General features: G+C 45.7%; 53 protein-coding genes and 11 tRNA genes (1 of these 64 running past the window's edge). 34 read left to right on the forward strand and 30 right to left on the reverse strand.

Annotation, left to right across the window (positions count from 1 at the left end; all coding sequences use genetic code 11):
- From L1076_RS09695 to lolB, 14 genes are all read right to left on the reverse strand, one after another.
- Positions 1 to 75: transfer RNA gene (locus tag L1076_RS09695), tRNA-Gln, on the reverse strand.
- Between the two features lie 30 nt (positions 76 to 105).
- Positions 106 to 190 (reverse strand) — tRNA-Leu (locus L1076_RS09700).
- A gap of 33 nt (positions 191 to 223) precedes the next feature.
- Positions 224 to 298, reverse strand: a tRNA-Gln gene (locus L1076_RS09705).
- A 16-nt stretch (positions 299 to 314) separates the two neighbouring features.
- Positions 315 to 399, reverse strand: a tRNA-Leu gene (locus L1076_RS09710).
- Between the two features lie 26 nt (positions 400 to 425).
- Positions 426 to 510 (reverse strand) — tRNA-Leu (locus L1076_RS09715).
- A 73-nt stretch (positions 511 to 583) separates the two neighbouring features.
- Positions 584 to 660, reverse strand: a tRNA-Met gene (locus L1076_RS09720).
- An 80-nt stretch (positions 661 to 740) separates the two neighbouring features.
- Positions 741 to 815, reverse strand: a tRNA-Gln gene (locus tag L1076_RS09725).
- Between the two features lie 31 nt (positions 816 to 846).
- A tRNA-Leu gene (locus L1076_RS09730) sits at positions 847 to 931 on the reverse strand.
- A 39-nt stretch (positions 932 to 970) separates the two neighbouring features.
- Positions 971 to 1,047 (reverse strand) — tRNA-Met (locus L1076_RS09735).
- Positions 1,048 to 1,331: 284 nt separating this feature from the next.
- A complete protein-coding gene (gene ychF, locus L1076_RS09740) occupies positions 1,332 to 2,423 on the reverse strand; it encodes a redox-regulated ATPase YchF (protein WP_038872793.1) in 1,092 nt (363 codons plus the stop codon).
- Between the two features lie 10 nt (positions 2,424 to 2,433).
- Positions 2,434 to 3,024: an aminoacyl-tRNA hydrolase gene (gene pth / locus L1076_RS09745; protein WP_237303554.1), complete on the reverse strand. Its 591-nt coding sequence runs from the start codon at positions 3,022 to 3,024 to the stop codon at positions 2,434 to 2,436.
- Positions 3,025 to 3,175: 151 nt separating this feature from the next.
- Positions 3,176 to 4,120, reverse strand: a complete 945-nt coding sequence (locus L1076_RS09750) for a ribose-phosphate pyrophosphokinase (RefSeq protein WP_010446481.1) — start codon at positions 4,118 to 4,120, stop codon at positions 3,176 to 3,178.
- Between the two features lie 28 nt (positions 4,121 to 4,148).
- The gene (gene ispE, locus L1076_RS09755; protein WP_045404878.1) at positions 4,149 to 5,021 is read right to left on the reverse strand and encodes a 4-(cytidine 5'-diphospho)-2-C-methyl-D-erythritol kinase; all 873 of its coding nucleotides are present in this window, start codon (positions 5,019 to 5,021) and stop codon (positions 4,149 to 4,151) included.
- Complete coding sequence (gene lolB / locus L1076_RS09760; protein WP_105068422.1) at positions 5,018 to 5,656, reverse strand: lipoprotein insertase outer membrane protein LolB; 639 nt, start codon at positions 5,654 to 5,656, stop codon at positions 5,018 to 5,020. The genes ispE and lolB overlap by 4 nt, the downstream gene beginning before the upstream one ends.
- A gap of 134 nt (positions 5,657 to 5,790) precedes the next feature.
- Here lolB and hemA point away from each other — a divergent pair, with 134 nt between their 5' ends.
- From hemA to ybaK, 8 genes are all read left to right on the forward strand, one after another.
- Positions 5,791 to 7,047, forward strand: coding sequence for a glutamyl-tRNA reductase (gene hemA, locus L1076_RS09765; protein WP_038872799.1), 1,257 nt, complete (start codon positions 5,791 to 5,793; stop codon positions 7,045 to 7,047).
- A 29-nt stretch (positions 7,048 to 7,076) separates the two neighbouring features.
- The gene (gene prfA, locus L1076_RS09770; RefSeq protein WP_038872803.1) at positions 7,077 to 8,165 is read left to right on the forward strand and encodes a peptide chain release factor 1; all 1,089 of its coding nucleotides are present in this window, start codon (positions 7,077 to 7,079) and stop codon (positions 8,163 to 8,165) included.
- A 3-nt stretch (positions 8,166 to 8,168) separates the two neighbouring features.
- Complete coding sequence (gene prmC, locus L1076_RS09775; protein WP_237303555.1) at positions 8,169 to 9,026, forward strand: peptide chain release factor N(5)-glutamine methyltransferase; 858 nt, start codon at positions 8,169 to 8,171, stop codon at positions 9,024 to 9,026.
- A 41-nt stretch (positions 9,027 to 9,067) separates the two neighbouring features.
- Positions 9,068 to 9,451, forward strand: a complete 384-nt coding sequence (locus L1076_RS09780; RefSeq protein WP_038872806.1) for a SirB2 family protein — start codon at positions 9,068 to 9,070, stop codon at positions 9,449 to 9,451.
- 5 nt (positions 9,452 to 9,456) lie between these two features.
- Complete coding sequence (locus tag L1076_RS09785; protein ID WP_038872810.1) at positions 9,457 to 10,266, forward strand: SirB1 family protein; 810 nt, start codon at positions 9,457 to 9,459, stop codon at positions 10,264 to 10,266.
- Positions 10,267 to 10,317: 51 nt separating this feature from the next.
- Positions 10,318 to 11,169: a 3-deoxy-8-phosphooctulonate synthase gene (gene kdsA / locus L1076_RS09790; RefSeq protein WP_038872813.1), complete on the forward strand. Its 852-nt coding sequence runs from the start codon at positions 10,318 to 10,320 to the stop codon at positions 11,167 to 11,169.
- A 303-nt stretch (positions 11,170 to 11,472) separates the two neighbouring features.
- On the forward strand, positions 11,473 to 13,134 hold the full coding sequence (gene ushA / locus L1076_RS09795; RefSeq protein ID WP_237303556.1) for a bifunctional UDP-sugar hydrolase/5'-nucleotidase UshA: 1,662 nt from the start codon (positions 11,473 to 11,475) through the stop codon (positions 13,132 to 13,134).
- Positions 13,135 to 13,226: 92 nt separating this feature from the next.
- Positions 13,227 to 13,700, forward strand: a complete 474-nt coding sequence (gene ybaK / locus L1076_RS09800) for a Cys-tRNA(Pro) deacylase (protein WP_038879809.1) — start codon at positions 13,227 to 13,229, stop codon at positions 13,698 to 13,700.
- Between the two features lie 64 nt (positions 13,701 to 13,764).
- Here ybaK and rluF read toward each other — a convergent pair whose 3' ends face one another.
- From rluF to L1076_RS09815, 3 genes are all read right to left on the reverse strand, one after another.
- The gene (gene rluF / locus L1076_RS09805) at positions 13,765 to 14,880 is read right to left on the reverse strand and encodes a 23S rRNA pseudouridine(2604) synthase RluF (protein ID WP_237303557.1); all 1,116 of its coding nucleotides are present in this window, start codon (positions 14,878 to 14,880) and stop codon (positions 13,765 to 13,767) included.
- A 103-nt stretch (positions 14,881 to 14,983) separates the two neighbouring features.
- Entirely contained in the window at positions 14,984 to 15,565 is a 582-nt protein-coding gene (gene smrA / locus L1076_RS09810) for a DNA endonuclease SmrA (protein WP_039977112.1), read from the reverse strand.
- Between the two features lie 132 nt (positions 15,566 to 15,697).
- Entirely contained in the window at positions 15,698 to 15,838 is a 141-nt protein-coding gene (locus L1076_RS09815) for a DUF3149 domain-containing protein (RefSeq protein ID WP_020198127.1), read from the reverse strand.
- Between the two features lie 260 nt (positions 15,839 to 16,098).
- On the opposite strand from L1076_RS09815, the gene L1076_RS09820 reads away from it, so the two are divergent.
- Positions 16,099 to 16,175: transfer RNA gene (locus tag L1076_RS09820), tRNA-Pro, on the forward strand.
- Positions 16,176 to 16,479: 304 nt separating this feature from the next.
- Here the strand turns inward: L1076_RS09820 and L1076_RS09825 are convergent.
- Both L1076_RS09825 and L1076_RS09830 read right to left on the reverse strand, forming a co-directional pair.
- Positions 16,480 to 16,902: a hypothetical protein gene (locus L1076_RS09825; RefSeq protein ID WP_038872828.1), complete on the reverse strand. Its 423-nt coding sequence runs from the start codon at positions 16,900 to 16,902 to the stop codon at positions 16,480 to 16,482.
- 174 nt (positions 16,903 to 17,076) lie between these two features.
- Entirely contained in the window at positions 17,077 to 17,949 is an 873-nt protein-coding gene (locus tag L1076_RS09830) for a TraB/GumN family protein (RefSeq protein ID WP_095760825.1), read from the reverse strand.
- 458 nt (positions 17,950 to 18,407) lie between these two features.
- Here L1076_RS09830 and L1076_RS09835 point away from each other — a divergent pair, with 458 nt between their 5' ends.
- A complete protein-coding gene (locus L1076_RS09835; RefSeq protein ID WP_045463878.1) occupies positions 18,408 to 21,059 on the forward strand; it encodes a beta-N-acetylhexosaminidase in 2,652 nt (883 codons plus the stop codon).
- Positions 21,060 to 21,508: 449 nt separating this feature from the next.
- Entirely contained in the window at positions 21,509 to 22,201 is a 693-nt protein-coding gene (locus L1076_RS09840; RefSeq protein WP_038879801.1) for an oligogalacturonate-specific porin KdgM family protein, read from the forward strand.
- 331 nt (positions 22,202 to 22,532) lie between these two features.
- Here the strand turns inward: L1076_RS09840 and L1076_RS09845 are convergent, their stop codons facing one another.
- Both L1076_RS09845 and L1076_RS09850 read right to left on the reverse strand, forming a co-directional pair.
- The gene (locus tag L1076_RS09845; protein WP_237303558.1) at positions 22,533 to 22,982 is read right to left on the reverse strand and encodes a DUF411 domain-containing protein; all 450 of its coding nucleotides are present in this window, start codon (positions 22,980 to 22,982) and stop codon (positions 22,533 to 22,535) included.
- A 24-nt stretch (positions 22,983 to 23,006) separates the two neighbouring features.
- The gene (locus tag L1076_RS09850) at positions 23,007 to 25,703 is read right to left on the reverse strand and encodes a heavy metal translocating P-type ATPase (RefSeq protein WP_104037983.1); all 2,697 of its coding nucleotides are present in this window, start codon (positions 25,701 to 25,703) and stop codon (positions 23,007 to 23,009) included.
- 473 nt (positions 25,704 to 26,176) lie between these two features.
- Here L1076_RS09850 and chiP point away from each other — a divergent pair, with 473 nt between their 5' ends.
- The 5 genes from chiP to L1076_RS09875 all read left to right on the forward strand — a co-directional run bounded on the left by chiP (position 26,177) and on the right by L1076_RS09875 (position 31,946).
- Positions 26,177 to 27,298, forward strand: a complete 1,122-nt coding sequence (chiP, locus tag L1076_RS09855) for a chitoporin (RefSeq protein WP_038872845.1) — start codon at positions 26,177 to 26,179, stop codon at positions 27,296 to 27,298.
- A gap of 123 nt (positions 27,299 to 27,421) precedes the next feature.
- Entirely contained in the window at positions 27,422 to 28,018 is a 597-nt protein-coding gene (locus L1076_RS09860) for a DUF2057 domain-containing protein (RefSeq protein WP_039977242.1), read from the forward strand.
- Positions 28,019 to 28,244: 226 nt separating this feature from the next.
- Complete coding sequence (gene gltX / locus L1076_RS09865; RefSeq protein ID WP_005438627.1) at positions 28,245 to 29,672, forward strand: glutamate--tRNA ligase; 1,428 nt, start codon at positions 28,245 to 28,247, stop codon at positions 29,670 to 29,672.
- A gap of 606 nt (positions 29,673 to 30,278) precedes the next feature.
- Complete coding sequence (locus tag L1076_RS09870) at positions 30,279 to 31,235, forward strand: OmpA family protein (RefSeq protein WP_038872851.1); 957 nt, start codon at positions 30,279 to 30,281, stop codon at positions 31,233 to 31,235.
- Between the two features lie 204 nt (positions 31,236 to 31,439).
- Complete coding sequence (locus L1076_RS09875) at positions 31,440 to 31,946, forward strand: hypothetical protein (RefSeq protein ID WP_038872853.1); 507 nt, start codon at positions 31,440 to 31,442, stop codon at positions 31,944 to 31,946.
- A gap of 100 nt (positions 31,947 to 32,046) precedes the next feature.
- On the opposite strand, the gene L1076_RS09880 is transcribed toward L1076_RS09875, so the two are convergent.
- Both L1076_RS09880 and L1076_RS09885 read right to left on the reverse strand, forming a co-directional pair.
- Positions 32,047 to 32,123: transfer RNA gene (locus tag L1076_RS09880), tRNA-Arg, on the reverse strand.
- A gap of 68 nt (positions 32,124 to 32,191) precedes the next feature.
- Complete coding sequence (locus tag L1076_RS09885; protein ID WP_038872856.1) at positions 32,192 to 33,325, reverse strand: flagellar assembly protein FlgT; 1,134 nt, start codon at positions 33,323 to 33,325, stop codon at positions 32,192 to 32,194.
- A gap of 172 nt (positions 33,326 to 33,497) precedes the next feature.
- On the opposite strand from L1076_RS09885, the gene L1076_RS09890 reads away from it, so the two are divergent.
- Complete coding sequence (locus L1076_RS09890) at positions 33,498 to 34,136, forward strand: FlgO family outer membrane protein (RefSeq protein ID WP_104037980.1); 639 nt, start codon at positions 33,498 to 33,500, stop codon at positions 34,134 to 34,136.
- Between the two features lie 9 nt (positions 34,137 to 34,145).
- Positions 34,146 to 34,577 (forward strand): flagellar assembly lipoprotein FlgP, encoded by a 432-nt coding sequence (flgP, locus tag L1076_RS09895; RefSeq protein ID WP_038872861.1) that lies wholly within the window; start codon positions 34,146 to 34,148, stop codon positions 34,575 to 34,577.
- A 168-nt stretch (positions 34,578 to 34,745) separates the two neighbouring features.
- Here the strand turns inward: flgP and flgN are convergent, their stop codons facing one another.
- The 3 genes from flgN to flgA all read right to left on the reverse strand — a co-directional run bounded on the left by flgN (position 34,746) and on the right by flgA (position 36,374).
- A complete protein-coding gene (gene flgN / locus L1076_RS09900) occupies positions 34,746 to 35,171 on the reverse strand; it encodes a flagellar export chaperone FlgN (protein WP_038872864.1) in 426 nt (141 codons plus the stop codon).
- Between the two features lie 26 nt (positions 35,172 to 35,197).
- The gene (flgM, locus tag L1076_RS09905) at positions 35,198 to 35,512 is read right to left on the reverse strand and encodes a flagellar biosynthesis anti-sigma factor FlgM (RefSeq protein WP_005425628.1); all 315 of its coding nucleotides are present in this window, start codon (positions 35,510 to 35,512) and stop codon (positions 35,198 to 35,200) included.
- Between the two features lie 115 nt (positions 35,513 to 35,627).
- Positions 35,628 to 36,374 carry a flagellar basal body P-ring formation chaperone FlgA gene (gene flgA, locus L1076_RS09910; protein ID WP_039975359.1) on the reverse strand — a complete coding sequence of 249 codons (747 nt, stop codon included), beginning with the start codon at positions 36,372 to 36,374 and terminating at the stop codon, positions 35,628 to 35,630.
- Between the two features lie 76 nt (positions 36,375 to 36,450).
- Here flgA and L1076_RS09915 point away from each other — a divergent pair, with 76 nt between their 5' ends.
- From L1076_RS09915 to L1076_RS09990, 16 genes are all read left to right on the forward strand, one after another.
- Positions 36,451 to 37,377 carry a chemotaxis protein CheV gene (locus L1076_RS09915; RefSeq protein ID WP_038872871.1) on the forward strand — a complete coding sequence of 309 codons (927 nt, stop codon included), beginning with the start codon at positions 36,451 to 36,453 and terminating at the stop codon, positions 37,375 to 37,377.
- An 11-nt stretch (positions 37,378 to 37,388) separates the two neighbouring features.
- The gene (locus L1076_RS09920) at positions 37,389 to 38,216 is read left to right on the forward strand and encodes a protein-glutamate O-methyltransferase (RefSeq protein ID WP_038872874.1); all 828 of its coding nucleotides are present in this window, start codon (positions 37,389 to 37,391) and stop codon (positions 38,214 to 38,216) included.
- 340 nt (positions 38,217 to 38,556) lie between these two features.
- Positions 38,557 to 38,952, forward strand: a complete 396-nt coding sequence (flgB, locus tag L1076_RS09925; protein WP_038872877.1) for a flagellar basal body rod protein FlgB — start codon at positions 38,557 to 38,559, stop codon at positions 38,950 to 38,952.
- A 5-nt stretch (positions 38,953 to 38,957) separates the two neighbouring features.
- Positions 38,958 to 39,371 (forward strand): flagellar basal body rod protein FlgC, encoded by a 414-nt coding sequence (flgC, locus tag L1076_RS09930; RefSeq protein WP_038872880.1) that lies wholly within the window; start codon positions 38,958 to 38,960, stop codon positions 39,369 to 39,371.
- A 17-nt stretch (positions 39,372 to 39,388) separates the two neighbouring features.
- Positions 39,389 to 40,099 carry a flagellar hook assembly protein FlgD gene (gene flgD / locus L1076_RS09935; RefSeq protein ID WP_038872887.1) on the forward strand — a complete coding sequence of 237 codons (711 nt, stop codon included), beginning with the start codon at positions 39,389 to 39,391 and terminating at the stop codon, positions 40,097 to 40,099.
- A gap of 32 nt (positions 40,100 to 40,131) precedes the next feature.
- Positions 40,132 to 41,445, forward strand: a complete 1,314-nt coding sequence (gene flgE, locus L1076_RS09940) for a flagellar hook protein FlgE (protein ID WP_009705674.1) — start codon at positions 40,132 to 40,134, stop codon at positions 41,443 to 41,445.
- A gap of 308 nt (positions 41,446 to 41,753) precedes the next feature.
- Entirely contained in the window at positions 41,754 to 42,503 is a 750-nt protein-coding gene (locus L1076_RS09945) for a flagellar basal body rod protein FlgF (RefSeq protein WP_038879788.1), read from the forward strand.
- 18 nt (positions 42,504 to 42,521) lie between these two features.
- Positions 42,522 to 43,310 carry a flagellar basal-body rod protein FlgG gene (gene flgG, locus L1076_RS09950; protein ID WP_038872892.1) on the forward strand — a complete coding sequence of 263 codons (789 nt, stop codon included), beginning with the start codon at positions 42,522 to 42,524 and terminating at the stop codon, positions 43,308 to 43,310.
- 30 nt (positions 43,311 to 43,340) lie between these two features.
- On the forward strand, positions 43,341 to 44,120 hold the full coding sequence (gene flgH, locus L1076_RS09955; protein WP_038872908.1) for a flagellar basal body L-ring protein FlgH: 780 nt from the start codon (positions 43,341 to 43,343) through the stop codon (positions 44,118 to 44,120).
- Positions 44,121 to 44,164: 44 nt separating this feature from the next.
- Positions 44,165 to 45,256: a flagellar basal body P-ring protein FlgI gene (locus tag L1076_RS09960; RefSeq protein ID WP_038879784.1), complete on the forward strand. Its 1,092-nt coding sequence runs from the start codon at positions 44,165 to 44,167 to the stop codon at positions 45,254 to 45,256.
- A gap of 19 nt (positions 45,257 to 45,275) precedes the next feature.
- Positions 45,276 to 46,202: a flagellar assembly peptidoglycan hydrolase FlgJ gene (gene flgJ / locus L1076_RS09965; RefSeq protein ID WP_038872895.1), complete on the forward strand. Its 927-nt coding sequence runs from the start codon at positions 45,276 to 45,278 to the stop codon at positions 46,200 to 46,202.
- Positions 46,203 to 46,367: 165 nt separating this feature from the next.
- The gene (flgK, locus tag L1076_RS09970; protein WP_045395908.1) at positions 46,368 to 48,281 is read left to right on the forward strand and encodes a flagellar hook-associated protein FlgK; all 1,914 of its coding nucleotides are present in this window, start codon (positions 46,368 to 46,370) and stop codon (positions 48,279 to 48,281) included.
- Between the two features lie 12 nt (positions 48,282 to 48,293).
- Positions 48,294 to 49,484: a flagellar hook-associated protein FlgL gene (gene flgL / locus L1076_RS09975; protein WP_237303559.1), complete on the forward strand. Its 1,191-nt coding sequence runs from the start codon at positions 48,294 to 48,296 to the stop codon at positions 49,482 to 49,484.
- A gap of 444 nt (positions 49,485 to 49,928) precedes the next feature.
- On the forward strand, positions 49,929 to 51,083 hold the full coding sequence (locus L1076_RS09980) for a flagellin (RefSeq protein ID WP_038872900.1): 1,155 nt from the start codon (positions 49,929 to 49,931) through the stop codon (positions 51,081 to 51,083).
- Positions 51,084 to 51,599: 516 nt separating this feature from the next.
- Positions 51,600 to 52,733 (forward strand): flagellin, encoded by a 1,134-nt coding sequence (locus tag L1076_RS09985; RefSeq protein WP_045463848.1) that lies wholly within the window; start codon positions 51,600 to 51,602, stop codon positions 52,731 to 52,733.
- Between the two features lie 114 nt (positions 52,734 to 52,847).
- A complete protein-coding gene (locus tag L1076_RS09990; RefSeq protein WP_045405105.1) occupies positions 52,848 to 53,972 on the forward strand; it encodes a flagellin in 1,125 nt (374 codons plus the stop codon).
- A gap of 98 nt (positions 53,973 to 54,070) precedes the next feature.
- Here L1076_RS09990 and crr read toward each other — a convergent pair whose 3' ends face one another.
- The 4 genes from crr to cysK form a co-directional block, all read right to left on the reverse strand.
- Entirely contained in the window at positions 54,071 to 54,580 is a 510-nt protein-coding gene (gene crr, locus L1076_RS09995) for a PTS glucose transporter subunit IIA (RefSeq protein ID WP_005425608.1), read from the reverse strand.
- 105 nt (positions 54,581 to 54,685) lie between these two features.
- Positions 54,686 to 56,410, reverse strand: coding sequence for a phosphoenolpyruvate-protein phosphotransferase PtsI (ptsI, locus tag L1076_RS10000; protein WP_042604265.1), 1,725 nt, complete (start codon positions 56,408 to 56,410; stop codon positions 54,686 to 54,688).
- Positions 56,411 to 56,549: 139 nt separating this feature from the next.
- Positions 56,550 to 56,807: an HPr family phosphocarrier protein gene (locus tag L1076_RS10005; protein WP_005436894.1), complete on the reverse strand. Its 258-nt coding sequence runs from the start codon at positions 56,805 to 56,807 to the stop codon at positions 56,550 to 56,552.
- Between the two features lie 298 nt (positions 56,808 to 57,105).
- Positions 57,106 to 57,671, reverse strand: the 3' portion of a protein-coding gene (cysK, locus tag L1076_RS10010) for a cysteine synthase A (protein WP_038865751.1). 403 nt of this gene lie beyond the right edge of the window; 566 of the gene's 969 nt are visible here — the last part of the coding sequence; its start codon lies beyond the right edge, outside the window — the gene reads right to left on this strand; it ends in the stop codon at positions 57,106 to 57,108.

Here is a 57,671-nt window from a genome sequence, read left to right on the forward strand (position 1 = left end):
TGGCAGGGCTACCTGGATTCGAACCAGGGAATGGCGGCATCAAAAGCCGCTGCCTTACCGCTTGGCGATAGCCCTACAATGCTCTAATAAAAGAGACTTTAATAATGGTGCGGTCGGAGAGACTTGAACTCTCACACCTTGCGGCGCCAGAACCTAAATCTGGTGCGTCTACCAATTCCGCCACGACCGCATAACTACTGAGTAAACTCAATAATTAAAATAGTGGCAGGTCTACCTGGATTCGAACCAGGGAATGGCGGCATCAAAAGCCGCTGCCTTACCGCTTGGCGATAGACCTGCAGGCAATAAATATATGGTGCGGTCGGAGAGACTTGAACTCTCACACCTTGCGGCGCCAGAACCTAAATCTGGTGCGTCTACCAATTCCGCCACGACCGCATATATTTATTTAAGTTGTTTCAAGATGGTGCGGTCGGAGAGACTTGAACTCTCACACCTTGCGGCGCCAGAACCTAAATCTGGTGCGTCTACCAATTCCGCCACGACCGCATCTTGAAATCTATTAACCATTAGTTAATTGGTAAAAACTAATCGTTATAACTTTTCTTTCATTAAGAAAGAATGGTGGCTACGACGGGATTCGAACCTGTGACCCCATCATTATGAGTGATGTGCTCTAACCAGCTGAGCTACGTAGCCATCTTTTTGAGCGAGACAATATAAACCTTCAAGCTCTAAGTGACAACCCTTTTTCTTAAAGGAATCCCACTTTGGAATAATGGCAGGTCTACCTGGATTCGAACCAGGGAATGGCGGCATCAAAAGCCGCTGCCTTACCGCTTGGCGATAGACCTGCAGGCAGTAGTATTTCTACCACTTAATACATGGTGCGGTCGGAGAGACTTGAACTCTCACACCTTGCGGCGCCAGAACCTAAATCTGGTGCGTCTACCAATTCCGCCACGACCGCATCTATTCCTAACAATTCTAATAAAAGAACGTTTAGGAATGGTGGCTACGACGGGATTCGAACCTGTGACCCCATCATTATGAGTGATGTGCTCTAACCAGCTGAGCTACGTAGCCAATACCATGTTTTCCGTTCTCGTCGCTAAGTTGCCTTGTTGTCGGGAACGGCGCGCATTATGCGAAGTTGAGTGAGATCCGTCAACAGTTTTTTTCAATAAATCCCGCAAAATCCATCGTTCGCTTCCTTTTTAAACAAAGAGGCGTGTTTATGATCTAAAACTGGAAATAAATTGGCTTGGAGCGAGGGAGTTTATTTTGTGTTGTTTATGAAAGGTATAAAAAAAGCCAGCATGCTAGCTGGCTTTTTTTGTAAATGAAGTGTTTAAAATTCATTCACTTAGTTATACGTTGAAGCGGAAGTGTACAACATCACCATCTTTAACGATGTATTCTTTACCTTCTAGACGCCATTTACCCGCGTCTTTCGCACCGCTTTCACCGTTGAATTGGATGAAATCATCGTAGCCGACAACTTCTGCACGGATGAAGCCTTTTTCAAAGTCAGTGTGGATTTTACCAGCTGCTTTAGGTGCGCTTGCACCAACAGGGATTGTCCAAGCACGAACTTCTTTCACGCCGGCGGTGAAGTAAGTGTGTAGGTTAAGCAGTTCGTAACCTGCACGAATTACACGGTTTAGACCAGGTTCTTCGATGCCGAGATCTGCAAGGAACTCTTCACGCTCGTCGTCTTCTAGCTCAGCCATTTCTGATTCGATAGCCGCACATACTGGAACAACTACGTTGTTTTCTTTTTCCGCGTACTCACGTACAGCGTCTAGGTATGCGTTATCTTCAAAACCGTCTTCGTTCACGTTAGCGATGTACATAGTCGGTTTTAGCGTCAGGAAGTTCAGGTAACCTACTGCTGCTAGCTCTTCTTTAGAAAGCTCAACAGTACGTGCCATGCCGCCTTCTGTCAGAACTGGAAGTAGCTTCTCTAGCACAGTCAGTTCGAATTTCGCGTCTTTATCGCCGCCTTTTGCTTTTTTAGCGTTACGCTGAATCGCACGCTCACAAGCATCAAGGTCAGCCATTGCTAGCTCAAGGTTGATAACTTCAATATCTTCGATTGGAGATACTTTACCAGCAACGTGAACGATGTTGTCGTTTTCAAAACAACGTACAACGTGACCAATCGCGTCAGTTTCACGGATGTTCGCTAGGAATTTGTTACCTAGACCTTCACCGCGTGATGCACCAGCAACGAGACCAGCGATGTCTACGAATTCCATTGTAGTAGGCAGAACTTTCTGTGGGTTAACGATCTTCGCTAGTGCGTCTAGACGTAGATCTGGCACAGGAACCACACCAGTGTTTGGTTCAATGGTACAGAACGGGAAGTTTGCTGCTTCAATACCCGCTTTAGTTAGTGCGTTAAACAGAGTTGATTTACCAACGTTAGGTAGACCAACGATGCCACATTTAAAACCCATGATAGTAACCTTATTCAGCTTTGAACGTGTGGAGGCGATTTTGCGCTTTTGATAGGCCATCCTTTATTAGGATGTCTAGACAACGAACCGACTCATCGGCTGCGGCGTCTAGTAGCTCTTGCTCTTTCGCTGGAGCTTTGCCTAGTACAAAACCTGCCACTTTATCTTTGTGTCCCGGATGGCCGATGCCGATACGAAGACGATAAAAATCTTTGTTATTGCCCATTTTGCTAATCGTATCACGTAGGCCATTGTGACCTCCGTGACCACCACCTTTCTTAAACTTAGCGACACCTGGAGGTAAGTCTAGCTCGTCATGAGCAACCATGATCTCTTCTGGTTTAATTTGATAAAACTTCGCTAATGCCGCGATCGCTTTACCAGAAAGATTCATAAACGTGGTGGGGATGAGCAAACGGAGATCCTGGCCATTGACCATAATGCGTCCGGTTAGGCCAAAGAACTTTGGTTCGTTCTTCAGGCTAACGTTGTGAACGCGAGCTAATTCTTCTACAACCCAAGCGCCCGCATTGTGGCGAGTTTTGGCGTATTCTGGTCCCGGATTAGCAAGACCAACAAGAAGTTTGATTGGTTGAGTCAAGGTTAGGATCTCTCTGGAATCTCAAAAAGCGCAGTATGATAGCACAGAATTCTCACAGTGGGCGACCAAGGGATTTTCTGCCTATCGATACAAATAAAAAAACACCCCAAAGAGGGGTGCTTTTAAAATCAGTCTAACTGAAATGTTCGTATTAGTTGAACATTGCAGAGATTGACTCTTCGTTGCTGATACGACGAATCGCTTCAGCTAGCATGCGAGATAGGCTTAGTGTGGTCACTTTGCCAGTTGCAGCCATCTCTTTAGATAGAGAGATAGAGTCAGTTACGATAACTTGGTCAAGAACAGAGTTCTTGATGTTGTCTGCAGCGTTGCCAGAGAAAACAGCGTGAGTTGCGTAAGCGAATACACGCTTAGCACCGCGTTCTTTTAGCGCTTCAGCTGCTTTACATAGTGTGCCACCTGTATCGATCATGTCATCAACGATCACACAGTCACGACCTTCAACGTCACCGATTAGGTTCATTACTTCAGAAACGTTTGCACGTGGACGACGCTTGTCAACGATAGCGATGTCGATGTCGCCTAGTGCTTTCGCTGTTGCACGAGCACGAACTACGCCACCTAGGTCAGGAGAAACCACTACTGGGTTTTCTAGACCACGAGATTGCATATCTTCTAGCAGTACAGGCGTACCGAAGATGTTATCAACAGGTACATCGAAGAAGCCTTGGATTTGCTCAGCGTGTAGGTCGATAGTCAGAACGCGGTCAACACCAACGTTAGATAGGAAATCAGCAACAACTTTTGCAGTAATTGGCACACGAGAAGAACGTACACGACGATCTTGGCGAGCGTAGCCGAAGTAAGGAATAACTGCAGTGATACGGCCTGCTGAAGCACGGCGCATTGCATCAATCATAACAACCAATTCCATTAGGTTGTCGTTAGTCGGTGCACAAGTGGATTGAATGATAAAAACATCGCTACCACGAACATTCTCGTTGATTTGAACTGCAACTTCGCCATCAGAAAAGCGAGAAACAGATGCATCACCTAGAGAGATGTAAAGACGATCAGCAATACGTTGGGCTAGTTCAGGTGTTGCGTTACCAGCAAATAGCTTCATATCAGGCACGGTGGAAACCTCGGGTTTGCGTCCAGTTTTAAATAGGTCGGTGTTGGGCTGATTGGTATTCAGCCAAAGTCTCTTTTAGTGGCGAGATATTGCGCCCTTGAGCGACAAATGCCGAGACATTATCAGAGAGTTGTGCAAGGATAGCTTTTGCTTCCGCTTTGCTTGAAAATTCAGCAAAAACGCAAGATCCTGTCCCCGTCAATCTTGACGGCGCGTATTGTAGCAGCCATGAAAGTTGCTTATCAACCTCTGGGTAGAGCATTCGTACAATTTTTTCGCAATCGTTTACGCTTGGCGTGTTTAAAAGCGTTTCTAAATCGCGTTTTGGCGTGTTTCGAGTCAAATCCGGATGACTGAATATGTCGACGGTTGCAATGGAAACATTTGGACGAACGACCAAATACCATTTCTCATCTGGATGAGCTGGCGAAAGTTTCTCGCCAACACCTTCCGCAAACGCTGCAAAGCCACGCACAAAAACGGGTACATCAGCACCAAGCGCAAGGCCGATTTCGGCTAGCTCACCATCATTCAGATTGGTTTGCCATAGGTAATTAAGCGCAACTAAGGCCGTTGCCGCATTAGATGAACCTCCGCCAATACCACCGCCCATAGGTAAGATCTTATGAAGATCGATATGTGCACCGTATGAGCAATTAGCGTAGCGTTGCAACGCCGTGGCAGCTTTCCAGATCAAGTTGTCTTTTAGAGGAACACCTTCAATTTCAGGTGAAATAGTGATCTCGCCAGAGCCATTCGCTTGGATGCTAAGTTCATCGCCGTGATCGACGAATTGGAATAAGGTTTGTAATTCGTGGTAGCCGTTTTCAGTTCGGCCATTGATATAAAGAAAGAGATTCAATTTCGCTGGTGAAGGCCAGCGGGTTGAAAATTCGATCATTGGGTGATGTTCCATTTTGTGATCACTAAATTAATTTTTACGTCTGCTGTGCTCAGCTTTAACTTGTTTGGTAGAGGCAATGTCTGTTGATGCCATTCAATGTCACCATAGCGTTGATACGCGATGTTCCAATCATTCGGGCCGATCTGTTTATCGAGCGCTTGTAATGTATTGGTTGGTGAAAGCTGGAAAGAGTCTGCATCGGTTGGCAAGCCGAGTAGCCAATCTGGCATGTGGTCGACTGGCATCATCAAACCGGTCAAACGGAAAATGAGTTGGTTAGCATCACGAGCAGAGAGCACTTGGTCATCGTACGTTTCGACCGTCGCACCTTGTGGTGTAATCGTGAGCTTTAATGCGGTTTGACCAAGTAGAGTAGTTAAGCGCAATTGGCTTAAGGTGGAAGAGTGTTTCCAGAAAAAATTCAGACTTTGCCTTTGGTCGGGGCCAATGTAGCCAAGCTTTCCCGTGGCTTGAAAGTTATCAATGGTTTCTAGTCGCTGTTCATGTGCTTGCCACTCAACGCTGGTGACACTCTCAGGAACAGAACTACAACCTGCAAGTACTATGCTCGATAAGAGCAAGATGAGAAAGGAGCGTAAGGTCATGTTTGATGGCTTATTAATCAGTTTCATCGGTAATCGCTCACAACTATAGCATTGAAAACAGAGACGAAGGAAAACAAATCCTGCTTACCCTTTCAATAAATGCGTGCTTACAGTAAAATTCTGAACCTATTTTATAACCGATCTCAGAGATACCACGTTAGATGTCCTTGCTTGCTATTGGAATCAATCACAATACAGCGTCTGTTGACTTGCGAGAGAAAGTGGCGTTCGGACCCGATAAACTGGGCCCAGCACTTGAGCAACTCAGAGACCACGAAGCCGTTAATGGCAGTGTGATTGTTTCAACCTGTAACCGTACCGAAGTGTACTGCGACGTAAAGCAAGGAGCGCGAAATAAGCTTATCGACTGGTTAGCCCAGTTCCATCAAGTTAATCAAGAAGACTTGATGCCGAGCCTTTATGTCCATGAAGAGCAAGCGGCGATTAAGCACTTGATGCGTGTTTCTTGCGGCCTTGATTCACTGGTACTTGGTGAGCCTCAGATTTTGGGTCAGGTAAAACAAGCGTTTTCCGATTCCCGAGATCATCAGGCGGTGGATACGTCGATTGATAAGTTGTTCCAAAAAACTTTTTCTGTCGCAAAACGTGTTCGAACTGAAACTGATATTGGTGGTAATGCGGTGTCAGTGGCTTACGCTGCTTGTACACTGGCAAAACACATCTTCGAATCACTTTCTGATTCTACGGTGTTGTTGGTGGGCGCGGGCGAAACCATCGAACTGGTGGCGAAGCACTTAGCCTCCAATGGCTGCAAGAAAATGATTGTGGCTAACCGAACCAAAGAGCGTGCATTGTTATTGGCAGAGCAATTTGGTGCTGAGGTGATCAGCCTGAATGAAATTCCTGACCATCTACCAAGAGCGGATATCGTAATTAGCTCAACAGCGAGTCCGTTACCTATCATCGGTAAAGGCATGGTGGAAACGGCATTGAAAAAACGTCGTCACCAGCCAATCTTGCTTGTAGATATCGCCGTGCCACGAGATGTGGAAGCGCAAGTCGGTGAATTGAGCGATGCTTACTTGTATTCGGTGGATGACTTACAGTCGATCATCGATAACAACATTGAGCAACGTAAAGTCGAAGCGATTCAAGCGGAAGCGATTGTTAGCGAAGAAAGTGCAGCATTCATGACGTGGATGCGCTCGCTGCAAGCGGTCGACAGTATTCGTGATTATCGTAAATCGGCGAACGAAATTCGTGAAGAATTATTGAGTAAGAGCCTACAATCATTGGCAACGGGCGCAGATCCTGAAAAGGTCCTGCGTGAGCTTAGTAATAAACTCACCAACAAACTGATTCACGCTCCTACTCGTGCATTGCAAAGTGCGGCCGAGCAGGGCGAACCAGCAAAATTAACGGTTATCCGCCAGACCCTTGGTTTGGATGATCTGTAACTCACGCTTTTTATTAAGAAAACGACACTATGAAAGCCTCTATTCTGACTAAGCTAGAAACGCTAGTAGAACGTTACGAAGAAGTACAACATCTTCTTGGTGATCCTGATGTAATTGGTGATCAGGACAAATTCCGTGCTCTATCAAAAGAGTACTCGCAGCTAGAAGAAGTAACTCAGTGCTTCCAAGCGTATCAGCAGGCAAAAGAAGATCTAGAAGCCGCTGAAGAGATGGCGAACGAAGACGACGAAGAAATGCGTGAAATGGCGCAAGAAGAGATCAAAGAAGCAAAAGAGGCGATTGAGCGTCTTACCGACGAGCTTCAAATCTTATTGCTACCAAAAGATCCAAACGACGAGCGTAACTGTTTCTTAGAAATCCGTGCGGGCGCAGGTGGTGACGAAGCGGGTATCTTCGCAGGTAACTTGTTCCGCATGTATTCTAAGTTCGCTGAGAAGAAAGGATGGCGCGTTGAAGTGATGAGCAGCAATGACTCAGAACAAGGCGGCTACAAAGAGATGATCGCGAAAGTGAGCGGCGATGGCGTTTACGGTGTGCTTAAGTTTGAATCAGGTGGTCACCGTGTACAACGTGTACCAGAGACTGAATCTCAAGGTCGTGTTCACACTTCAGCGTGTACCGTGGCAGTGATGCCTGAGATCCCAGAAGCGGACTTACCAGAAATCAAAGCAGCCGATCTGAAGATTGATACATTCCGTGCATCTGGCGCGGGTGGTCAGCACGTCAACACCACGGATTCTGCAATCCGTATTACCCACTTACCAACAGGTACAGTAGTAGAGTGTCAAGACGAGCGTTCACAGCATAAGAACAAAGCGAAAGCGATGGCAGTACTTGCTGCTCGTATCGTTCAAGCGGAAGAAGAGCGTCGTGCTGCAGAAGTCTCTGATACACGTCGTAACCTACTAGGTTCTGGTGACCGTAGTGACCGTATCCGTACTTACAACTACCCGCAAGGTCGTGTATCTGACCACCGCATTAACCTAACTATCTACCGTTTGAACGAAGTGATGGAAGGTGACCTGCAAAGCTTGATTGAGCCAGTGGTTCAAGAGCACCAAGCAGACCAACTTGCGGCGCTAGCTGAGAACAACTAATCGATGAGCCAAGTTCAATCGATTGAGCAAGCACTGAAAAGTGCAACGGCAATTCTGACAGAAGGCGGCAAAGAGTCGCCTTCTCTCGATGCGGCTGTCCTCCTTTGTCACGTCCTAGGCAAACCAAGAAGCTACCTGCTCACATGGCCAGAAAGAGCATTAGAAGCGGAACAACAAGCTCAGTTTGAGATGTTGTTAGAAAGACGCATCGCAGGTGAACCAGTGGCTTACATCATTGGTGAACGTGAGTTCTGGTCTTTGCCGTTAAAAGTCTCCCCTTCTACCTTAATTCCAAGACCAGATACCGAATGTTTGGTTGAAGTCGCACTAGATAAAACCTTTGATCAGACCGGGCCGATTCTTGACCTTGGTACAGGCACAGGAGCGATTGCCTTAGCTTTAGCGTCTGAAATGCCAGCGCGTCAAGTGATGGGCGTGGATTTAAAGCAAGAAGCAAAAGAGCTCGCAGAGTACAACGCGGCGCAACTAAACATTAAAAATGTGACGTTTGACCAAGGTAGCTGGTTTGAACCTATTGCCAGCGGAACAAAGTTTGCTTTAATTGTCTCCAATCCACCATATATCGACGAAAAAGACCCACACCTATCTCAAGGTGATGTGCGTTTTGAGCCAAAATCTGCGCTTGTTGCAGACGAGAATGGCTTAGCGGACATTCGATATATCTCCGATCTTGCTCGTCAATATTTGCAAGAGGGTGGATGGCTTGCTTTCGAGCATGGTTACGATCAAGGTGATGCAGTACGCGAAATCCTGACGAACTTTGGTTTCGAGCAAGTGATGACAGAAAAAGATTACGGCGATAACGACCGAGTGACGCTTGGTTGCTTTAAGCCAAAATAATAACGAGCAAGTCAGCAGTAAACTTATAAAAGAGAAGAGAAATGTACGTAGCTCTAAAACACATTCACTTGGTGACGATCGCGCTGAGTGCAACACTATTGTCTATCCGATTTGCGTTGTTGATGATGAATTCTCCGAAACTCAACAATCGCTTTCTGAAAATTTTCCCGCATATTGTTGATACCGCGCTACTGCTATCTGGTATCGGTCTGATCATGGTGACCGGCTTTATTCCATTTACGGATGCCGCGCCTTGGTTAACCAACAAGATCACTTGTGTGTTGGCGTACATTGCTCTTGGTTTCTTTGCGATGAAGATGGCGAAGAACAAGTTGCTGAGAATCTTTGCTTTCTTCGGTGCTTTAGGCTGGTTGGTTATGGCCGCGAATATTGCCGTTTCTAAAAATCCAAACCTATTTGGGTAATCTTCATGCTTGAACTTTTTGACGAAGATTTTGACAACATCCCGTTGGTGGAAGGCGCCTTAGAGCTGAACCATTCCATTAACCCAGAAACCAATGTTCATTGGGCAAAACAAGAATTAGAGCGTCTGTACAAAGAAGCAGAAGCGACACTTGTTCATGAAACCGATGAAGAGCAACGCTTTGACTCATTCTTGCGCCTATTCTTCCATGAATGGGGATTTAAAGGGGATGAGCAAGAGTATTTTATCTCTGACAACAGCTTTATTGATAAGGTGCTAGAGCGTAAGAAAGGCATTCCAGTTAGCCTTGGTGCTATTTTGCTTTATCTTGGCAATCGTCTTGGTTTCCCGATGAAAGGGGTGACATTCCCAACTCAGTTCTTGATTAAGCTGGATTGGATGCACAAAACACCAGATTACATTAATCCGTTTAACGGTGAATACGTTGGCGAGAAAATTCTTCAAGCATGGTTGATTGGTCAAGAAGGTCCACTTGCGACGCTTAAACCTGAACATTTTGAAGAAGCCGATAACCCTACTGTCATTGGCCGTTGGTTAGCTTTGATTAAAAGCGCGATGCTGCGTGAAGAGCGCTACACACTGGCACTGCGTTGTACCAATCTTGCGTTGACGTTTGTACCTGATGACCCGTATGAAATTCGTGACCGTGGCTTTATCTTCCAGCAGTTAGAGTGTCTTCAGGTTGCCGCTTCCGATTTTGAGTACTTTATTGACCAATGCCCAGACGATCCGGCATCAGAGCTACTAAAATCACAAGTTAATGCGATGAACGAAAAGCACGTCACGCTTCACTAATTTTATCAATAGGCCGAAAGGCATATTGAGGACAGACAAAAGAGAATCAAAATGGAACAGAAAATCGTTAATATTGGCGACATTCAGGTTGCTAACGACAAGCCATTCACACTGTTTGCTGGTATGAACGTTCTTGAGTCTCGTGATCTTGCTATGCAGATCTGTGAGCACTATGTAAAAGTAACCGACAAGCTTGGCATTCCTTACGTATTTAAGGCATCGTTCGACAAAGCAAACCGCAGCTCTGTCCATTCATACCGTGGCCCTGGTCTAGAAGAAGGTATGAAGATCTTCCAAGAACTGAAAGACACGTTTGGCGTAAAGATCATTACTGATGTTCATACTGAAGCACAAGCTCAACCAGTGGCAGACGTGGTTGACGTTATTCAGCTTCCTGCATTTCTAGCTCGTCAAACTGACCTTGTTGAAGCAATGGCGAAAACAGGCGCGGTTATCAACGTGAAGAAACCTCAGTTCATGAGTCCAGGCCAAGTGGGTAACATTGTTGAGAAGTTCGCAGAATGTGGTAACGAAAACATCATCCTATGCGAGCGTGGCTCTTGCATGGGCTACGACAACCTAGTTGTAGACATGCTTGGTTTTGGTGTAATGAAGAACGCATCAAAAGGCAGCCCAATCATTTTTGACGTAACGCACTCATTACAAATGCGTGATCCATCGGGCGCGGCATCTGGTGGTCGTCGCGAGCAGACGGTTGAACTGGCAAAAGCGGGCTTAGCAACAGGCATTGCGGGTCTGTTCATCGAAGCGCACCCGACTCCAGACCAAGCTCGCTGTGATGGACCATCTGCATTGCCTCTAGACAAACTAGAGCCGTTCCTAGCGCAAATGAAATCGCTAGACGATCTAATCAAGAGCTTTGCAGACATCGATATCAAATAATCGATCGTTGTGAATGTTTGAATGAAATGGTCAGCCCGCGTGCTGGCCATTTTTGTATCGACACATTGATTCTGCCTCACTATCCTTTTCTCGCTTCCTTATCCCACCTTGATTATGTCTATAATCTGTTTAAATTTGCGGCTATTCAGTTCGCATAAGTAAAGTACGTCGCAGAAACATGAAATCAATATGTTAGTGTTTTACACTATCTCAAGTTTTTGCGTCTCAATAAGTAAGAGTTGAGTTAGTTCTTCTCATTGAGCGTGCAATGCAGTGGACCCCAGACGATAAAAAGGTAAAACAATGAAGCAACGCCTGATTGTAAAAACCGCTTTAAGCGCCGCTATTCTGGCTATTTTAGCCGGATGTGCAACGCAACCAGCACACGAATGGAATGAAGATACAACGTACAAATTGACTGTACTGCACACCAACGATCATCATGGTCGTTTCTGGCAGAATAAATACGGCGAGTACGGCATGGCTGCGCGTAAAACGCTGATTGATGAACTGCGCACAGAGATTCAAGCGGAAGGGGGCAGTGTGCTACTCCTATCAGGTGGCGACATCAACACAGGTGTACCTGAGTCTGACTTGCAAGATGCAGAGCCTGACTTTAAAGGCATGAGCAAAATTGGTTACGATGCGATGGCGCTCGGTAACCACGAGTTCGACAACCCACTAGAAGTGCTATTCAAACAGCAAGAGTGGGCAAACTTTCCGATGCTGTCTGCCAACATTTACGACAAAGAAACTGGCAAGCGCTTGTTCCAACCTTATGCCATGTTCAACAAGCAAGGCATCAAGATCGCTGTTATTGGTTTAACCACTGAAGACACGGCGAAGCTAGGTAACCCTGAATTTATTGGCGAGGTTGATTTCCGTGACCCGAAAGAAGAAGCGAAGAAGGTCATCGCTGAGCTAAAAGAAACTGAGAAGCCAGACCTTATTTTTGCAGTGACACACATGGGCCATTACGAAAATGGCAACCGTGGTGTGAATGCTCCCGGTGATGTGGCATTGGCTCGCTACCTAAATGAAGGTGACTTGGACATGATAGTGGGTGGTCACTCTCAAGAGCCTGTTTGTATGGAAGGTCCGAACGTCATCAAAAAGAACTTCATGCCAGGCGATGAATGTAAACCTGATGTGCAAAATGGGACTTACATTGTGCAAGCGTATGAATGGGGTAAGTTTGTTGGCCGCGCGGATTACGAATTCCGTAATGGTGAGCTTTCTATGGTGAGCTACGATCTGATTCCAGTCAACTTGAAGAAAAAAATCAAAGTGAACGGCGAATCACAACGTGTGCTGATTCAAGATGAGATAAACCAAGATGAGACATTGCTTGAGTTTTTACGCCCTTATCAAGAGCAGGGTCAAGACAAGCTCAATGTGAAGATTGCTGAATCGAATGGGAAACTTGAAGGCGACCGTAACGTGGTTCGTTATCAGCAAACCAATCTTGGTCGTTTGATTGCAACTGCCCACATGGAGCGTGCTAAAGCGGACTTCGCTGTCATGAACTCAGGTGGCGTTCGTGACTCCATTGAAGCCGGTGATATTACCTACAAAGACGTACTAACGGTACAACCGTTTGGCAACATGGTTTCTTACGTCGATATGTCGGGTAAAGAAGTCTTAGATTACTTAAATGTAGTCGCAACTAAGCCCGTAGATTCAGGTGCTTATGCTCAGTTTGCGGGCATTTCTATGACTGTGGAAAATGGCAAGGTTTCGAACGTATTCATTGGTGAAAAGCAGTTACGCCTCGATGGCAAATACCGCTTTACCGTACCGAGCTACAATGCGTCAGGCGGTGATGGCTACCCGAAAGTAAATACGCATTCAGGCTATGTCAATACAGGGTTTACAGATGCAGAAGTGTTGAAAGAGTTCTTACAAACGCACAGTCCGATTGACGTAAATGAGTATGCCCCTTCTGGTGATATTGTTTACAAGTAAAAAGCGATTGACTCAAACTCGCGGATACCATTAACTTAAAGCGCTGCTACCGATAATGGAGCAGCGTTTTTTGTTTTATGAGGAGAATCTTGATGACTCCGGCCATTAATCTTGCGAAAAAGAAAAAAGTATCACACACCATTCACCAGTACGAGCACGACCCACGAGCGGACAGCTATGGATTAGAAGCGGCAGAAGTATTGGGACAAGATCCAAAGAAAGTCTTTAAAACGCTGCTGTTCTGTTTGAACGGTGAGCCTAAAAACCTAGCCGTTGCCATTATTCCTGTCGACCAAAAGCTGAATCTTAAATTGGCAGCGAAAGCGGCGAAGGGCAAAAAGGCCGATATGGCTGATCCGGAAATTGCACAAAAGACCACAGGATATGTTGTTGGTGGGATTAGCCCACTTGGACAAAAAAAAGCGCTGCCTACCTTTCTACATGAAAGTGCAATAGATCAAGACACCATCTGCGTGAGTGCGGGTAAGCGTGGTTTAGAAATCGAGTTAGCCCCGAAAGATTTGCTGAGTTTAACTCGTGGTCAATTTGCACCGCTGTGCTTGTAAGTTTAAGACAAGCAAAAAGGACGCTCATGAGCGTCCTTTTTTGATCTTACCATTCAGTGAAGCGTTATTTCTTCAGGCTCAATGTGCCACCAGAACGTTTTGCAGGTTTGCTTGGCTTAGCGGCATTTGAGTTCATGTAATGCTGCTTAGGTTTACTCGGTGATTGAGGCTTTTCAGTTTTACCATATTCACCTTGAGGCTTAGTGCGTTCATTTTGTGGCTTTGCGTTGTAATGCTCTTTTGTTGGGCGTGCTTTTTCATCATCACGTTGACGACGCTGTTGGCCTTTTTTCGAATTCGGTGCATGACGAAATTCATCAGCATTGTTACCACGGAAAGTTCGTGTCTTCTGGTTACGACGAGCAGTAGAGTCTTGGTTTTCTTCACGGCTATCAAACAGCTTTGCGTCGGTCGCTTTACGAATATTACGCCCTCTAGAGTCTGTTTTTGATGCTTCTTCCGTACCCACTGAGCCTTCACACATTGCTAGGATCTCTGCCATTTCGTCGTCACTTAGGTAACGCCACTTACCATTAGGAATACCATCAAGTGAGATGTTCATAATGCGTACGCGACGCAGTTTGAAAACTTCGTAGCCTAGCGCTTCACACATACGACGGATTTGACGGTTCAAACCTTGTGTTAACACGATACGGAAAGAGAATTTGGTCTCTTTCTCTACTTTACAAGGCAGAGTCACCGTATCAAGGATCTTCACACCGCTCGACATCTGCTTAAGGAATTCGCCGGTGATAGGTTTGTCGACACGCACCACGTATTCTTTTTCGTGGTTGTTGCCTGCACGCAAAATCTTGTTCACGATGTCGCCATCGTTTGTTAGGAAGATCAAACCATCTGAAGGTTTGTCCAGACGACCAATTGGGAAGATACGCTTTTTATGACCGATGAAATCAACGATGTTACCAGGGATATCACGCTCAGTGGTGCAAGTGATACCGGTTGGCTTGTTCAAGGCAATGTAAATTGGCTTTTCTTTTGCCGCAACGGGGTTGCCATCGACGCAAACATCATCACCAGGTAGCACTTTTGTGCCCATCTCTGGTTGTTGACCATTAATGGTGACGCGGCCTTGCTCGATAAGGCGGTCTGCTTCACGGCGCGAGCAGAAGCCCGTTTCGCTGATGTATTTGTTTAAGCGTTTTGTGTTGTCTTGTGACATGTCGTCTCCTAACGTTTCACAACGGCGGTTAATTGAAGTGCCTTACTGCTAGATAAAGCAGCAAGACGAGATAAGGTCGGGCATTCTAGCACCGGGAGAGCGCTTAGCCTAACCGTTTTTGATGACGTTCTCGCGTCTCAAGCTTCTTCTCGGGGCTCTTTCTTAATAGAACGTACACAGCACCGCTACCACCGTGAAACCGTTGCGCACTGTGTACACACTGCACTTCGCGGATTTGCTGCAACCAACTGCTGACAAAACTTTTCATTAAGGCTGGTGGATTAGAACGTTCACCACGGCCATGCACTATTACCACGGTACGAATGTCCATTTGAATGCATTGCTTAAGGAATTTTACGACTTCGTCACGCGCTTCTTTCAACGTCTTACGGTGTAAATCAAGACGAGCTTGTATCGGGTATTTGCCCAAACGTAGCTTACGATAGACACCGTCTTGTACGCCATCACGTTTGAACTCGATAAAGTCATCTGGTTTCAGCATTTCTGCATGGTCAATCGACAAGTATTCAGGATCGTCTTCAGTTAACCAAATTGCTGCCTCGCGTTTAGCAAGGTGTGCATCGGTAACTTGGTGAACCTTTTTGTGTTCGGCGGTGTCATTGCTGATTGGCTTTACATCGCCCATCATCTGTTGGAACAGATCAAAATCGTCATCGTGAGACATAACGGCAATCTCATAAAGAACAGGATAAGTAGAGACAATTATATCAAGGACGGGTGTGAAAAGATCAAATAAAAAACCGGAGCAGGCAGGTTACCAACTCCGGTGCAAAGCGTTTCTAGAGCTAAGCGAGATCTAGTGAGGAGATTTGTCGTTCATGATCTTGTAAATGAAGAAACCGCTGAAAAACAACATCAGTCCAATTGTCCCAAAGATTACTATCATTGACGATAGTCCCACCGCATTACCAAATAGGAGTTCAAGCCAAAAGTCCATGTGTTTCCTCCAAGATAGTTCCGACATGGACCAAACTAATAGGTGGTGCTTTTTTACACACTGATCTGGATCAATTATGTTGCCAAGGTTAATAGTCTGTATTTTATTGTGGGTTCTTAGTCACATTTCACGTGCTAGTGTTCAGTAATTCATCAAACGAATTAAGACATTAGGTTTTTTCGCAAAAAGCACTTGCGTCTCTCAAAAGAATCCGTAATATACGCATCCGTTGACGGGGATAAGTCCTCAGTTAAACATCTCGGTGAATAGCGCAGCTTGGTAGCGCATCTGGTTTGGGACCAGAGGGTCGGGGGTTCGAATCCCTCTTCACCGACCATATTAGAGAAAAAGGCCCTACAGAAATGTAGGGCCTTTTTCGTGTTTGGTGATATTTATTTGGAACCAGAGGGTCGGGGGCTGGAATGCCAGTCCAATCGAATCCCTACTTCACCGACCTATTTTAGAAAAGCCGCAACAGAAATGTTGCGGCTTTTTACGTTTACGGTTTTTTTGAGTCGGGAGCGCTTCGCTTTAGGAATTGAGAGGTGTTAGCTAGAGGGCTAATGAAGTGCACTCGGCTTTGAAAGTTGTTGATGGAACTTGTTCCTAGAAAGACAAAACAAAGTCGCTTCCCATTTCCGCTATTTCACATCACAACTAATATCTTTAATTGGTGTTTCGGATGTGGTGAAACAGACATAAACCGTTTGTGGATTGTTTGGTCCTACCTTGATGTAGCCAGCTTGAAGTTCATCTTCATCAAACGTCACAGAGTGTGATTTCCCTGTTTTGCCATCGAAGTATTCGGCTTCAAAATTCTGATTGATTAGATGTGCGACGCGATTGCGAGTATGGGCAGTAGAAAAAGTAATGTTCGCACAGCGCATCATAGGTTTTTGGGTAATTAAGAACTGACCACTTTCTTTATCGAATACACCACCTTTAGTTTCTGGGGCGATATCGACGGGCTGGAATTCTTCAATCGTGCAAGATGGCTTGGCATTCGCTAACGAAGGTAAAAGTAGTGCGCTGGCTAGACATAATAATGAGGCTTTGAACGTCATAAGGCTCTTATCAAATTTGAGATTGTGTACAGGTTGAGTCGATAGTATCGGATAGATTGCTGGATTTGTCAGCGAAGCGTAAGTGTAGACTCAACAGCGTGGGTGCGGTGTAAGAGGATGTAAGTGCCCCGTCAATCAGGGCACTGATGTTCGTAGTGTAAATATTGTGCCCGTTTAGATGTCACAATCTGCTTTGCTAGTATTGCCCAGAGCTTCGATGTTAAAGCCGCGTTTTCTGAGTAAATCGATCAAGTTGTCTTTACCAACTAAGTGCAAGCTACCGACCACAATGGTGTATTGACCTGCTTTCTTTGGCAGTACACTGCCTGAATCTAGCTTTTCAGCCCAATCATGGTTGCGCTCATACAGGAAAGCCTCATTAAATGCATCGGTAGACTCTGCGCTTTTAGACGCATCTTCTAGAGAGTTACCATCTCCAGTCTTCCAACTGTCGATCAAGCACTGTACCAAAGCCTCACCACCGTCATATTCTTCGATAGAAGAGAGCAGTAATTCTTTCCCGCCATCTTCTTGTCCAGCAATTAAGTCTAACTGAAATTGTACCGTTTCGAGTGGAATCACTGGCACATTTTGCTTATCAGCAAGCGTCATTAAGTGCATGTCGACACCTTGGTCTGAGGCATAGCCTAACTTATTCACTAGCAAGAGCTGAATCGTCAATGCCGCCGACCAAGGAGGTGCATTGAGTAGTTGTTCTTCCGGTAATCCAAGATCTTTTGCGATGTCAGCCAAGTGCTGACGTTGTTGTTTATCGAGGATGTCTTTCGTAAGTAGTTTTGTTTTTGGAAATGCAGCCCCTTCGGTATTTCTGATATCCGCTTCGATGATCAAACCGTCACTGTTGTTGAGGAACTGAGTCACGGCTTTCGGTAAAGGGTACATGCTTTTGTCGCCCACATGGACAGAACCAATAATCATGTATTCGGTGTCTCCTTTTTTTACCAACCAGTGTTGTGGCTCTGCTTGTGCGGAGTAGGAGGTGAAAAAAACAATCAAAGATGACATGACAGACAAGAGTCGAAACATATTTTGCTCCTCGAATTCAATATGCACCTTATCTATAACATGGTTCGGCAAAATCGTCATTTCTAAAAATATTGACGAGTTTTGACGGCATGGAAATGAGATCTAATTCACGAAAGCACTTCAATTGAGTTTGTTGTTAATGGATTACTAAATAACCAATAGTGATCAAAATCCTATAAAACCCGTCTAAACCCATCGATATTCGTGATTGAGATCGCAACAAACTCGTCAAAAAAAGTTGTTCGTTTTTGACGTTTTAATTAAGTGATTGAAATATATGTGTTTATATTTTCTTAAGCAATGCTGAATTTGACCTGGATCACTTCTTAGTTTCATTAATTTTACGCTTAGAAATAACTGCTTGTATGTTGAATGCAACTGTTAAGCGCCTCGCATTTAGGTGCTCACCATTTTTGATAAATGTCGTTTTGAACCACTGACTTTTTGGGGAAAGTAAGATGTTGAAACATAGTCTGATTGCTGCTTCTGTTATTGCTACATTGGCAGGTTGCTCTTCACTACAGAATTCTGAGCAACAAGTTGTAAACTCATTGGCTGACAACCTTGATATTCAATATGAAGTGTTGACTAACCACGGCGCTAACGAGGGTCTTGCATGTCAGGACATGGGCGCAGAGTGGGCGTCTTGTAACAAAGTCAACATGACACTGGTTAACCAAGGCGAAGCGGTTGACTCTCAAGATTGGGCTATCTACTTCCACAGCATCCGTCTGATTCTGGATGTCGACAACGAACAATTCAAAATCTCTCGTGTAACGGGCGACCTACACAAACTAGAACCAACAGACAAATTTGATGGCTTTGCGGCAGGTGAAGAAGTGGTTCTTCCTCTTGTTGCTGAATACTGGCAGTTATTTGAAACTGACTTCATGCCGGGTGCATTTGTTGCAGCGCCAAACGCTGAGCCTAAGATGATCGCGTCGCTTAATACAGAAGACGTTAATTCTTTCGTTACTGGCCTTGAAGGCAACAATCTAAAACGTACGCCTGATGACAACAACATCATGGCAAGTGCGGTATCTCGTTTTGAAAAGAACGAAGATCTAGCAAAACAAGATGTATCAACTACGTTGCTACCAACTCCAATGCATGTGAAAGCAGGCAAAGGCACAGTAGACATCGCAGGTGGTATTGCGCTGCCGAAAGACGCATTTGATGCGGCTCAATACGCAGCAATTCAAGATCGTGCAGAAGTGGTAGGTGTGGATGTTCGTGGTGATGTTCCTGTTAGCATCACGCTAGTTCCTGCAAACTTCACCGGTGAATTAGCAAAATCTGGTGCTTACGATATGAGCATCAACGGCAACGGTATTGTTATTAAAGCGTTCGACCAAGCTGGCGCGTTTTACGCAGTACAATCTATCTTTGGCCTGATAGATAGCCAAAATGCTGATTCTCTACCACAACTGTCTATTCAAGATGCACCTCGCTTTGATTACCGTGGTGTGATGGTGGATGTGGCTCGTAACTTCCACTCTAAAGACGCAATTCTTGCAACGCTAGACCAAATGGCAGCGTACAAGATGAACAAACTACACCTTCACTTAACGGATGATGAAGGTTGGCGTTTAGAAATCCCGGGTCTGCCTGAGCTGACAGAAGTGGGTGCTAACCGTTGTTTCGATTTGGAAGAGAAAAGCTGTTTACTGCCTCAGCTTGGCTCAGGTGCAACGACAGACAACTTTGGTTCTGGCTTCTTCAGCAAAGCAGACTACGTGGACATCTTGAAGTACGCGAAAGCGCGTAACATCGAAGTGATTCCTGAAATCGATATGCCTGCGCACGCTCGTGCAGCTGTGGTATCAATGGAAGCTCGTTACGACCGCCTAATGGAAGAAGGTAAAGAAGCAGAAGCGAACGAGTACCGCCTGATGGATCCTCAAGATACATCGAACGTAACGACGGTTCAGTTCTACAACAAGCAAAGCTTCATCAACCCATGTATGGAATCTTCAACTCGCTTTGTTGATAAAGTGATTTCAGAAGTAGCGGCAATGCACCAAGAAGCGGGCGCACCGTTATCAACATGGCACTTTGGTGGTGACGAAGCGAAGAACATCAAGCTAGGCGCTGGTTTCCAAGATGTGAACGCTGAAGACAAAGTAAGCTGGAAGGGTACGATTGACCTGTCTAAACAAGACAAGCCATTTGCACAATCTCCACAATGTCAGACGCTAATTGCAGACGGTACGGTAAGCGACTTTGCTCATCTACCAAGCCACTTTGCAGAAGAAGTGTCTAAGATTGTCGCTGAGAAGGGCATCCCTAACTTCCAAGCTTGGCAAGATGGTCTTAAGTACAGTGAAGGCGAGAAAGCATTTGCAACAGAAAATACTCGCGTAAACTTCTGGGACGTTCTTTACTGGGGTGGCACGTCATCAGTGTACGAGTGGTCTAAGAAAGGTTACGACGTGATTGTTTCTAACCCTGACTACGTTTACATGGACATGCCATACGAAGTTGACCCGAAAGAGCGTGGTTACTACTGGGCTACACGTGCAACAGATACTCGTAAGATGTTTGGCTTTGCACCAGAGAACATGCCTCAAAACGCAGAAACGTCTGTAGATCGCGATGGTAATGGCTTTACTGGTAAAGGTGAAATCGAAGCGAAACCTTTCTACGGTCTATCAGCACAGCTTTGGTCTGAGACAGTACGTAATGACGAGCAATACGAGTACATGGTATTCCCTCGCGTACTAGCAGCCGCTGAGCGTGCATGGCACCGTGCTGATTGGGAAAACGACTACAAAGTGGGTGTTGAATACTCGCAAAACTCTAACCTAGTAGACAAAGCTGCGCTAAACCAAGACTACAACCGCTTTGCGAACGTACTTGGCCAACGTGAACTGGCTAAGCTAGAGAAATCTGGTATCGACTACCGCCTACCTGTACCAGGTGCGAAAGTAGAAGATGGCAAGCTAGCAATGAACGTTCAGTTCCCTGGTGTGAAGCTTCAATACTCTCTAGACGGCAAGAACTGGCTAACTTACGCAGACAATGCTCGTCCAAATGTGAAAGGTGAAGTGTTTATCCGCTCTGTATCTGCTACGGGTGAGAAAACAAGCCGCGTGACTAGCGTGAAGTAATTCTGCTAATCATTCACTAAAATCATTGTTCCTTACTCAAAGCCCTCAACTTATGTTGAGGGCTTTATTTATTTTTCTACGGAAAATAAGCGTGATCAATGTCTAATTATTTTTTACTGATAATTAAGTTCGTAATTTAGAAAGAAAAGAAGAGTGTGATCTCGATGCTTATTTTGTGCCAAATTTGAGAGCCTAATTAGCTTCAGGTCACACTTTATTTTTTTGACGAATTTTTAGATTTTATATCAAGTGACTGTATTTAATAAACTTTATTGGGTTTCGAAAATGTTGATTTGAATTGGATCACTGTTTTAAACGATTTATTTTTCAATGCGAATTAATTTGCGCAGTATTGCTGTCGCCAGGGAGGCACATCCCAATGTTTGCGATGAAGGGCAGTGATAGCCGGACATCTCATCGCATAACGTGAACAAATAAAGGCAGTAATTATGAAAAACGTTTTAGCACTAAGTGCACTTTCTCTTGTTTTCGCTTCAAGCGCTTTCGCAGACTCATCTTACGTAACGGGTAATATTCAATTTCACGATGATGGTCGAATTCACGGTTCGGACATGACATCAACGCTAGAAGCTGGCCACACTTTCGATAACCAATTCGGCGGCTTCACGGTTTACACTGAGTTTGATGGCATCCAACTTGGTAAGTTAGAAACTGAAAACGGCGGCGCAGGTAACACAACACCAGCTATCACTGTGGGTGGTGAGCAAGCATTTAACATCACTGATCACCTATGGGTTGCAGCAGGTTACCAGCATCTATTCTCTGCTGGGGAGAGCATTCAATACCGCCCGCTAGTTAAAATCGGCTACAACTTCGATAATGGTATCTCTCTAAGCAACCGTACTCGTGCACACATCGATGCAACAGACGCAGATGCGAAAACAGATTACCGCATGGATAACCGCATTGGTTACGCGATGAATGAAGATGTGACACTGAGCTACAACAACGTTTACATGATTGATGCTGAAACCATGGACCACGAGTTACGTGCAACATGGACTCGTAAGGGCGTTCAACCTTACTTTGAGTTCCGTAGCCAAGCACACGGTGCAGAGAATGCATCAGGTGATAGCCTAGTAAACAACGCATTTGTATTCGGCGCATCTTACGGCTTCTAATTAAAAAGTTTGTCTAATACCCAAGTAACCTCGAGATGCTAGGTTCAGCGAGAATGACTTGGTTTGAAGGCAAGGCAACAATTTGAAGATCTAGTGGTTCTAAATCAAAAATTGTTAACAAAGCATGCAAGGCAAGACAACTCGCCCTCTGGGAGCGTGTCATTGACTCAATTGCTGTGTCAAACAACTTGGAAAGAGCTTGCTATTCCGCTTCGTTGTCTTCCTTGCACTCGAATCAATGACAACGCTCTGAACTCTGCATCTTGAAGTCACTTGGGTATATTTGTCCATTAAGAAAAAGCCCAGCGGTTTGTCTCGCTGGGCTTTATTTTTATTGCTCGTTACCTTTGTGGTAACGGTATTCGTATACTTGGCCTTTCTCGTTGTAGGCGTAAACAGCGTAGCTGTCTTTCTTATCGCCGTATTCCATGCCTGGTGAGCCCATTGGCATACCCGGTACAGTCAGGCCTTTTGCATTTCGAGGCGGGTTTTCTAAGAAGGCTTGAATGTCGGCGGCAGGAATATGACCTTCAAATACGTAGCCATCGATCTCTGCGGTATGGCAAGAATAAAGCTGTTCGTTCTCGATGCCTAAATCGCGTTTGATCGCATTCATGTCATCATGCAGCTTTTCTTCCACAGTAAAGCCATTCTCTTCCATGTGTTTTGTCCATTCGCCACAGCAGCCACAGTATGGCGATTTGTGGTTGATGACATCAGCGGCTAATACGTTCGCCGATGTGACAGCAAGCATTGTAAAGGTCAATAGTTTCAACTTCATAATATCCTCGAGAAGAAGTGTCGCTTACTTAATGGTAAACAGTCGTAGTCGATTTGCATTACTGACGACCGTGATTGAAGACAGTGCCATCGCTGCACCAGCAACGACAGGACTGAGCAAAAATCCAAACGCTGGGTAAAGTACGCCTGCGGCGATAGGAATACCCAACGAGTTATAAATAAAGGCGCCGAACAAGTTTTGTTTCATGTTCTTAAGTGTTGCGCGAGAGAGTTCAATCGCATGCACAACGGCCATTGGTGATGTATTGAGAATGGTCATTTGTGAGCTTTCGATTGCCACGTCACTGCCACTTCCCATTGCGACACCAAGATCCGCCAACGCAAGGGCTGGTGCGTCATTGATGCCATCACCGATCATCGCCACTGTACGGCCTTGAGATTGCAACAGTTCAATATGCTGCGCTTTCTCGTCGGGCATCACTTGAGCGATGACTTCATCAATGCCGAGCTCTTTACCGATGGCATTGGCAACGTGTTGGTTGTCGCCTGTGAGCATAACTGTTTTTATGCCCTGCGATTTTAATGCAGACACCGCTTGCTTGGCATCAGATTTAATTGGATCAGCGATGGCAATTAAACCAATCAGTTCGTTGTTCAGAGCCACTGCCACTGGTGTCCATGCGTTGTTTGCACAATCTTGAATCGCTTGCTTCATTGAGCTGGTATCAATCTGCACTGTTTGCATAAATTGCAATGAGCCAATGAGTAGCGGTTGTGCTTGGTAAGTCGCAGTAATGCCACGGCCACGAATGTTCTCGAATGCGCTCAACTCAATATTTTCAGTATTGTTCTTTCTCGCGTAATCACACACGGCTTTTGCCAACGGGTGCTCCGATTGACGTTCTGCCGCGTATGCCAGAGCTAGCAAGCGCTCTTGGCTGGTGGCGTGAGTAAACACTTGCTGCACACTCGGTTTACCTTGAGTCAGCGTGCCGGTTTTATCGAATACGACGGTGTCGATTTTGCTTGCCAACTGCAGTGCGTCAGCGTCTTTGATCAGAATGCCGAGCTCTGCGGCTTTACCTACACCAACCGTAACCGACAATGGCGTTGCTAAGCCTAGCGCACAAGGGCAGGCGATGATCAGTACGGTGGTAGTTACCACAAGCATGTAGCTGGCTTTAGGTTCTGGACCTACGGCAAACCAAACCAAAGCGGCAAGGATTGCGATACCGACCACGACCGGAACAAATACCGATGAAATCTGGTCCGCTAATTTGGCAATGGCAGGCTTACTGCTTTGCGCCGTGCGTACCATGCGAATGATTCGAGCCAGCATGGTGTTCGCGCCGATGCCCGTTGCTTCAATGATTAATCCACCATCTGTGTTCAGTGTACCGGCAGACACTTGTGCATCTTGCGCTTTTAACACTGGTACTGGTTCACCGGTTAGCATCGACTCATCAATGTACGATTCACCCTGTATCACAACGCCATCTACTGGTACTTTCTCGCCCGGTTTGATGCGCAGTTTCATGCCTAGCGTGATTTGTTCAACTGCGATCTGTTGATCACCTTGTTCTGTCATCACCGTCGCTTGTTGAGGTTGCAAGTTAATCAGAGCCTGCAATGAGCGTGTTGTGTTTGCTTTGGCTTTTGCCTCTATGTAGTGACCAAGAGAAATTAAGCCGATGATCATTGCGCTCGCTTCAAAGTACACATGGCGTGAAGCAAGAGGGAACCAGTCTGGGAAAATCACCACAAGCATTGAATAGAACCACGCCGCACCAGTACCTAGCGCGACTAAGGTGTCCATAGTGGCACGTTTGTGAGTGGCTGCTAACCATGCGTTAGTAAAGAAGTGCTTACCCGCAGTTGCTAGCAGTAAGAGACACAGAATACCAATCGCACCCCAAGCCAACTGGTCGTTCGTATTGCGAATCACCATGTTGCCGCCAAATACCCCCCACAACATCAGTGGCGCACCGACAACTAAGCCAGCTATTGCATCAAGCCTGAAGCGTTTTTGTTGGGCAAGTTGCTGTGCTGCTTGCTTTTCTTGTTGCGTTGCTGCGTCTTGGAGAACCTCTGCTTGGTAACCGGCTTGTTTTACTGAATCAATAATTGCGTGGTGAAGGGCTTCAGAATCTTGAGTAGCGAACACTAATGCACTTTGCTCAGCAAGGTTTACTTGTGCTTTCTCAATGCCTTCTACGTTAGTAAGTGCTTTCTCTACTGAAGAGACGCAACTCGCGCACGTCATGCCTTGAATCAGCATTTGCAGCTGAATACTTGCTGGTGGCACCTGCGCATCTTTAATATTGCTTTGCTTGTCTGCTTGTTCAGTCTCTGGTGAGCTTTCTTCTTCTACTTCAATAGAATCAGAGCTGGCGGTGTAGCCGAGAGTCGCCACAAGATCGATCACTTTCTGCTCTGATAGTAGGGTCGAGATATCGAGTTGGGTTGTCGACGCTTGAAATGCAATTATGTCTTGGTTTGCTTCTAACAAAGAAGAGAGTTTCTTCACGCAGCCGCCACAACTTAGTCCAGCTAGGTTGAACTGATATTGATGGCCAGCGTGATAACCCAATGTCTCGATGGATTCAACAATAGAAGAAAGAGGGGACTCGGTTTTCAACTCAACCACTGTTGGGGACAAATTGATGATCTCAACACTGTGATTGGCATGTAAAGCTTTCTCAACTTTTCTAGCGCAGCCCATGCAGTTAAGCCCTGACATCGGTACAACGAACTGATACATAATTTGTCCTCAAGAATAGTAATGTTCAGAGGATAAACCTTCCTGCAAGGGGAAGGTCAAGCATTTCGACGTGAAACAATTTCGTCAAAATCCCCCTACTTGCACCGTCAATGTACTGATATTGTTGCGAGTTATCTCAAAGTTTTTTCTCTCTGAATATAAAGTTCCGTTAAAACGCCTAAAAGTGAGGTGAGGTTGCTCACGAATTTCGAGCTTTTTATATAAAAAGCAAGTGACTCTGGATGCTTTTGACGTTTTTATATTTTTATTTGTCATTTTAAGTCGTTGTTATTAATCGGTTTATATTGTTTTTGATCTTCTCATTTTGAAGTTGCTCAGATTGCCGTGGGGAAAGTTTTTTACTGCGAAAAAAGTTTGTCATATTTGCTCCGTCCAAACACAGATTCAAGTTCCTGCAATGTCCTAGTTAGCGAATTTGAAAATGGAAAAAACTAAAAATATAGGGGTTAAAAATGTCTTACCTAAAGAAAAGCCTACTTGCTACTGCAATCACAGGCATGATGTTCAGTGGTTCAGCTTTTGCTGATGGTGCAAACAGTGATGCAGCGAAAGAGTACCTAACTAAAGACTCTTTCTCATATGAAGTGTACGGTATTATCGCGATGCAGGCCGCGTACCGCGATTACGATTCTGGTAGCAAAGCAACTGACGATGACTTGGGCGGCATGCAGCTAAACAACGAATCACGTATCGGCTTCCGTGGTAAAAAGCAATTCGCTAACTTTGAACCAACGTTCATTTGGCAAATCGAAGGTGGCTACGTAGACCCAAGCTTTGGTGGTGAAGGCGCAGGTCTTGGTGAGCGTGACACATTCGTAGGTTTTGAAAGCGCTTCTTGGGGTCAAGTTCGTCTAGGTCGCGTTCTTACTCCAATGTACGAGTTGGTTGACTGGCCAGCATCTAACCCAGGTCTAGGTGATGTTTACGACTGGGGTGGTGCAATCGGTGGTGCTAAGTACCAAGACCGTCAATCAAACACTATCCGTTGGGATTCTCCAATGTACGCTGACAAGTTCTCTATCGACGCAGCAGTGGGTGCTGGTGATAAAGCGGGTCTAGGTGAAGGTGACGATTACTGGGGCGGCATCGCGGCTCACTACAAGTTAGGTCCACTACAATTGGATGCTGCTTACGAAGGTAACCGTAACATCGAAGGTGAAAGTCAAACTTGGGAAAACAACACGTACCTACTAGGTGTTCAAGGTTGGTTTGACAACGGTATCTCTTTCTTCGCTCAATACAAATACATGGAAGCTGATGCAAGCAACGGTGTAAGCGAGAAGCAAGATGCGATGTCTGCAGGTCTAATGTACACAACAGGTGATTGGCAGTACAAACTGGGTTACGCAGCAAACTTCGACCTAGAACGTGACGGTAAGACAATCGATAACACAGCGGATGATGTACTATCAGCACAGATCATGTACTTCGTAGACCCATCTGCAGTACTTTACGCTCGTGCTCGTACGCTAGACTTCGGTGACGGTGCGTCTCAAGTAGACGATGACACTAAAGCACGTTGGAAGTCAGCTGACTACGACGAGTTCTCTGTAGGTGTTGAATACTACTTCTAATATAGAAGCAGCTAAAAGGGCGGAAACGCCCTTTTTGTATTGATACTTATTCACATAAGTCATTGGAATTACTGGCCTGTTGATTTCAGTGACTTATCTAAATTGGTATAAGACGAGAAAACCATGATGAAAAAAACAACCACACTATTAGGACTTTGCGCACTTATTTCTGCGCCTGCATTTGCTGCTCAACTGACTCTGCAAGCGGAATTGGTTCCTCGCGTTCTCAACAGTGAGTTCGTCTACCCTGAGTGGATCTCTGACAACAACAGCATCAAAGTAGAAGACGGTGCAAACCAACTGGCCGTGAACGTGGGCCAAATTGTTTTTGAAGATGGTAAGCGTCGTAAGTTTGATTCACAGCCTCTTTTACTTGAGTTCGATGCACCGAAAGATGCAGAGCTAACGCTGACATACAATAAGTTCCGCACTATTGAAGAAGCCAAAGCATTTGAAATGGATCCGAAACTGACGCTGAAAGACGCAAGCGGTAAAGATGTTGAGTTTTCAATGGTTCAACTTCGCAAAGGCGGCCTGCAAGGGTTCCGCGACTATGAACGTGAAGTGGCTGATTACAACAAAGCAATGAACAAGCAATCGACGAAAGCAAGCATCGCGGCGTCTCCAGCAGTCACTAAGACATTGAAAGAGTCCTTCACTGATCTAAGCCGTCAAGAGCAACAAGAATTCATGCAGTGGGCGATGCAGAATCTAAAATAATCGGCATTCGTAACTTTCTTTTGCGATAGCTCTTCTGTTGTTCCAAGCGTTTTGTCGCTATAAATAAGAGGGCAGTACCTTAATCGGTGCTGCCCTGTTTGTATTTCTGGCGTTAAACCACACGGAAGGATTGTAGAATCGACCTACGATGGTAAAATGTCGCCACTTTTATCCTTGATATTACAACGAGAGCCCTCTCGTTGCTCATTACCCCTAAGGAACTCTGATGACGGTTAAAACTCGTTTTGCTCCTAGCCCAACTGGCTACCTACACGTTGGTGGTGCGCGTACTGCACTTTACTCTTGGCTATATGCTAAAAACCAAGGTGGTGAATTCGTTCTACGTATCGAAGATACTGACCTTGAGCGTAACTCTCAGGAAGCGGTTGATGCGATCCTAGAAGGCATGGAATGGCTAGGTCTTGAGTGGAACGAAGGTCCTTACTTCCAAACTCAACGTTTTGATCGTTACAACGAGATGGTTGATAAGCTTCTAGAAGAAGACAAAGCATACAAATGTTACGCATCTAAAGAGCTGCTAGACGAAGTTCGCGCAGAGCAAGAAGCAAACAAAGAAATGCCTCGTTACGATGCTAACCATCCAAAAATCAAAGCGGCAAACGAAGCGGCAAAAGATGGCGATCCATGTGTTATCCGTTTCCGTAACCCGAAAGAAGGCAGCGTAGTATTTGATGATCAAATCCGTGGCCGTATCGAAATCAGCAACACACAAATGGATGATCTGATCATCCGTCGTACTGACGGTTCGCCAACGTACAACTTCTGTGTAGTGGTTGACGACTGGGATATGGGCATCACTCACGTAGTGCGCGGTGAAGACCACATCAACAACACGCCTCGTCAGATCAACATCTACGAAGCGCTAGGTGCGCCAGTACCAACATTCGCACACTGTGCAATGATCCTAGGTGATGACGGTGCGAAACTGTCTAAGCGTCACGGCGCTGTATCGGTAATGCAATACCGCGATATGGGTTACCTACCTGCAGCACTAAACAACTACCTAGTGCGTCTTGGTTGGTCTCATGGTGATCAAGAAATCTTCACTCAAGAAGAGATGATCAACCTATTTAGCCTAAACGCAGTATCTAAGTCAGCGTCAGCATTCAACACTGACAAACTGCAATGGTTGAACAACCACTACATCAAGAACTCAGATCCAGCGTACGTTGCACAGCACCTACAATGGCACCTAGATCAACAAAAACTAGACGTAACAAACGGCCCAGCTATCACTGAAGTGATCAAGCTAGTGGGTGAGCGTTGCAACACGCTAGTTGAGCTAGCTGAGCAAATCCGTTACTTCTACGAAGACTTCGCTGAGTTTGAAGCGGGCGCGGCGAAGAAACACCTACGCGGCGTGGCTAAAGAGCCTCTAGAGCTTGCTCTAGCGAAAGCAGAAGCACTGACTGAGTGGACGACAGCGAACATCAAAGATGGCGTTATCGCAGCAGTATGTGAAGAGCTAGAAATCGGCATGGGCAAAATCGGTATGCCATTACGCGTTGCAGTCACAGGTGGCGGTCAGTCTCCTTCTGTAGACGCAGTAATGGAACTGATTGGCAAAGAACGCTGCGTTGCTCGCATCAAGATGGCGCTTGAGTTCATCGCTGAGCGTGAAGCAAACGCATAATTGCTTGAATAATTAGTCGAAAAGCCGCGGTAAATACCGCGGCTTTTTTTGTATCTGGCACCAGGGAAACAGCAAATTTCCTGAAATACCGCCTGAATTACTGAACTTTTTCTCATCAGATTGCTCAAAAGTTGATAAGTTTTACTAATCCAAATATAGCTGTTGTGAATGCTAATTGAGTAGTTTCATGCGAAATATCTCTCTGAAATAAAAACACTATCCTCAAAGTTCCTTAAATATCGTCTCATTTATGAGAAGTTAATTTGCTTTACCTCTACTATTTTGAAACTTCACGCAAACGTTTGCGTTATTGCTGTGGCTCACTTTATGGTGCGCCAGATCACACTAAATCATGCTTTTCGATGACACTAAATTGACAGTTTTGGGATTTGTCTCGGGATTTCTTAGGGTTATAGTGCTCGCCGTCAGTGAGGCACGCTTATGCATCATTGAGCAGGAGACATACCCAAGTGACTTTTATGCAAATGAGCGGAAGTTATTTCGGTATCAAACTCAAAGGAACTGAATAAAAGAATTGAAATACAACGTCAGTCAGGCGGCGCATTTCGTTAACGAACAAGAGAACTTCTTTTAGAGGAATCAATAATGAAAAAACTAGCAGCGGTAATTTCAGCTTCTTTACTTATGGCTTCAGCAGCGCACGCAGAAGTATACGTGGGCGGTAAGATGGGTAAGTCTTGGATGGACGACGCTTGTGTAGCTGGTCAAGCTTGTGACAAAGATGGCTCTACTCTAGGTGCTTTTGTTGGTTACGAAATGAATGACTACTTCTCAGTAGAAGCTGGCTTCGACAACCTAGGTGACTTCGACCAAACTTCTTTCGGTGGCCACGTAGAAGCAATTACACTTGCTCCTAAGTTCAGCCTACCAATCACAGAAGACATCGCACTTTACGGTAAAGTGGGTGGTGCTTACCTAATGATGAACGATGGTAAAGACGATTACTCTTACCTAGGTGCAGCTGGTGTTGAATTCAACGTAAGCGAAAACGTAACAGCACGTGCGGAATACCAAACAATCACTGACATCAACAACGATTCTGTGAAAGCAATGGGTAACTCTGCAACGCTAGGTGTTGCATTCAAGTTTGGCGGTAACGACGAAGTTGTTGTTGAAGAAGAGCCAATCGTTGAAGAAGTGGTTGTTGAAGAAGTTGCTCCAGTTGTAGTAACTAAGACTTTTGAAACTCAAACTATCGGTACAGGTAGCTTTGCACTAAACAGCACAACTCTAAAACCAGAGAGCGCTGCAAAACTAGACGAGCTAGTAGCATTCCTAAACGAGTACCCACAAGCGAACGTTGACGTAATTGGTTACACAGACACTTCAGGCCCAGCAGCTTACAACCAAAAAGTTTCTGAGAAACGTGCTGAATCTGTAGCAAACGCGCTAGTAGAAAAAGGTATCGATGCTTCACGTATCCACGCTCGTGGTGAAGGTGAAAACAACCCAATCGCTTCAAACGAGACTCGTGAAGGTCGTGAACAAAACCGTCGCGTAGAAGTTGTTGTTCCTGAGTTTGAATACCAAGTTCAGCAATAAGCTCCTATCTGACCGTTAGAAGCATAAACGCTGAATGCCCCAAAGAGTTCGCTCTTTGGGGCTTTTTTATATCTATTGCGCTCATCTTAGATGTATTACAAAAGAATCAACGTCTATGCTATTTACAGTTTTGTATTTTATTACTTTAATTATGTATGAGTTTTGCTTACCCTTTGGCTATTAATAGAATTATTAGTTAGCACTATGTCTAAGAGCAATTTAATAACAAACACTGGACACCGCTTTATTTCGAAAGGCAAAACAGCCTTTAAGATCCACATCCACACACCGGAAGATACGGTATTGCACCGCTCCGTGGGTTTCGTTCGCATTGGAGAAAAGAAAGGCCTTAAGAAGGCCATCAAACTGCGTAACGAGCTCGGGCGTGAAATGTGGGGCAAGTTTTGGCGTCGTCTATTGAAAGACCCGTACCTGATGACAAGGCTGCCACACAGCGTTGAGCCTAAGATTGTCCATAAACCCAACCCAACGTTGGAAGATCCGAACAATCGAGACACTTGTTACATTGCCAAGTGGCGTGAGTTCGATGAGGAAGGGCAGTACAAGTACAAAACGGTGGTTCGATCCATCAACAAGTACGGAAAACTTGCCGCCTATATGCAGACGAAAAAAGCGTTGTTGGATGCACACAAAGATAACCTTGAGATCTTAACCTTCATGGGGCGCCTAAACAGCATTGATCTCAAGTAAGCGGTTTTTCACTGGTGTCGTCGACATCGTTCGAAATGATTTCCCTATACTACGGGCATAAAAAAGCCTTAGCTTGAATGCAATAAGCTAAGGCTATGAATGGCGCCCCCAGTAGGATTCGAACCTACGACCTGTCCCTTAGGAGGGGACTGCGCTATCCAGCTGTGCCATGGGGGCGTAATCAAATAAGATGCGTTACCTATGATATTCAAAAGTAAGCATATCGCAAAGCCTTATACGCGTTGCTAAAGCATCTTGTTCATTACGTCGCCAATTTGAACACTTGAGGCAAGGTTTGGTTGTTCGATCGTCAGTTCCGCTTCGTGCTCGTAGACACGAGTTACCCTAAGGGTTATTTCGCTCTGAGAGACCTTATTACGTGGCAAACCGTTTTGGTCGATGAATGACGCCGTGTGCCACAATTGCAGCTGGTCACCCTCTTGTACGCCGTGCATGCGGCCAAGATCCATGGTGACTGTGTTGCCAAATACCGCGACCACTTCTGGTAGGGTAATTTTACAAGACAGTTCCGATTCCAAATCCAACATAATATTACGGCTCACGCGCAGCATCATTTCACCGTAGGTGGATGCCCAGAAGCGTGCACTGCGTGTATCGACTTGGCTGGTTTTTGCAAATGGCCAGCGAGCCACTTCACGGTAATTTTTGTGGTAGACCTCATGGCCAGTTTTACCGTCAAAAACTTTCATCTCCAGTGCAAACTGACGATTGATTACGTCGTCTTTCAATAATTTTGCATCAATGGTTGCGGTTAAATCTGTTACTACACCACCAATGATGTATTGCGCGCCGTTGTCTTGCGCGATCATTTTGGTTCGTTCAGGGTAATTTGCGCTGATCGAATAATCGGTGGTGCCAACAGAAACAAAGCTGCGTGAAGTTTGATCCAATTGACGATTCACAACATGGCTGAAATCGTCGCCGACATTGTAGATCTGACCCATGACCGCCTGTTGGGGTGACGCGACATCAATGTTACCCACCAGAACGGTTTTCTTGTATTGATCCACGTGGCAACCCGTTGCCGATGGATAAATGTCCACACGGATGCGCATTTCCATCTTGCCGCTGCGTTTACGCTCTGACTCCACCAAGATGTAACGCACTTCATGGTTAGTGAATTGGTACTCTTTGCGGCTTTCTTCTAATAGCGGCATCAAATTACTGATGCTGCCAATGTCTGCGCCCGAAAAGTTGACGGCTTTGAAGAGGGCGTCTTCCAATGCGTGCAGCCTTGCCGCTTCATCTGAAGAGACGATCGTGGCAACGCCTGTCACTTCATACCAAGATGCTGCCGCTCGAAATGGCGTCATCAATATGAAAGTGATTGATATTAGGCTAAAAAATAATTTTTTCATTGTTTGTAACCGTTCGGGTATAAATATTGCTTTACCAATTTCAGTGAAGTTTGGTGGCTTTTTCTTAGTTAGACAAACAGAAGAAAAGCAAAGACTGTTCCAAGATCACGCTTCTTCGTAAACGAAGTGATGAAAGAGCAGTAACACCTAAGATTATCTGGAGAATCAAACCATGAAAAGATGGCTTGTCGCCGCATTGATGATGACGCTTTTGACATCGTGCGCGTACTCACCAATTTACAATGGTAAAGAACCGTATTCTGGCAGTCAGTTTATGCTGATGGACAGTCCTCGTCATACGATGGACTTTTTCATTGAGAGCATGACGGAAGAGTTAATGGTTTCGAATGTTGCAGTATCGTCGCGTACACCGATTGCGATTACCTCTTTTGTCGATCTGCAAAGCATGGATGCCACTAACTGGCTGGGCAATTCGGTATCGGAAGGGTTTATCCATCAGTTCCAGCGCCGTGGCTTCAAAGTTGTGGATTTTAAAACAACGGGCAATATCCAAGTTACACAGCAAGGTGACTTTGCTCTAAGCCGTGATTGGCAAGACCTTGCACAAGCACAAGAGATTCAATACGTGCTGACCGGTACGATGTTGCGTCAAGAGGGCGGCGTCCTAGTCAACGCTCGTGTAGTTGGAATGCAAAGCCGTATCGTAGTGGCGACAGCGCAAGGCTTCTTGCCTGCGGACCGTATTGGTCGTGATTTGGATACGCTTAACAGTATTCGCACTCAAGATGGCGTGCTGATTCGCTCCGACCCAACTATTCGTCAGCCATACACAGTGATTCTCCGCCCGTAGGACATTAGCATGAAGAAGTTATTATTTATTATTGCGACATTGGTGCTGGTGGGGTGTCAACCATTGCAGCAGATGCGCCAAGATGAGATTTTAGTGGCGGTAGGTTATGCCAGCGTAAGTGAGCAAACAGGCCGAACCGTTGAAGAAAGACGCGTTCGTGCCATGCGTGCGTCAAAGATTGATGCTTACCGTGAGTTAGCAGAGCAAGTGTATGGTATGCGTGTTAGCGGCCGTGCCGAGCTTGCTGATCAGCGTCTGGGTGTGGAAAGTACCACTGGCGCTGTTGATGGCGTTATCCGTGGTGCAGAAGTCGTGCGCAGTTACTTGGTTGAAGACAGTTACGTGACAGAGCTTCGCCTAGATATCCGCAAAATGGATAAGCTGCGAGATTACGGAGAAGTACAACAAGTTCCTGAGAAGCGTCAGCAGACCTTGTTCTAATTCGACCCAGCTTTACTCAACAGATAATCTTTCTTAAGCGGCTGATTGGCAACAATGAGTCGCTTTTTTGTTGGCGTTTTATTGCGAAGTCGTGTGAGTAGAAAATACCCTCAGTGGGAATGTTCTGGTGAGCGTGGAGCGAATGCCAAAGAGTAGAGGTGAGGAAATCTACGCTTTAATGTTGGTTCCGAGAGTAGAAATCGTATGGGTTTTACCGCCAGCATTGTAAGTCATGCCGATCTTACCGTGGGTATGTTGAAGCATGTTGTTAAGTTTGTTGAAACTCAGTTGAGCACGGTTGAGTGATTCACCGTTCATTTGGTTTACTTGCTGACAATCGAGGACGATGGATTGGATTTGAGCGACTAGCTGACTTAGGTTTTCGTCTTCAGTAAGTTGATTGACGTGCGGGTGAGAGGCGATTCGCTGGTCAGTGGTTCTTAGTTGACCAATGAGTGTCATTTTTTCTTTGGCGAGTTTTTCGATCTCAATAGAGACACGAGCAGTGATGGCTTGTGTTTCTTGACGCAGTACACCAGAAAGTGCTTTCGCATTTTCTAGCTGGAAATTTACAAGATCGACTAATGCTGCCATGAATACTTACCTTGGGCCTAAGTCAGTTAGCTTTTGCCTTGCAATTCGTTTTCAAACTTAATCATATTGTCCGCCAGTTTTTCTGGGTCGACTTTGTATGAACCGTTTGCGATTGCTTCTTTAATTGCCGCTACTTTTGCGCTGTCATAAGCCGGAGAAGCTGCCATATCCTTTTGGAGTTTGCTGACTGCTTTGCCTTGTTGGCTTAGTGATACCGCGTCTTGCTGTGCTGGCGCTTTTTTCGATTCCGTTGTGCTGGTTGCACTAGAATCTGTACGTGCAGGTGCGCGACTGGTTGTCGTCATCATCTGTCCTGAACGTATATTGTCTATACCTGCCATATATCAACCTTAAACTCGTATCGTAATACTGGTATCCAGACTATCGACCAAGTACCAAATAACTTTAGTGCTTTTTTGCATTTTTATTGATCGATTTGCCGTACACCAGCCAACCTTAAAAGGTGATGGTGATTTCCGCAATGCCTGTCACAATTCCTTCTATTATACGTTGGGACTTATCATTTTTCACTCTTACTTGATCGCCAGAAGATCCATCTTGCAATGCGGTGCCTTGCGTGGTGATGGTCATACCTGATTTTACTGCTCTGATCGTCACTTTCTCATTACGGCAAACCACGCACACGTCATTGCGCTCGACCACATCACCTAGGCGTACATTGCGCTTGAGTTTTGAGCCGATCACTTGCTCAATATTGGTGAAACCGTCTTTGCGAAAACGCTGTAACTCGATCATTGAAGTGGTTACGTCAGAAGCACTGATGATCTCTCCTCGACCTAACTGGCGGGTAGAAACGATCATTGGAACTGAAGCCGAGATCCTTACCGGAACGTAGACCTTCCAATTGTCTGCTGGGCATTCAACCAAAACGTTAATATTGCTGCGTGTGCTACTGGTTGAAGATGCAGATGTATCAAGGGGCTCTGGGCAATCGGTGGCTTTGATACGTGGATCAATATTTGCCGCATTGACGGACAAATTTCCTCCCGCTGGTTGCTCTACCGTGCTAAGAATGTGCTGCTCGGCGGCGGTTCGGATTTGCTCAAGTTGGTTTTCCGTTGCTGAATGCACAAAAAAGCTAAACATACTGAGCAAGATGCCGATAGACTTAGCGTACTTTGTAAATAACGCTCTACATATTGTCATAGTCAATGGTGTCGAATTCATATTATGATACGCCATACTGTTTCTCTGGTATTATGCCTACCAGTGGTAGAGTATCATTTAAAATCAAAAAGTTTGAGATGGAGATGAGCATATGACGGGGATTCTTGATTCGGTGAATCAGCGTACGCAACTCGTTGGCCAAAACCGATTAGAATTACTGACTTTTCGGTTGATGGGGCGACAGCGTTACGGCATTAACGTATTCAAAGTAAAAGAAGTACTACAGTGCCCTAAGCTGACTTCAATGCCAAATCTACACCCTTTGGTGAAAGGTGTTGCTCATATCCGTGGCCATACTGTGTCAGTGATTGATTTAAGTCTGGCAATCGGTGGCCGCCCAACCACAGATATTGATAAATGTTTTGTTGTTATCGCAGAATTCAACCGTACTATCCAAGCGTTTTTGGTGTCGTCGGTTGAGCGCATTATTAACATGCATTGGGAAGCGATTCTGCCGCCACCTGATGGTGCAGGCAAAGCGCATTACCTAACTGCGGTAACGAACATTGATAACGAATTGGTAGAAATCCTAGACGTAGAAAAGATCTTAGCTGAGATTGCGCCAGTGGATGAAACCATGGATTCAGCTATCGGTGAAGAAATTGCCGTTGCTGAGCAAGCGAAGCCAATTGTTCGTCGTATTTTGATTGCGGATGACTCAACCGTTGCTCGTAAACAAGTTGAGCGAGCAATTACTTCGATTGGATTTGAAGTTGTCTCTGTGAAAGATGGTAAAGAAGCGTACAATAAGCTACTTGAAATGGCACAAGAAGGAAGCATCTACGATCAGATTTCGTTGGTGATCTCCGACATTGAAATGCCAGAAATGGATGGTTACACGCTAACCGCCGAGATTCGCAGAAATGCAGATTTGAAGAACCTTTATGTTATCCTCCACTCCTCATTGAGTGGCGTCTTCAACCAAGCCATGGTTGAGCGCGTGGGTGCAAACACCTTCATTGCGAAATTTAACCCAGATGAATTGGGTAACGCGGTTAAATCTGCATTAACACAATAAAAGAGACATTAATGACTGCTATTACAATCAGTGATCAAGAGTATCGTGACTTTAGCCGTTTTCTAGAATCACAGTGTGGCATCGTATTAGGTGACAGTAAGCAATACCTAGTGCGCAGCCGACTGAGCCCGCTTGTGACTAAATTCAAGCTTGCTTCGTTGTCTGATTTGCTCCGTGATGTCGTAACTGGCCGCAACCGTGAACTGCGAGTTGCCGCTGTGGATGCGATGACGACTAACGAAACATTGTGGTTCCGAGATACTTATCCGTTCACGGTATTAGCTGACAAATTGTTGCCGGAGATGGCGGCAAATAAACGACCAATTAAAATTTGGTCAGCTGCTAGCTCGTCGGGTCAAGAACCTTACTCAATGGCAATGACCATCTTGGAAACGCAGCAGCGTAAACCGGGTCTATTGCCGAGCGTGTCGATCACCGCGACGGATATCTCAGCAAGTATGTTGGATATGTGCCGAGCGGGTGTGTACGACAACCTAGCATTGGGCCGTGGCCTTTCTCCTGAGCGCCGTCGTACCTTCTTTGAAGATGCTGGCGATGGCCGTATGAAAGTTAAAGACAACGTGAAACGCTTGGTAAACTTTCGTCCACAAAACTTGATGGAAAGCTATGCGCTGATGGGCAAGTTCGACATTATTTTCTGTCGTAACGTGTTGATTTACTTCTCTCCAGAGATGAAGTCTAAAGTGCTGAACCAGATGGCAAACAGCTTAAATCCTGGTGGCTACCTGTTGTTAGGTGCTTCGGAATCGCTCACTGGTTTGACCGACAAATTTGAAATGGTGCGCTGTAATCCAGGTATTATTTACAAATTAAAGTAGCGGTAAGCTAAAATAGCGGACTCTTTTTAAAACAATGAAGCCTGACCTTGTGTCAGGCTTTTCTTTTTGTTCCTTTCCATCCCACCATTTCCTTACTCTTTCTGCGTTTCTCCTCGCTAAAGATCTGGCCGTTTTTGCCTGCAATGCACCAAAGGGTGTATATTTTTTAGAGGGTCGAGTTGATTACTCGATTCTACATGACACTCCATCAATCACTTTGGCTTGCTTATTGCAATCCATTACGTCGGTAACAACAATGGCAAAACGGCATGTTCTATTTTTGGCACGCTAATTGCTTTTTAGTTATCAATAACGGTCAGTTCTTAATGTAGAGGCAAACATGGCTATATCTTTTGACAATGCACTAGGCATCCACCAATACACGGTGGGCGTACGTGAGCGCAACGCGGAGGTGATTTCCACCAACATCGCGCAAGCCAACACGCCTGGTTATAAATCAAGAGGTTTAGATTTTGCTAAGGAATTGCAGGCGGCAAGTTCTGGGGCAAGCATTGGTCTTAGCCGTACAGATGGTCGGCACATTCCTGCCACTACAACGTTGGTCGGGGACAAGCTATATCGTCTTCCTACACAACCTGATACGGGCGATGGCAATACGGTTGATTTGGATTTAGAGCGTAACTTGTTTATGCAAAACCAAATCAGACACCAGGCATCACTCGACTTTCTAGGCAGTAAATTCAAGAACTTAACCAAAGCAATCAAAGGGGAATAATTTAGATGAGCTTATTTAACGTTTTCAATGTGACAGGTTCCGCAATGAGCGCTGAGTCCGTTCGTCTGAATACTACCTCAAGCAACTTGGCGAACGCCGACAGTGTCAGCAGCTCTGCGAAAGACACTTACAAAGCGCGTCATGCTGTGTTTGGTGCGGAGTTAAGTAACGCCATGCGTGGCGGTGATACGGTGCCAGTGAAGGTGATGGGTATTGTAGAAAGCGATAAACCGCTTAGTGCGGAATACAACCCAGACCATCCTCTTGCAAACGATGAAGGCTACATCTACAAGCCTAACGTAAATGTAATGGAAGAAATGGCAAACATGATCTCGGCTTCTCGTGCATACCAAACCAATGTGCAAGTAGCGGATTCTAGTAAACAAATGCTGCTGCGTACGCTGCAGATGGGTCAATAAGGATAAGGGGGTAGCGTATGGCCGGAATTAACAACGTTGGTCAAAGCGGCTTGTCCTATATCGACCAGCTTAAAAGTCTACAAGAGAGCAACAAGAAGACGGAAGAGAGCACTGGTAAGCAAGACCTGAAACAGGAAGACTTCTTATCTTTGCTCACGAAGCAATTGTCGCAACAGGACCCTTTTAAGCCGGTAAGTAATGACCAGATGATTGCGCAAATGGCGTCATTTGCGACCGTAGATGGTATTGGCAAGATGAACTCTCAGTTCGAGAGCTTAAACTCGTCAATGACATCAAACCAAGCGTTACAAGCTTCCTCTTTGGTAGGTCGTGACGTATTGGTCCCAGGTGCGGCGGGTGTGAAGCAAGACAATGCTGCAATGGCGGCAATGGTTAAGCTGGCACAACCAATCGACAACCTGTTTGTTCGAGTGGAAAACGAAGCGGGCCAATTGGTGCGTACTTTTGAGGTAGGTGCGAAACCAGCCGGTGACACTCGTGTACTTTGGGACGGTAATGATGAAAACGGTAATCCATTGCCTGCTGGTAAATACAATGTGAAAGCGTCTGGCTTGGTAGAAGGGGAGTCGCAAGAGTTCCCGGTGTCTACTTATGCGAACGTGAACAGTGTATTGCTAGGCAAGGGTGACGGAAACGTATTACTCAATCTGGCTGGTTTTGAATCGCCAGTTCGACTTGCAGAAGTATTGGAAGTCGGCAAAGCGTAATTCGATAACAGGTCAGGTTAGGAGATTTTGGAATGTCATATGTATCTTTAAGCGGTTTGTCCTCCGCTCAACTGGATTTGAACACCACCAGTAACAACATTGCGAACGCCAACACGTACGGCTTTAAAGAGTCTCGTGCGGAATTCAGCGATGTGTACTCGAACTCTTTGTTTACCAACGCAAAAACCACTCCGGGTGGCGGTGCGCAAGCGAACCAAGTGGCGCAACAGTTCCACGAAGGTTCAAGCATTTACACCAATAACCCAATGGATTTACGTGTGTCGGGTACGGGCTTCTTCGCGGTAGCGAAAGATCGCCTTATCCCTCAACAAAATGAAATGACACGTAACGGTGCATTCCATTTGAACAAAGAAAACTACATGGTAACGGCGAACGATGAGTTCCTACTTGGTTACCAAGTAAACCCAGAGTCTGGTGAGGTATCGTCTTACGAGCCACAACCAATCAATATTCCTGCAGAGTTTGGTAAGCCAAAGCAAACAGCGAACATTGAAGTGGGTGTGAACTTACCGGCTAACGGTGATTTGAAAGATCCAACTCAGTTTGATTTCTCAGATCCAGATACATATAACCGTTCAACGTCTTCGACGATTTACGATTCAATGGGTCAGTCTTACAAGCTAACCACTTACTACTTGAAAGACCAAACTCAGCCGAACACGTGGCAAACTTACTACACAGTAACGGACAAGGGCGGTGAGAAGCCATTGAACGTTGCTAACGGTGATGCGGCAACACCAACGGGTCACGTTGGTCACACGATGAAGTTCAACAACGATGGTACGCTGGCAAGTTTGAACAACGGTCAGCCAATCACATCGGTAGCGTTGGGCGATCCTGCGACAAACACCAACCCAGTGGATTTAAACGGTGCCGATCCTGCGCAAACACTTAACTTTGGTTTAGGCTCAGCGACTCAGTTTGCTGCACCATTCGAGCTGACAAAGTTCGATGAAGATGGCGCAACAACGGGCTTCCTAACTAAAGTAGACTTCGATGAAAACGGCAGCGTATTGGGTACTTACTCAAACGGTGAAAACGTAACATTGGGTCGTGTGGCGCTAGTACGTGTTCCTAACGAGCAAGGTCTGGATAAGAAAGGCGGCACTCAGTGGGATTCAACACAGTTCTCTGGTGATAAAATCTGGGGCGAATCAAACAAAGGCTCTTTCGGTACTATCAACAACGGTATGCTGGAACAGTCAAACATTGATATGACTCAGGAGCTGGTGGATCTTATTTCTGCTCAGCGTAACTTCCAAGCGAACTCACGTGCGCTAGAAGTACATAACCAACTGCAACAAAATATCCTACAGATCCGCTAGTACACTAGCCTGATAATCTGTTTGATCAAGCGCTGCGAGCCACGGCCGTTATCGCTTGGTAACATCATGACATTCATCTGATGCCTAATCTGAATAAACCTCAATTCAGGTTGGGCATGCTTTGATCTCTTACTTGCCGCTGTTGCCGCTTTGTGGATCACAATCTTGCCTCTCATGCGACTTATTCCTTCATTATCCCCTTTTTAAATATCTCGTTTTATATTCAAGCTTTTGATTAATAACATTAATTTAATATTGGCATAACTCTTGCTTTTTACTCCTTGTACAGAGAATTTTTGGAGTAAATTATGGATCGCGCACTGTTTCTCGCAATGAGCGGCGCCAAGCAAAATATGCAGGCCCTGCAATTGCGTGCCAACAACTTGGCAAACGTAAGTACAACTGGCTTTCGTGCTGACTTAGCACAAGCACGTTCCATGCAAGCTTATGGTGAAGGTCTCCCTACACGCGTATTCAGCATGACAGAACGCCCAGGGCATAACTTTGCCCAAGGCAGTGTGATTACTACGGGTCGCGATCTTGATATTACGGTAGAGGGCAATGGTTGGATTTCCGTTATGGACCAAACCGGTAAAGAAGGTTTAACGCGTAACGGCAACCTAAAAGTTGATCAAAATGGCTTGCTAACTAACGCGAGCGGTCATGTGATTTTGGGCGAAAACGACGCGCCAATCACCTTGCCAATCCCAGTATCCAAAATCGAAATCGGTCGTGACGGCACCATCTCTGTACTGCCTCAAGGTGCGCCGGCTGAAGAATTAGAAGTGGTTGATCGTATCAAGCTTGTGCGCACGGACGATCAAAACTTGTTTAAAGATACCAATGGCTTATTCCGCCATAAAACTCCAAACCAGCCTTACGAAGCAGACGGCTCTATCAGCATCCAAACTGGTGCAATTGAAGGTAGTAACGTGAATGCCGTAGGTGAAATGACCGCTCTGATTGACCTTCAACGTCAGTTTGAAATGCAGGTCAAAATGATGAGCACCGCTGAAGAGATGGACAAATCTTCAGATTCATTGCTTCGTATGAGTTAACAGAGTTAGAGGTTCACAATGCATCCAGCACTATGGGTAAGTAAAACGGGTCTAGACGCCCAACAAACCAACATTGCAACGATTTCGAACAACTTGGCGAACGCCTCAACCGTTGGCTACAAGAAGAGCCGTGCGGTATTCGAAGATTTGTTCTACCAAAACATTAACCAACCAGGCGGTCAGTCTTCTCAAAATACGGAACTTCCAAGTGGTTTGATGCTGGGTGCTGGTTCTAAAGTGGTCGCAACTCAAAAAGTGCACACGCACGGTAACGCACAAACCACAACCAACGCATTGGATATGATGGTAGAAGGTGATGGCTTTTTCCAAGTGACACTACCAGACGGCAACATCGGTTACACCCGCAACGGTCAGTTCACCCTTGATGGTGAAGGGACATTGGTGACTTCTGGCTCTGGTTACGCCGTTGAACCTGAGATTGTGATTCCTGAAGATGCGATTTCTATTACAGTCGGCACAGACGGTGAAGTATCGGTACGTATCCGTGGTGAGCAAAACAACGTGGTTGTTGGCCAGTTAACCATCACTGATTTCGTGAACCCTGGTGGTTTAGAACCAATTGGTCAAAACCTTTACCTACCAACGGGCGCAAGTGGTGATCCACAAGAAGGTGTTCCTGGTCTTGATGGCTTAGGCGAGATTCGTCAATCCATGCTTGAAGCGTCCAACGTGAACGTGACTGAAGAGTTGGTCAACATGATCGAAGCGCAGCGTGTTTATGAAATGAACTCAAAAGTAATCTCATCCGTCGATAAGATGATGAGCTTCGTTAACCAGCAATTGTAATCGCTCGGATTAGGAATTAAGGGGCCAATGATGAAACGTATTTCTCTACTTGCACTTATCGCTACGATGTCTGGTTGTACGATGCTAGAACCGATCGAAACTGACGAAGTGAGCCAAGCGACAACCGTGGTAGATGCGGTTGAAGGCGATAAGTCGAAAGATGAGAGCAGCGGCATCATTGATACTCTGCGCGGCAGAAGCGATCCTGTGGCGGGCGATCCGGCATGGGCACCTATTCATCCTAAGCAAAAACCTGAGCACTACGCAGCAGCGACGGGCTCGTTGTTTAGCGCAGAACACATTACTGACCTATACGATGACTCTAAACCTCGCGGAATCGGCGACATCATTACCGTAACACTCGACGAAACGACTCGTGCGACTAAGAGTGCCAATGCCGATCTATCAAAAACTAACGATGCGAAAATGGAACCGTTGTCTGTTGGTGGTCAAGAGTTGCAAGTGGGCGGCAAGTACAACTTCTCGTACGATTTGAACAACACGAATACTTTTGCTGGTGACTCATCAGCGAAACAGAGTAACAGCATCAGCGGTTACATCACGGTAGAAGTCATTGAGGTGCTGGCAAACGGCAACCTCGTGATTCGTGGGGAGAAGTGGATGACGCTAAATACGGGTGATGAGTACATTCGCCTAAGCGGTACTATTCGTCCTGATGATATTACTTTTGACAACACTATTGCGTCAAACCGCGTATCAAACGCAAGAATCCAATATTCAGGGACCGGTTTACCACAAGATATGCAAGAGCCGGGCTTCTTGGCACGATTCTTTAATGTTGCCTTATAAGACGCCGCATTGACGGCAATTTGACTGCAAGAGATTAAGTAAGCATGAAAAGAATCCTATTAGCACTGTTGAGCGTTGCGCTGTTTGCAACCACAGCCCAAGCTGCGCGTATTAAAGACGTAGCACAAGTGGCTGGTGTGCGTAGTAACCAACTTGTCGGTTATGGCTTGGTTTCAGGCTTACCAGGTACGGGCGAATCGAACCCGTTTACTGAGCAAAGCTTCGCGGCAATGCTGCAAAACTTCGGCATTCAAATGCCGCCAGGCACTAAGCCGAAAATCAAAAACGTTGCCGCGGTAATGGTGACGGCTGAATTGCCTCCATTTTCAAAGCCGGGACAACAAGTCGATGTCACTGTGTCCTCTATCGGTAGTGCGAAAAGCCTGCGTGGTGGTACGTTATTACAAACGTTCCTAAAAGGTTTGGACGGTGAAGTATACGCAGTCGCGCAAGGCAATTTAGTCGTGAGTGGCTTTAGTGCGGAAGGTGCAGACGGTTCTAAGATTGTGGGTAATAACCCAACGGTCGGTCTTATTTCTAGTGGTGCCATGGTAGAGCGTGAAATCCCAAACCCATTTGGTCGTGGCGATTACATTACCTTTAACCTTCTGGATTCTGACTTTACCACTGCGCAGCGCATGGCAGATGCCGTGAATAACTTCCTTGGTCCCCAAATGGCCAGTGCTGTTGACGCGACTTCTGTTCGTGTTCGAGCACCACGTGATGTAAGCCAACGTGTGGCTTTCTTATCAGCTATCGAGAACCTAGAGTTCGATCCGGCTGATGGTGCGGCGAAAATCATTGTAAATTCTCGTACCGGCACCATTGTTGTCGGGAAACACGTTCGCCTTAAACCTGCGGCAGTGACGCACGGTGGCATGACGGTAGCAATCAAAGAAAACCTCAATGTGAGCCAACCAAATGGCTTCTCTGGTGGGCAAACGGTGGTTGTGCCGGACTCAGATATCGAAGTGAACGAAGAAAAAGGCAAGATGTTCAAGTTCGAACCGGGCTTAACGCTGGATGATCTTGTTCGTGCAGTCAATGAAGTGGGTGCTGCTCCTTCTGACTTGATGGCGATTCTGCAAGCGTTGAAACAAGCTGGTGCCATTGAAGGCCAGTTAATCATCATCTAATCGATTAGGAGAAAAAACCATGGTGAACAATCCTAACGATATTGGCTTTATTCATGACATCAGCTCCCTTGATACGCTTCGTCAAAAAGCGGTGAAAGAAGGCAAAGATGGCGAGCATGAAGCACTGCAAGCAGCGGCTCGTCAGTTTGAATCTATCTTTACTTCGATGATGCTGAAATCGATGCGTGAAGCCAACGAAGGCTTTGAATCGAATTTCATGAATAGCCAAAACGAAAAGTTCTACCGTCAAATGCTGGATGAGCAGATGGCGAGTAACTTGAGTGCATCGGGCTCGATGGGCCTTGCTGACATGATTGTGAAGCAACTAACCGTTGGTCAAGGTGATGATAAGAGTGAAACAGCCATGCGCGATGCGGCAAATAATGCAGTGGAATATCGTCGTGTGGATCCAAAGAAAGCACGTGAAATCGAGCAACGTTTAATTGAATCTGGCCAGTTGTCGCGTCCGGGCTCTCAGCCATCACGTTTTGATACGCCAGAATCTTTTGTTAACTCGATGAAGCCTTACGCCGACCGAGCAGCAAAAGCCTTGGGTGTGGAGCCTTCATTATTACTTGCTCAAGCCGCGCTAGAAACGGGCTGGGGGCAAAAGGTGGTTCAGAATGCGCGTGGTAGCAGTAACAATCTGTTCAACATCAAAGCTGACCGAAGCTGGCAAGGCGACAAGGTAACAACGCAAACACTGGAATTCCATGATAATACACCAGTGAAAGAGACGGCGGCGTTCCGCTCTTATTCGAACTACCAAGACAGTTTTAACGATTATGTACGATTCTTAAACGAGAACCCTCGCTACGAAACGGCACTTCAGCAAGGCGGTGATTCCGAGTCCTTTATTCGTGGTATTCACAGTGCAGGCTACGCCACCGACCCGAATTACGCAGACAAAGTACTGCAAGTGAAGCAGAAAATTGAAAGTATGTAATTCATATCGCTTTTGAATGCTAAATCTTCATTTGATAGGGCTTGCCATGGTGCAAGCCTTTCTTTTTTCCTAGGTTATTTCCTTTTAATAAACTGGCACACCTTTTGCTAAAAGTTCAGTAGGTGATCGGTTCATTCCGGTTTTATTTCGTTTTTGGGGGCATGTATGGCGTCAGATCTGTTGAATGTAGGTACACAAAGTGTGCTTACTGCTCAGCGACAGTTGAATACAACTGGTCATAACATTTCTAATGCGAATACAGAAGGTTACAGTCGTCAGTCTGTTATCCAAGGCACCAACGATCCTCGCCAATTTGGTGGTTCTACCTATGGCATGGGCGTGCATGTGGAAAATGTTCGCCGCTCTTGGGATCAGTTTGCCGTCAAAGAGCTTAATCTTTCTACGACCAACTACGCTGCCAAGCTTGATGACGAAAAAAATCTCGACTTACTTTCGAGTATGTTGTCGTCGGTCGCGTCAAAGAAGATCCCTGAGAACCTTAATGAATGGTTTGATGCGGTGAAAACCATGGCAGACACCCCAAATGACATGGGCGCACGTAAGGTGGTGTTAGAAAAAGCTAAGCTGCTCAGCGATACCTTAAACGAATTTCACGAAACCGTTCGCCAGCAATCGGATGTGACCAACAAATCGCTCGATATGGGCATTGAACGTGTGAACCAACTTGCTGTTGAGATCCGCGATGTCCACCGTTTGATGATGCGAACTCCTGGTCCTCATAACGACTTGATGGACCAACACGAAAAGCTGATTAAAGAACTTTCTGAGTACACCAAAGTGACGGTCACGCCACGTAAAAACTCAGAAGGTTTCAACGTGCACATTGGCAACGGGCATACCTTGGTCTCAGGTACTGAAGCCAGCCAATTAAAGATGATTGATGGCTCACCTGATGTACATCAACGCCGTCTTGCTATGGTGGAAGGTGGCGGTATTAAAGCCATTAAGTCGGACGACATCGACGGAAAAATCGGTGCGATGTTGAAAATGCGCGACGAACATATTCCTCAAGTGATGGATGAGTTGGGTCGATTAGCGACCGCATTCTCAAGTGAAATTAACCACTTGCAATCACAAGGCTTAGATCACAACGGAAATGTTGGTGACCCGTTGTTTACTGATGTTAACTCAGAGCGCTTGGCGAAATCCCGTGTGGTCGCCGGCCCTCAATCAACCGCAGATATGGCGGTGTACATCAATGACATTAGTGCATTAAAGGGTGGGGAGTATTCACTGCGTTACGACGGTGACAGCTATGCGGTGACCAAACCAAACGGTGAAACCGTCAAACTGAATACTGATGCTGGCAATGCAATATACATTGACGGCATGCGTGTCGAAGTGCGCAATGAGCCCAAAGTGGGTGAGCATGTGCTGCTTCGACCAACCCGTAGTAGTGCAGCACAAATGAAAGTCGAAACCACTGATCCAAAAGCAATTGCCGCACAAAGCTATGAGGCATCGACAACCTTTGCCCAAGGTAACGCAAAATTCGAAATTATCGATGCGGGCGACCTACGTGAATTTGAAGTGGTGGTCTCACCTACGGGCGATCAATTTGCCGTTACCGATACCAAAGGCAATGTGATTATGCCTCCGCAACCGTATCCGCCTACAGGGCCTGTTTCAGTGTCTTTGCCTAGTAATCACCCGAGTTACAAAAATGGCGGAGCAACGGTATTCGAGCTTAGCTCTGGTGCGCTGGCGAATGACAAGTTTACCGCTAACCTAGTCCCTTCTGAGGGGGATAACGGTAACTTGCGTAAGATGCAGAACATTCAAACTGACAAAAAGATGAACGGCAATGAATCGACGATTCTGAGTTTGTATTACAACTTGAATACGGACGTGGGGCTTAAGACTTCAACTGCAACGCGTTTGTCAGACGTCGCTCAACTAGAAAGTGAAGCGGCACAAGAGCGTGTGGCGTCGATTTCGGGGGTAAATCTCGATGAAGAAGCGGCAAACATGATGAAGTTCCAACAGGCGTATATGGCCTCTTCTCGTGTGATGCAGGCAGCCAATGACACCTTCAACACCATCTTGCAGTTGCGATAAAGGAGGCCCTAGATGTTAACGAGAATTTCTAGCTTCCATAACTACCAGTCAGTGCAGAATGACCTGCGCCGTCAGGAAAACAAGGTACACCATAATCAGGAGCAACTTGCTTCTGGTAAGCAGTTGACCAAGCCGAGTGATGATCCACTTGCGACACACTATATTCAGAGCATTGGCCAGCAAGAAGAGCAGCTAAAGCAATATCTTGATGCCATTGTTCTGGTTCGTAATCGACTAGAAAACCAAGAAGTGGTGATTGCAAACGCTGAGCAATTCACTGATGAATCGAAACGCATTTCGATGGAAATGATCAACGGTGCGTTTTCTCCGGAAGACCGCGCAGCGAAGAAGCGTGAGTTGGAAGAAATTGCGAATAACTTCTTGGCGCTTGTGAATACACAAGATGAGTCTGGTAACTATGTGTTTGCGGGAACGAAACCAAAAACACAGCCATTTTTCCGCGATTCTGATGGCAGTGTCGTGTACACCGGTGACGATTACCAGCGCAAGATGAAGATCGCCAGCAATATGGAGCTGGGCATTAATTATCCAGGGAATCAACTGTTCTCGGAGATACCTAATCCGTTTGGCGATTTTGAGCCGCAGTATGACTTGAAGGAAGGTTCTGAGCTCTTACTTGGTCAAGCGACCAATGCATCATCAGACAATGCCAACTACAAAGTCACGTTTGTCGACATTAGCAACGGCAAGTTTGGTTACCAGTTGGAAAAAGACGGCAGTATTGTTCAAGTGGATGACTATTCACCGGTCGACGGGATTCAATACGAAGGCGTCAATATTCAGCTTAAAGGGCAGGTGACGGCAGGAGATAGCATTGCGCTTGAACCCCGTGAAACCTTTAGCGTTTTTGACGCGTTTCGGGAAACTATGTCTTGGTCAGACAGTTCAGTGTCGGATGCGTCAGCAACGGCAAAGCTTCACCAGATGACAGAAGAATTTCAAGCGGCCTTCGTTCACATGAACAAAGTCAGAACCGACTTGGGTGCTAAGTTGAGTACGCTCGATATTCAAGAGCAAAACCACGAAGATTTTAATTTGTCTCTGGCGAAAGCGAAGAGCAACTTTGAGGATTTGGATTATTCCAAAGCAGTGATTGAGTTCAGTGAGAACTCACGTGCGCTGCAAGCCTCACAGCAGGCTTTTGGTAAAACAAAAGACCTGACACTGTTTAACTACATCTAGGATGTTCACAGATTTCAACCTGTTGTGATTGTGCTTTATTTTGATGCCTTATGTGCCAAGCCTTAAGCGCGATAAATAGAGCAGAACAAACATGACTGTCGAGCAGATGCGGCACGATTTTACCGAAAGCGGCAATGCGTAAAGTGGCAATGGTAGCGGCAACAGAAAAACAGTGAACCGATAGCAATACATGATGACCTTGCGTGGAATGAAAGCGCAGGAAAATAGAACTAACTTGTTGTTTATTTGTTCGTTTCTAAAAGAGTAAATAATGGTTAATAAGTTGGCACACAAATTGTATTGATGTTGGCAGAACAGACTTACGAGATTCTAAACCCTGCCTTATGGGCAGATTTAGCAAGTAATTTTTACGGTCAGTGCTTATCCAAATGAGAGTAAAGCTGGCCGCTTCGCAAAAGCTTGCGAACTCAAAAGGAGAGCAAAATGGCTGTAACAGTTAGTACTAACGTTTCCGCGATGACCGCGCAGCGTTATTTAAACAAGGCGAGCAACGAGCTAAACACCTCGATGGAACGCCTGTCATCAGGACATAAGATTAACAGTGCAAAAGACGATGCCGCAGGTCTACAGATCTCTAACCGTCTAACTGCACAGTCTCGTGGTCTTGATGTAGCAATGCGCAACGCAAACGATGGTATCTCGATTGCCCAAACAGCAGAAGGCGCGATGAATGAAGCGACGTCAGTGATGCAACGTATGCGTGACTTGGCGATTCAATCTTCAAACGGTACTAACTCTCCAGCAGAGCGTCAGGCGATCAACGAAGAATCATCAGCATTGACTGACGAGCTTAACCGTATCGCAGAAACAACCTCATTTGGTGGTCGTCGCCTATTGAACGGTTCGTTCGGTGAAGCGGCATTCCAAATCGGTTCAAGCTCTGGTGAAGCAATGATCATGGCGCTAACGAGCATCCGCGCGGATGACCAGCGTATGGGCGGTGTGACTTTCTTCTCTGAGAACGGTAAAGACAAAGACTGGGGTGTCGACCCGGCTAAAGCGGACCTAAAAATCACGCTTCCTGGCATGGGTGAAGACGAGGATGGCAACCCAGATGATCTAGAGATCAATATCAACGCAAAAACAGGCGACGATATTGAAGAGTTGGCAACGTACATCAACGGCCAATCTGATATGATCAATGCATCGGTAAGCGAAGACGGCAAGCTACAAGTGTTTGTTGCTCACCCGAATGTTCAAGGCGATATTTCAATCTCTGGTGGTCTAGCGTCTGATCTTGGTTTGACAGAAGATGCAGTGCGTACTTCAGTGCAAGACATCGACATGACAACTGTACAAGGTTCTCAGAACGCGATTTCTGTACTGGACTCAGCGCTTAAGTACGTGGATTCACAACGTGCTGACCTTGGTGCGAAACAAAACCGTCTGAGCCACAGCATCAACAACTTGGCGAACATCCAAGAGAACGTTGACGCATCGAACAGCCGAATTAAAGATACGGACTTTGCGAAAGAAACCACGCAAATGACCAAAGCTCAAATATTGCAACAAGCAGGTACTTCGATTCTTGCTCAAGCAAAACAGTTGCCAAACTCTGCGATGTCACTATTGCAGTAGTTTACCTTGCCTGTGTTCAATACATTCAGACGTGGATGGGAATGCAGGCTTGTGGCAAGCAACTTTATAATAGAATGTGCGGCTCTCTCATCTCTCACCTGCCAATCATTTTCAATGTAAGGTTGCACCCGGTGTGCCGGTTATGTGTTCATTTCTCTTGATCTCCACATAGGCTCTGGCTACCAACCTAGCCCCAGTTCTCTCAAAGGAAAAGGGGCTTTTTCTTTTCTATCTCCTAAATAAAACCTTCTTCACCTTCATCTAACTCACTGCTTTTTAATGGCTTTTGATTATTCTTTGCTCAATTTAGAACGCTCGGCTTAAGCTGCAGAAACTTGAGGACTTTTTTCTATTTTTCTTCAATTTTTCTAGTCAAATCTCGCAAATTCATTTTTTTTGATTTTTTCCTAAAGCTTCTGAAATCCGAGTCGTTAATAGAAGTAACTTTGAGAGAACTACTTGGTTTTCCGAGACGTCGGAAACCGCTACATCGGAAAATCAATTGGAGAAATCACCATGGCAGTGAATGTAAACACAAACGTATCAGCGATGACCGCTCAGCGTTACCTAAACAACGCAAACTCAGCACAACAAACTTCTATGGAGCGTTTGTCTTCAGGTTTCAAAATCAACAGCGCGAAAGACGACGCTGCGGGTCTTCAAATCTCGAACCGCTTGAACGTACAAAGCCGTGGCCTGGATGTGGCTGTTCGTAACGCGAACGACGGTATCTCTATTGCACAAACTGCTGAAGGTGCAATGAACGAGACAACTAACATCCTGCAACGTATGCGTGACCTATCTCTTCAATCTGCGAACGGTTCTAACTCAAAATCTGAGCGTGTTGCGATTCAAGAAGAAGTAACAGCACTAAACGACGAACTAAACCGTATCGCTGAAACGACATCTTTCGGTGGTAACCGCCTACTTAACGGTACTTACGGCACTCAGTCTTTCCAAATCGGTGCGGACAACGGTGAAGCAGTAATGCTTAACCTAAAAGACATGCGCTCAGACAACCAAATGATGGGCGGCGTGAGCTACCAAGCTGACAACGGCAAAGACAAAAACTGGAACGTTGCTGCTGATAAATCAGACATGAAAATCAGCCTAACGGACAGCTTTGGTCAAGAACAAGAAATCAACATCAGCGCGAAAGCGGGTGACGATATCGAAGAGCTTGCAACTTACATCAACGGTCAAACAGACCTAGTAAAAGCGTCAGTAGACCAAGACGGTAAGCTGCAAGTGTTTGCGGGCAACAATAAAGTGGAAGGCGACGTTGAATTCTCTGGCGGCCTATCTGGTGAGCTAGGTCTAAACGACGGTAAGAAAGTAACGGTTGATACTATCGACGTAACATCAGTAGGTGGTGCACAAGAGTCTGTAGCTATCATTGATGCAGCATTGAAATACGTAGACAGCCACCGTGCAGAGCTAGGTGCTTTCCAAAACCGTTTCAACCACGCAATCAGCAACTTGGATAACATCAACGAGAACGTGAACGCGTCGAAGAGCCGTATCAAAGATACCGACTTCGCGAAAGAAACGACTCAAATGACCAAGTCACAAATTCTATCGCAAGCGTCAAGCTCAATTCTTGCGCAAGCGAAACAAGCGCCAAACTCAGCGCTAAGCCTACTAGGTTAATCAACCTAATACGACGCGATACAAAAGCCAGGCTCACCCCTGGCTTTTTGTTTATTCAAATCACGCATTAGGTACACCGAATAGGACAGCTGACAAGGAGTTCGTATCGATTAGATGGTCTCTTTAAATACCAATGTCACTGCGATGATGACGCAGCGACACCTCAGTCATGCGGCTGAGCAAAACATAGAGTCACAGCGAAATCTCACTTCAGGTTATCGGATTAACTCAGCCAGTGATGATGCTGCTGGTTTGCAAATTTCCAATACTCTTAATGTCCAAACAAGAGGGCTTGATGTTGCCTTAAGAAATGCGCACGACGCGTATTCGGTGGCACAAACTGCGGAAGGGGCTTTGCATGAGAGTAGTGATATATTGCAACGCTTACGTTCTCTGGGGCTTCAAGCTGCGAACGGCAGTAATGATTCAAGTGATCGGCAAAGTATTCAATACGAGGTCGTAGCGCTGCAAGATGAGCTTGATCGTGTCGCGATCACGACGACATTTGCAGATAAGAACCTATTTGATGGATCTTATGGTTCTCAAAGCTTTCATATCGGCGCGAATGCCAACTCAATCTCTTTGACGCTGAAAAATATGCGCAGCCATATCCCAGAGATGGGCGGCCAACATTATATTGGTGATGCCGTTGATAAAGATTGGCGAGTTACGAGTGACAATCAAAGCATATCATTTGAATATCTTGATAAAGAAGGGCGACACCAGACGGAATCTATCGAATTCAAATTGGGTGACCGCGTTGAACAAGTAGCGACTTATATCAATGCTCAGCAATCGATAGTAAGTGCCTCGGTAACAGAAAACCATGAACTGCAATTCTTTGCTTCAACCTTGAATGCACCAGAAGGTGTAGAGCTGAAGGGGCGTTTAGCGAATGGGCTTGATGTAAGTTCCGGTGAGCTCGTTACTATGGATGATATCGATATGTCGACAGTTGGTGGGGCACAGCTTTCGATTGGGGTGATTGATGCCGCTATTAAGTATGTTGATTCACACAGAAGTGAAATCGGTGGCTTTCAAAACCGTGTCAGTGGCACTATGGATAACCTGAATACGGTGAACCGTAGTGTGACGGAATCCAAAGGACGGATACGAGATACGGACTTTGCTCGTGAGTCGACGGAGATGGTGCGTTCGAAAGTACTGCAAGATGCAACAACTGCATTGTTGGCTCAGGCGAAGCAGAAACCAAGCTCGGCACTTGGGTTGCTTAGTTAAACCAGTTTTAGCGATGAAAGTTGTTTGGAAACAAAAGCTTCAGGTAATAAAAAACGCTGCCAATGGCAGCGTTTTTTTCGTGTTAGGCTAAGTAAAAATTACTTAGTTACACGTAGAACTGGAGTTTCACCAACAGTTACAGAACCAGAAAGCTTGTTCAGCTCTTTGATTTCGTCCATGTTAGAGATAACAACTGGAGTTAGCGTTGATTTCGCTTTCTCTTCTAGAAGAGCAAGATCGAATTCAATTACAGTGTCGCCAGCTTTAACAGTTTGACCTTCTTCAGCGATGCGCTTGAAGCCTTCGCCTTTTAGTTCAACAGTATCGATACCGAAGTGAACGAAAAGCTCAACACCGTCGTCAGACTCGATAGAGAATGCGTGGTTTGTTTCGAAGATCTTACCGATAGTACCGTTTACAGGAGCTACCATTTTGTTACCAGCAGGTTTGATAGCAATACCGTCACCAACGATTTTCTCAGCGAAAACAACATCTGGCACATCTTCGATGTTCACGATCTCACCAGAAAGTGGTGCGATGATTTCGATTGCACCTGCGTCAGCGCTGTCGTCAGATACTAGCTTCTTAAGTTTGTCAAACAGACCCATTGTGTCATGCTCCTAACGTTTTATTTAATTCTGTCGAATTATAGTATACCAATCTTACGAGATAGACGACTTTTTTTAACCGCCTATCCCATTGGAATTAGTTGATTATTGAGTTTTCTCTGCAATGAACTTTTCTACAACAGCTTCGATTTCCGCTGCTGTTGGTAGAGAAAGTGCTTCTTCAGCCATTGCTTTCACTTCTGCGAAGTTAGAGTTACGGATAACTTTCTTCACTTTAGGGATAGAGATGCCACTCATAGAGAACTCGTCTAGACCCATACCTAGAAGTAGAAGTGTTGCACGTTCATCACCTGCAAGCTCACCACACATACCAGTCCATTTACCTTCAGCGTGAGAAGCGTCGATAACTTGCTTAATCACAGTAAGTACCGCTGGTGATAGTGGGTTGTAAAGATGAGAAATCATCTCGTTACCACGGTCAACCGCTAGTGTGTACTGAGTTAGGTCGTTTGTACCGATAGAGAAGAAAGATACTTCCTTCGCTAGGTGGTGCGCGATAGCTGCTGCAGCTGGAGTCTCAACCATTACACCGATTTCGATGCTTTCGTCGAATGCATGACCTTCCGCACGAAGTTCCGCTTTGTACTCTTCGATTGCTTTCTTAAGCTCACGGATTTCTTCAACAGAGATGATCATTGGGAACATGATACGTAGCTTGCCGTGTGCAGATGCACGTAGGATACCGCGTAGCTGGTCACGTAGGATTTCACGACGATCCAAGCTGATACGTACTGCACGCCAGCCTAGGAACGGGTTCATCTCTTTTGGTAGATCCATGTATGGAAGATCTTTGTCGCCGCCGATGTCCATAGTACGGATGATCACAGACTCACCGTTCATTGCTTCCGCAACTTCTTTGTAAGCTTGGTATTGCTCTTCTTCAGTTGGAAGTGCATCACGGTCCATGAACAGGAATTCAGTACGGTACAGACCAACGCCTTCACCACCGTTACGGATGATACCGTCACAGTCTTTAACTGTACCGATGTTACCGCAAACTTCTACGCGGTGACCGTCAGTTGTTTCTGCGTGTAGATCTTTTAGCTTCGCTAGTTCTTCTTTCTCAGCGATGAATGCCGCTTTAACTGCTTTCGCGTCTTCTAGTTCAGCTTCAGATGGGTTGATAACGACCTTGTTGTTCATCGCATCAAGAATCAGCATGTCGCCGTTCTTAACTTGCTTAGTGATGTCGTTAGTACCAACGATCGCTGGAAGTTCTAGTGAACGAGCCATGATTGAAGTGTGAGAAGTACGACCGCCGATGTCACAAGCAAAACCAAGAACGTAGTCTAGGTTGATTTGTGCCGTTTCAGATGGCGTTAGGTCGTAAGCCACTAGGATAACTTCTTCATTGATGTCGCTTAGCGAAACAATGTTGATGCCTAGAGCGTTCTTAACGAAACGAGAACCGATGTCACGGATATCAGTTGCACGTTCTTTCAGGTATTCGTCGTCTAGTGACTCAAGAGCACATGCTTGCTCTTCGATAACTGAATGAATAGCGTGGTCCGCAGACATTTTGTCGTTTTTGATAAGTGCTAGGATTTCTTCTTCTAGCTCTTCGTCTTCAAGAAGCATGATGTGACCTTCAAAGATCGCTTCTTTTTCTTCGCCAAACGTTTCAAGCGCTTTTTGCTTGATAGTTTCTAGTTGAGCAGAAGATTTGTTACGAGCGTCAAAGAAACGTGCAACTTCTGCTTCTACTTGATCATCAGAAATAGTGTTTGTGTTTAGGACAATTTCATCTTCTTGAAGTAGTAGTGCTTTACCGATTGCAATACCAGGAGATGCTAGGATGCCTGAAATCATAGCCTTACCTTAAGTTGGTCAACTTTATAAAACGGGAGAATAATGGGTGCGCTAACGAATAGTATTAGCTTAGTTTTGAGCCTATTTCCAACGAAGCCATTTTGCTTTCACAAAATGGCTTCTGAAATAGGAGACCGAATTAGTGTAGTTGGTCCATTAGAGCAACTAGGTGGTCTACTGCTTGCTGAGCTTGTGGGCCTTCAGCAGAGATAGTTACTAGAGTACCTTTTACTAGGCCTAGTGTTTGCAGCTTGAATAGGCTCTTAGCGCTAGCGCTTTTACCGTTAGAAGTCACAGTGATGTCCGCGTCGAATGCTTTAGCTTCTTTAACGAACTGTGCAGCTGGACGAGTGTGAAGACCGTTTTCTGCTGTGATTTCTACTTGCTTCTCGTACATGTGATATACCCCAATAAATGTATTTTTTTGTTAGTTTGTGACTGAGTTTTAGCTTAACTGCTTTACTTCTTGTGCGCTAGCACGGGAGAGTTCAAAGCGTGTCAGAACTGATACTAGTCAAAAGTTTGGTAATTACGCAACTGTTTGCGTGCACAATTACTTAGAAAACTTTTTGGTTTAGATTCTTTATTTTGAACCTAAAAATAAAACACCCTGATATTACCAAAGGTGGGGCAGGGATCAACAAAAAAGCCCCTGACCGGGGCTTTTTTAAACGAAAAATTGATTTGACCACATATTACTGTTGGTTCTCTTTCTCAGTAAAGATACCGGCAAATAGTGCTGTACTTAGGTAGCGTTCACCTGAGCTTGGAAGTACAGTTACAATTGTTTTTCCTTCAAATTCAGGAAGTTCCGCAAGGCGGTTTGCTGCCACTACTGCTGCACCCGATGAGATGCCAGCCAGAATGCCTTCCTCTTCCATAAGGCGCTGAGCCATCTCAATTGCCTCTTCAGAAGTCACTTGCTCAACACGGTCCAAAAGCTCTAAATCTAGGTTGCCTGGGATGAAACCAGCGCCAATACCTTGGATTTTGTGTGGTGCTGGTTGGATTTCTTCACCTGCTAGTGCTTGTGCGATAACCGGTGATTCTGCTGGCTCAACAGCGACAGAAGTGATTGCTTTGCCTTTTTCACCTTTGATGTAACGGCTTGTACCAGTGATAGTACCGCCCGTACCAACACCTGCTACGAATACGTCGATTTCACCGTCTGTTGCTTCCCAAATTTCAGGACCCGTTGTCTTCTCATGAATCTCTGGGTTTGCAGGGTTGTTGAACTGTTGCAGAAGCAGGTATTTGTCTG

Source organism: Vibrio sp. MMG023 (assembly GCF_021654215.1).
GTDB classification, from domain to species: Bacteria; Pseudomonadota; Gammaproteobacteria; order Enterobacterales; family Vibrionaceae; genus Vibrio; species Vibrio jasicida.

Excerpts from the sequence above, each read along its gene's own strand:
- flgK (WP_045395908.1), top strand. The coding sequence starts at position 46,368 with ATGGCGTCAGATCTGTTGAATGTAGGTACACAAAGTGTGCTTACTGCT.
- hemA (WP_038872799.1), top strand. The coding sequence starts at position 5,791 with ATGTCCTTGCTTGCTATTGGAATCAATCACAATACAGCGTCTGTTGAC.
- L1076_RS09860 (WP_039977242.1), top strand. The coding sequence starts at position 27,422 with ATGATGAAAAAAACAACCACACTATTAGGACTTTGCGCACTTATTTCT.
- prfA (WP_038872803.1), top strand. The coding sequence starts at position 7,077 with ATGAAAGCCTCTATTCTGACTAAGCTAGAAACGCTAGTAGAACGTTAC.
- lolB (WP_105068422.1), bottom strand. The coding sequence starts at position 5,656 with ATGAAACTGATTAATAAGCCATCAAACATGACCTTACGCTCCTTTCTC.
- ptsI (WP_042604265.1), bottom strand. The coding sequence starts at position 56,410 with ATGATTTCAGGCATCCTAGCATCTCCTGGTATTGCAATCGGTAAAGCA.
- L1076_RS09850 (WP_104037983.1), bottom strand. The coding sequence starts at position 25,703 with ATGTATCAGTTCGTTGTACCGATGTCAGGGCTTAACTGCATGGGCTGC.
- L1076_RS09985 (WP_045463848.1), top strand. The coding sequence starts at position 51,600 with ATGGCAGTGAATGTAAACACAAACGTATCAGCGATGACCGCTCAGCGT.
- L1076_RS09890 (WP_104037980.1), top strand. The coding sequence starts at position 33,498 with ATGAAAAGATGGCTTGTCGCCGCATTGATGATGACGCTTTTGACATCG.
- rluF (WP_237303557.1), bottom strand. The coding sequence starts at position 14,880 with ATGTCACAAGACAACACAAAACGCTTAAACAAATACATCAGCGAAACG.
- ushA (WP_237303556.1), top strand. The coding sequence starts at position 11,473 with ATGAAGCAACGCCTGATTGTAAAAACCGCTTTAAGCGCCGCTATTCTG.
- L1076_RS09960 (WP_038879784.1), top strand. The coding sequence starts at position 44,165 with ATGAAAAGAATCCTATTAGCACTGTTGAGCGTTGCGCTGTTTGCAACC.
- kdsA (WP_038872813.1), top strand. The coding sequence starts at position 10,318 with ATGGAACAGAAAATCGTTAATATTGGCGACATTCAGGTTGCTAACGAC.
- flgG (WP_038872892.1), top strand. The coding sequence starts at position 42,522 with ATGCATCCAGCACTATGGGTAAGTAAAACGGGTCTAGACGCCCAACAA.
- L1076_RS09825 (WP_038872828.1), bottom strand. The coding sequence starts at position 16,902 with ATGACGTTCAAAGCCTCATTATTATGTCTAGCCAGCGCACTACTTTTA.
- L1076_RS09920 (WP_038872874.1), top strand. The coding sequence starts at position 37,389 with ATGACTGCTATTACAATCAGTGATCAAGAGTATCGTGACTTTAGCCGT.
- flgA (WP_039975359.1), bottom strand. The coding sequence starts at position 36,374 with ATGGCGTATCATAATATGAATTCGACACCATTGACTATGACAATATGT.
- prmC (WP_237303555.1), top strand. The coding sequence starts at position 8,169 with ATGAGCCAAGTTCAATCGATTGAGCAAGCACTGAAAAGTGCAACGGCA.
- L1076_RS09885 (WP_038872856.1), bottom strand. The coding sequence starts at position 33,325 with ATGAAAAAATTATTTTTTAGCCTAATATCAATCACTTTCATATTGATG.
- L1076_RS09830 (WP_095760825.1), bottom strand. The coding sequence starts at position 17,949 with ATGTTTCGACTCTTGTCTGTCATGTCATCTTTGATTGTTTTTTTCACC.
- ychF (WP_038872793.1), bottom strand. The coding sequence starts at position 2,423 with ATGGGTTTTAAATGTGGCATCGTTGGTCTACCTAACGTTGGTAAATCA.
- flgH (WP_038872908.1), top strand. The coding sequence starts at position 43,341 with ATGAAACGTATTTCTCTACTTGCACTTATCGCTACGATGTCTGGTTGT.
- ispE (WP_045404878.1), bottom strand. The coding sequence starts at position 5,021 with ATGATCGAATTTTCAACCCGCTGGCCTTCACCAGCGAAATTGAATCTC.
- L1076_RS09915 (WP_038872871.1), top strand. The coding sequence starts at position 36,451 with ATGACGGGGATTCTTGATTCGGTGAATCAGCGTACGCAACTCGTTGGC.
- flgL (WP_237303559.1), top strand. The coding sequence starts at position 48,294 with ATGTTAACGAGAATTTCTAGCTTCCATAACTACCAGTCAGTGCAGAAT.
- L1076_RS09980 (WP_038872900.1), top strand. The coding sequence starts at position 49,929 with ATGGCTGTAACAGTTAGTACTAACGTTTCCGCGATGACCGCGCAGCGT.
- flgP (WP_038872861.1), top strand. The coding sequence starts at position 34,146 with ATGAAGAAGTTATTATTTATTATTGCGACATTGGTGCTGGTGGGGTGT.
- flgD (WP_038872887.1), top strand. The coding sequence starts at position 39,389 with ATGGCCGGAATTAACAACGTTGGTCAAAGCGGCTTGTCCTATATCGAC.
- flgE (WP_009705674.1), top strand. The coding sequence starts at position 40,132 with ATGTCATATGTATCTTTAAGCGGTTTGTCCTCCGCTCAACTGGATTTG.
- L1076_RS09875 (WP_038872853.1), top strand. The coding sequence starts at position 31,440 with ATGTCTAAGAGCAATTTAATAACAAACACTGGACACCGCTTTATTTCG.
- L1076_RS09815 (WP_020198127.1), bottom strand. The coding sequence starts at position 15,838 with ATGGACTTTTGGCTTGAACTCCTATTTGGTAATGCGGTGGGACTATCG.
- crr (WP_005425608.1), bottom strand. The coding sequence starts at position 54,580 with ATGGGTCTGTTTGACAAACTTAAGAAGCTAGTATCTGACGACAGCGCT.
- L1076_RS09845 (WP_237303558.1), bottom strand. The coding sequence starts at position 22,982 with ATGAAGTTGAAACTATTGACCTTTACAATGCTTGCTGTCACATCGGCG.
- flgN (WP_038872864.1), bottom strand. The coding sequence starts at position 35,171 with ATGGCAGCATTAGTCGATCTTGTAAATTTCCAGCTAGAAAATGCGAAA.
- gltX (WP_005438627.1), top strand. The coding sequence starts at position 28,245 with ATGACGGTTAAAACTCGTTTTGCTCCTAGCCCAACTGGCTACCTACAC.
- flgM (WP_005425628.1), bottom strand. The coding sequence starts at position 35,512 with ATGGCAGGTATAGACAATATACGTTCAGGACAGATGATGACGACAACC.
- L1076_RS09780 (WP_038872806.1), top strand. The coding sequence starts at position 9,068 with ATGTACGTAGCTCTAAAACACATTCACTTGGTGACGATCGCGCTGAGT.
- L1076_RS09835 (WP_045463878.1), top strand. The coding sequence starts at position 18,408 with ATGTTGAAACATAGTCTGATTGCTGCTTCTGTTATTGCTACATTGGCA.
- flgC (WP_038872880.1), top strand. The coding sequence starts at position 38,958 with ATGAGCTTATTTAACGTTTTCAATGTGACAGGTTCCGCAATGAGCGCT.
- flgJ (WP_038872895.1), top strand. The coding sequence starts at position 45,276 with ATGGTGAACAATCCTAACGATATTGGCTTTATTCATGACATCAGCTCC.
- ybaK (WP_038879809.1), top strand. The coding sequence starts at position 13,227 with ATGACTCCGGCCATTAATCTTGCGAAAAAGAAAAAAGTATCACACACC.
- L1076_RS09870 (WP_038872851.1), top strand. The coding sequence starts at position 30,279 with ATGAAAAAACTAGCAGCGGTAATTTCAGCTTCTTTACTTATGGCTTCA.
- chiP (WP_038872845.1), top strand. The coding sequence starts at position 26,177 with ATGTCTTACCTAAAGAAAAGCCTACTTGCTACTGCAATCACAGGCATG.
- L1076_RS09945 (WP_038879788.1), top strand. The coding sequence starts at position 41,754 with ATGGATCGCGCACTGTTTCTCGCAATGAGCGGCGCCAAGCAAAATATG.
- L1076_RS09840 (WP_038879801.1), top strand. The coding sequence starts at position 21,509 with ATGAAAAACGTTTTAGCACTAAGTGCACTTTCTCTTGTTTTCGCTTCA.
- smrA (WP_039977112.1), bottom strand. The coding sequence starts at position 15,565 with ATGTCTCACGATGACGATTTTGATCTGTTCCAACAGATGATGGGCGAT.
- L1076_RS09785 (WP_038872810.1), top strand. The coding sequence starts at position 9,457 with ATGCTTGAACTTTTTGACGAAGATTTTGACAACATCCCGTTGGTGGAA.
- L1076_RS09990 (WP_045405105.1), top strand. The coding sequence starts at position 52,848 with ATGGTCTCTTTAAATACCAATGTCACTGCGATGATGACGCAGCGACAC.
- flgB (WP_038872877.1), top strand. The coding sequence starts at position 38,557 with ATGGCTATATCTTTTGACAATGCACTAGGCATCCACCAATACACGGTG.
- L1076_RS10005 (WP_005436894.1), bottom strand. The coding sequence starts at position 56,807 with ATGTACGAGAAGCAAGTAGAAATCACAGCAGAAAACGGTCTTCACACT.